Source organism: Nocardia sp. JCM 34519.1 (assembly GCF_020361265.1).
Classification (GTDB): domain Bacteria; phylum Actinomycetota; class Actinomycetes; order Mycobacteriales; family Mycobacteriaceae; genus Nocardia; species Nocardia arthritidis_A.
Genome location: NZ_JAIRBR010000030.1, coordinates 1 through 57,515, shown reverse-complemented (window position 1 = coordinate 57,515; position 57,515 = coordinate 1). Strand labels below are relative to the sequence as shown.

Annotated in this window: 50 protein-coding genes and 1 tRNA gene (1 of these 51 running past the window's edge); 19 read left to right on the top strand and 32 right to left on the bottom strand. The window is 66.4% G+C overall.

Annotated features, from left to right (window positions below; translation table 11 throughout):
- The 3 genes from fadD32 to LGY53_RS40445 all read left to right on the top strand — a co-directional run.
- Positions 1-337, top strand: partial view of a long-chain-fatty-acid--AMP ligase FadD32 gene (gene fadD32, locus LGY53_RS40455; protein ID WP_225731960.1) — the 3' portion only. Its footprint begins 1,574 nt before the window's first position; 337 of the gene's 1,911 nt are visible here — the last part of the coding sequence; its start codon lies beyond the left edge, outside the window; it ends in the stop codon at positions 335-337.
- 85 nt (positions 338-422) lie between these two features.
- The gene (gene pks13 / locus LGY53_RS40450) at positions 423-5,762 is read left to right on the top strand and encodes a polyketide synthase Pks13 (protein WP_225731959.1); all 5,340 of its coding nucleotides are present in this window, start codon (positions 423-425) and stop codon (positions 5,760-5,762) included.
- Positions 5,759-7,303, top strand: coding sequence for an acyl-CoA carboxylase subunit beta (locus tag LGY53_RS40445; RefSeq protein WP_225731958.1), 1,545 nt, complete (start codon positions 5,759-5,761; stop codon positions 7,301-7,303). The genes pks13 and LGY53_RS40445 overlap by 4 nt, the downstream gene beginning before the upstream one ends.
- Positions 7,304-7,354: 51 nt before the next feature.
- On the opposite strand, the gene LGY53_RS40440 is transcribed toward LGY53_RS40445, so the two are convergent.
- Positions 7,355-7,852, bottom strand: a complete 498-nt coding sequence (locus LGY53_RS40440) for a peptidylprolyl isomerase (protein ID WP_225731957.1) — start codon at positions 7,850-7,852, stop codon at positions 7,355-7,357.
- Between the two features lie 145 nt (positions 7,853-7,997).
- Here LGY53_RS40440 and LGY53_RS40435 point away from each other — a divergent pair, with 145 nt between their 5' ends.
- The gene (locus LGY53_RS40435; RefSeq protein ID WP_225731956.1) at positions 7,998-11,312 is read left to right on the top strand and encodes an arabinosyltransferase domain-containing protein; all 3,315 of its coding nucleotides are present in this window, start codon (positions 7,998-8,000) and stop codon (positions 11,310-11,312) included.
- A gap of 188 nt (positions 11,313-11,500) precedes the next feature.
- Here the strand turns inward: LGY53_RS40435 and LGY53_RS40430 are convergent, their stop codons facing one another.
- Both LGY53_RS40430 and LGY53_RS40425 read right to left on the bottom strand, forming a co-directional pair.
- A complete protein-coding gene (locus tag LGY53_RS40430) occupies positions 11,501-11,662 on the bottom strand; it encodes a hypothetical protein (protein ID WP_167471413.1) in 162 nt (53 codons plus the stop codon).
- A 170-nt stretch (positions 11,663-11,832) separates the two neighbouring features.
- Complete coding sequence (locus LGY53_RS40425) at positions 11,833-12,231, bottom strand: helix-turn-helix domain-containing protein (RefSeq protein WP_225731955.1); 399 nt, start codon at positions 12,229-12,231, stop codon at positions 11,833-11,835.
- A 94-nt stretch (positions 12,232-12,325) separates the two neighbouring features.
- Between LGY53_RS40425 and LGY53_RS40420 the strand changes: the two genes are divergently transcribed.
- Positions 12,326-13,258: an NADP-dependent oxidoreductase gene (locus tag LGY53_RS40420; RefSeq protein WP_225731954.1), complete on the top strand. Its 933-nt coding sequence runs from the start codon at positions 12,326-12,328 to the stop codon at positions 13,256-13,258.
- Between the two features lie 23 nt (positions 13,259-13,281).
- On the opposite strand, the gene LGY53_RS40415 is transcribed toward LGY53_RS40420, so the two are convergent.
- The 7 genes from LGY53_RS40415 to LGY53_RS40385 form a co-directional block, all read right to left on the bottom strand.
- A complete protein-coding gene (locus LGY53_RS40415) occupies positions 13,282-13,500 on the bottom strand; it encodes a hypothetical protein (protein ID WP_225731953.1) in 219 nt (72 codons plus the stop codon).
- Between the two features lie 5 nt (positions 13,501-13,505).
- Positions 13,506-16,820 (bottom strand): arabinosyltransferase domain-containing protein, encoded by a 3,315-nt coding sequence (locus LGY53_RS40410; RefSeq protein ID WP_225731992.1) that lies wholly within the window; start codon positions 16,818-16,820, stop codon positions 13,506-13,508.
- Positions 16,821-16,895: 75 nt separating this feature from the next.
- A complete protein-coding gene (locus LGY53_RS40405) occupies positions 16,896-18,896 on the bottom strand; it encodes a galactan 5-O-arabinofuranosyltransferase (protein ID WP_255664917.1) in 2,001 nt (666 codons plus the stop codon).
- Positions 18,897-19,034: 138 nt separating this feature from the next.
- The gene (locus LGY53_RS40400) at positions 19,035-19,409 is read right to left on the bottom strand and encodes a type II toxin-antitoxin system VapC family toxin (protein WP_225731951.1); all 375 of its coding nucleotides are present in this window, start codon (positions 19,407-19,409) and stop codon (positions 19,035-19,037) included.
- A gap of 54 nt (positions 19,410-19,463) precedes the next feature.
- On the bottom strand, positions 19,464-19,709 hold the full coding sequence (locus tag LGY53_RS40395; RefSeq protein WP_225731950.1) for a hypothetical protein: 246 nt from the start codon (positions 19,707-19,709) through the stop codon (positions 19,464-19,466).
- A 25-nt stretch (positions 19,710-19,734) separates the two neighbouring features.
- Positions 19,735-20,496 carry a decaprenylphospho-beta-D-erythro-pentofuranosid-2-ulose 2-reductase gene (locus LGY53_RS40390; protein WP_225731949.1) on the bottom strand — a complete coding sequence of 254 codons (762 nt, stop codon included), beginning with the start codon at positions 20,494-20,496 and terminating at the stop codon, positions 19,735-19,737.
- Positions 20,493-21,923 carry an FAD-binding oxidoreductase gene (locus LGY53_RS40385; RefSeq protein ID WP_225731991.1) on the bottom strand — a complete coding sequence of 477 codons (1,431 nt, stop codon included), beginning with the start codon at positions 21,921-21,923 and terminating at the stop codon, positions 20,493-20,495. Before LGY53_RS40385 ends, LGY53_RS40390 begins: the two co-directional genes overlap by 4 nt.
- 168 nt (positions 21,924-22,091) lie before the next feature.
- Between LGY53_RS40385 and LGY53_RS40380 the strand changes: the two genes are divergently transcribed.
- A complete protein-coding gene (locus LGY53_RS40380) occupies positions 22,092-22,547 on the top strand; it encodes a GtrA family protein (protein WP_275107005.1) in 456 nt (151 codons plus the stop codon).
- Positions 22,548-22,659: 112 nt separating this feature from the next.
- Here LGY53_RS40380 and LGY53_RS40375 read toward each other — a convergent pair whose 3' ends face one another.
- The 3 genes from LGY53_RS40375 to LGY53_RS40365 form a co-directional block, all read right to left on the bottom strand.
- Complete coding sequence (locus tag LGY53_RS40375) at positions 22,660-23,292, bottom strand: pyridoxamine 5'-phosphate oxidase family protein (RefSeq protein ID WP_225731948.1); 633 nt, start codon at positions 23,290-23,292, stop codon at positions 22,660-22,662.
- Positions 23,293-23,578: 286 nt separating this feature from the next.
- Positions 23,579-25,786 (bottom strand): molybdopterin-dependent oxidoreductase, encoded by a 2,208-nt coding sequence (locus LGY53_RS40370; RefSeq protein ID WP_225731947.1) that lies wholly within the window; start codon positions 25,784-25,786, stop codon positions 23,579-23,581.
- A gap of 195 nt (positions 25,787-25,981) precedes the next feature.
- Entirely contained in the window at positions 25,982-26,464 is a 483-nt protein-coding gene (locus tag LGY53_RS40365; protein ID WP_167471423.1) for a hypothetical protein, read from the bottom strand.
- A 191-nt stretch (positions 26,465-26,655) separates the two neighbouring features.
- On the opposite strand from LGY53_RS40365, the gene LGY53_RS40360 reads away from it, so the two are divergent.
- Positions 26,656-27,213, top strand: coding sequence for a DUF4282 domain-containing protein (locus tag LGY53_RS40360; RefSeq protein WP_225731946.1), 558 nt, complete (start codon positions 26,656-26,658; stop codon positions 27,211-27,213).
- Positions 27,214-27,416: 203 nt separating this feature from the next.
- Positions 27,417-28,292: a helix-turn-helix transcriptional regulator gene (locus LGY53_RS40355; RefSeq protein WP_225731945.1), complete on the top strand. Its 876-nt coding sequence runs from the start codon at positions 27,417-27,419 to the stop codon at positions 28,290-28,292.
- Here LGY53_RS40355 and LGY53_RS40350 read toward each other — a convergent pair whose 3' ends face one another.
- Positions 28,293-28,724, bottom strand: a complete 432-nt coding sequence (locus LGY53_RS40350) for a MarR family winged helix-turn-helix transcriptional regulator (protein ID WP_167471426.1) — start codon at positions 28,722-28,724, stop codon at positions 28,293-28,295.
- Positions 28,725-28,809: 85 nt separating this feature from the next.
- Here LGY53_RS40350 and LGY53_RS40345 point away from each other — a divergent pair, with 85 nt between their 5' ends.
- On the top strand, positions 28,810-30,282 hold the full coding sequence (locus tag LGY53_RS40345; protein ID WP_225731944.1) for an MFS transporter: 1,473 nt from the start codon (positions 28,810-28,812) through the stop codon (positions 30,280-30,282).
- Positions 30,283-30,423: 141 nt separating this feature from the next.
- On the opposite strand, the gene LGY53_RS40340 is transcribed toward LGY53_RS40345, so the two are convergent.
- Together LGY53_RS40340 and rfbA are read right to left on the bottom strand one after the other, a co-directional pair.
- On the bottom strand, positions 30,424-30,972 hold the full coding sequence (locus LGY53_RS40340) for a dTDP-4-dehydrorhamnose 3,5-epimerase family protein (RefSeq protein WP_225731943.1): 549 nt from the start codon (positions 30,970-30,972) through the stop codon (positions 30,424-30,426).
- Positions 30,973-30,974: 2 nt separating this feature from the next.
- Positions 30,975-31,844, bottom strand: a complete 870-nt coding sequence (gene rfbA / locus LGY53_RS40335; protein WP_225731942.1) for a glucose-1-phosphate thymidylyltransferase RfbA — start codon at positions 31,842-31,844, stop codon at positions 30,975-30,977.
- 216 nt (positions 31,845-32,060) lie between these two features.
- Between rfbA and LGY53_RS40330 the strand changes: the two genes are divergently transcribed.
- Positions 32,061-33,053: an alpha/beta hydrolase gene (locus tag LGY53_RS40330; protein WP_225731941.1), complete on the top strand. Its 993-nt coding sequence runs from the start codon at positions 32,061-32,063 to the stop codon at positions 33,051-33,053.
- A 154-nt stretch (positions 33,054-33,207) separates the two neighbouring features.
- Here LGY53_RS40330 and LGY53_RS40325 read toward each other — a convergent pair whose 3' ends face one another.
- Both LGY53_RS40325 and LGY53_RS40320 read right to left on the bottom strand, forming a co-directional pair.
- A complete protein-coding gene (locus LGY53_RS40325; RefSeq protein WP_225731940.1) occupies positions 33,208-33,906 on the bottom strand; it encodes a hypothetical protein in 699 nt (232 codons plus the stop codon).
- A 189-nt stretch (positions 33,907-34,095) separates the two neighbouring features.
- The gene (locus tag LGY53_RS40320) at positions 34,096-34,812 is read right to left on the bottom strand and encodes a hypothetical protein (RefSeq protein ID WP_225731939.1); all 717 of its coding nucleotides are present in this window, start codon (positions 34,810-34,812) and stop codon (positions 34,096-34,098) included.
- Between the two features lie 317 nt (positions 34,813-35,129).
- On the opposite strand from LGY53_RS40320, the gene rfbB reads away from it, so the two are divergent.
- A complete protein-coding gene (gene rfbB, locus LGY53_RS40315) occupies positions 35,130-36,134 on the top strand; it encodes a dTDP-glucose 4,6-dehydratase (RefSeq protein WP_225731938.1) in 1,005 nt (334 codons plus the stop codon).
- A 6-nt stretch (positions 36,135-36,140) separates the two neighbouring features.
- Here the strand turns inward: rfbB and LGY53_RS40310 are convergent, their stop codons facing one another.
- Positions 36,141-37,697: a DUF2142 domain-containing protein gene (locus LGY53_RS40310; protein WP_225731937.1), complete on the bottom strand. Its 1,557-nt coding sequence runs from the start codon at positions 37,695-37,697 to the stop codon at positions 36,141-36,143.
- The gene (locus LGY53_RS40305; RefSeq protein ID WP_225731936.1) at positions 37,694-38,698 is read right to left on the bottom strand and encodes a glycosyltransferase; all 1,005 of its coding nucleotides are present in this window, start codon (positions 38,696-38,698) and stop codon (positions 37,694-37,696) included. Before LGY53_RS40305 ends, LGY53_RS40310 begins: the two co-directional genes overlap by 4 nt.
- Positions 38,699-38,811: 113 nt before the next feature.
- Here LGY53_RS40305 and LGY53_RS40300 point away from each other — a divergent pair, with 113 nt between their 5' ends.
- On the top strand, positions 38,812-39,333 hold the full coding sequence (locus LGY53_RS40300) for a GtrA family protein (protein WP_225731935.1): 522 nt from the start codon (positions 38,812-38,814) through the stop codon (positions 39,331-39,333).
- Positions 39,334-39,573: 240 nt separating this feature from the next.
- Positions 39,574-41,475: a glycosyltransferase gene (locus tag LGY53_RS40295; RefSeq protein WP_225731934.1), complete on the top strand. Its 1,902-nt coding sequence runs from the start codon at positions 39,574-39,576 to the stop codon at positions 41,473-41,475.
- Position 41,476: 1 nt separating this feature from the next.
- On the opposite strand, the gene LGY53_RS40290 is transcribed toward LGY53_RS40295, so the two are convergent.
- Both LGY53_RS40290 and LGY53_RS40285 read right to left on the bottom strand, forming a co-directional pair.
- On the bottom strand, positions 41,477-41,848 hold the full coding sequence (locus tag LGY53_RS40290) for a nuclear transport factor 2 family protein (protein ID WP_225731933.1): 372 nt from the start codon (positions 41,846-41,848) through the stop codon (positions 41,477-41,479).
- 11 nt (positions 41,849-41,859) lie between these two features.
- Positions 41,860-43,068: an MFS transporter gene (locus tag LGY53_RS40285; RefSeq protein WP_225731932.1), complete on the bottom strand. Its 1,209-nt coding sequence runs from the start codon at positions 43,066-43,068 to the stop codon at positions 41,860-41,862.
- 99 nt (positions 43,069-43,167) lie between these two features.
- Here LGY53_RS40285 and LGY53_RS40280 point away from each other — a divergent pair, with 99 nt between their 5' ends.
- A complete protein-coding gene (locus tag LGY53_RS40280) occupies positions 43,168-43,734 on the top strand; it encodes a TetR family transcriptional regulator (protein ID WP_225731931.1) in 567 nt (188 codons plus the stop codon).
- Between the two features lies 1 nt (position 43,735).
- Here the strand turns inward: LGY53_RS40280 and LGY53_RS40275 are convergent, their stop codons facing one another.
- The 9 genes from LGY53_RS40275 to LGY53_RS40235 all read right to left on the bottom strand — a co-directional run bounded on the left by LGY53_RS40275 (position 43,736) and on the right by LGY53_RS40235 (position 51,816).
- Positions 43,736-44,245, bottom strand: coding sequence for an O-acetyl-ADP-ribose deacetylase (locus LGY53_RS40275; RefSeq protein ID WP_225731990.1), 510 nt, complete (start codon positions 44,243-44,245; stop codon positions 43,736-43,738).
- Between the two features lie 79 nt (positions 44,246-44,324).
- Positions 44,325-45,176: an NAD(P)-dependent oxidoreductase gene (locus LGY53_RS40270; RefSeq protein ID WP_225731930.1), complete on the bottom strand. Its 852-nt coding sequence runs from the start codon at positions 45,174-45,176 to the stop codon at positions 44,325-44,327.
- A gap of 143 nt (positions 45,177-45,319) precedes the next feature.
- On the bottom strand, positions 45,320-46,012 hold the full coding sequence (locus LGY53_RS40265) for a hypothetical protein (protein ID WP_225731929.1): 693 nt from the start codon (positions 46,010-46,012) through the stop codon (positions 45,320-45,322).
- Positions 46,013-46,198: 186 nt separating this feature from the next.
- The gene (gene rsgA / locus LGY53_RS40260; protein ID WP_225731928.1) at positions 46,199-47,245 is read right to left on the bottom strand and encodes a ribosome small subunit-dependent GTPase A; all 1,047 of its coding nucleotides are present in this window, start codon (positions 47,243-47,245) and stop codon (positions 46,199-46,201) included.
- A gap of 197 nt (positions 47,246-47,442) precedes the next feature.
- A complete protein-coding gene (locus LGY53_RS40255) occupies positions 47,443-48,117 on the bottom strand; it encodes a hypothetical protein (RefSeq protein ID WP_167471439.1) in 675 nt (224 codons plus the stop codon).
- A 34-nt stretch (positions 48,118-48,151) separates the two neighbouring features.
- Positions 48,152-49,189 carry a glycosyltransferase gene (locus LGY53_RS40250; RefSeq protein WP_225731927.1) on the bottom strand — a complete coding sequence of 346 codons (1,038 nt, stop codon included), beginning with the start codon at positions 49,187-49,189 and terminating at the stop codon, positions 48,152-48,154.
- Positions 49,186-50,043 carry an ABC transporter ATP-binding protein gene (locus LGY53_RS40245; protein WP_225731926.1) on the bottom strand — a complete coding sequence of 286 codons (858 nt, stop codon included), beginning with the start codon at positions 50,041-50,043 and terminating at the stop codon, positions 49,186-49,188. The genes LGY53_RS40250 and LGY53_RS40245 overlap by 4 nt, the downstream gene beginning before the upstream one ends.
- A 14-nt stretch (positions 50,044-50,057) precedes the next feature.
- Positions 50,058-50,885, bottom strand: a complete 828-nt coding sequence (locus LGY53_RS40240) for an ABC transporter permease (RefSeq protein WP_225731989.1) — start codon at positions 50,883-50,885, stop codon at positions 50,058-50,060.
- Positions 50,886-51,198: 313 nt separating this feature from the next.
- Entirely contained in the window at positions 51,199-51,816 is a 618-nt protein-coding gene (locus LGY53_RS40235) for a bacterial proteasome activator family protein (RefSeq protein WP_225731925.1), read from the bottom strand.
- Between the two features lie 93 nt (positions 51,817-51,909).
- Between LGY53_RS40235 and LGY53_RS40230 the strand changes: the two genes are divergently transcribed.
- Entirely contained in the window at positions 51,910-53,112 is a 1,203-nt protein-coding gene (locus LGY53_RS40230; protein WP_225731924.1) for a cysteine desulfurase-like protein, read from the top strand.
- Here the strand turns inward: LGY53_RS40230 and LGY53_RS40225 are convergent, their stop codons facing one another.
- Positions 53,113-54,102 (bottom strand): zinc-binding dehydrogenase, encoded by a 990-nt coding sequence (locus LGY53_RS40225; protein ID WP_225731923.1) that lies wholly within the window; start codon positions 54,100-54,102, stop codon positions 53,113-53,115.
- Between the two features lie 70 nt (positions 54,103-54,172).
- Here LGY53_RS40225 and rfbC point away from each other — a divergent pair, with 70 nt between their 5' ends.
- The 4 genes from rfbC (at position 54,173) to LGY53_RS40205 (ending at position 56,638) form a co-directional block, all read left to right on the top strand.
- Positions 54,173-54,736 carry a dTDP-4-dehydrorhamnose 3,5-epimerase gene (gene rfbC, locus LGY53_RS40220; RefSeq protein WP_225731922.1) on the top strand — a complete coding sequence of 188 codons (564 nt, stop codon included), beginning with the start codon at positions 54,173-54,175 and terminating at the stop codon, positions 54,734-54,736.
- A gap of 145 nt (positions 54,737-54,881) precedes the next feature.
- Positions 54,882-56,000: an alpha-hydroxy-acid oxidizing protein gene (locus tag LGY53_RS40215; RefSeq protein ID WP_225731988.1), complete on the top strand. Its 1,119-nt coding sequence runs from the start codon at positions 54,882-54,884 to the stop codon at positions 55,998-56,000.
- A gap of 28 nt (positions 56,001-56,028) precedes the next feature.
- Positions 56,029-56,529, top strand: a complete 501-nt coding sequence (locus tag LGY53_RS40210) for a MarR family winged helix-turn-helix transcriptional regulator (protein WP_225731921.1) — start codon at positions 56,029-56,031, stop codon at positions 56,527-56,529.
- Between the two features lie 24 nt (positions 56,530-56,553).
- Positions 56,554-56,638: transfer RNA gene (locus LGY53_RS40205), tRNA-Ser, on the top strand.
- Positions 56,639-57,515 lie beyond the last annotated feature (877 nt).

Below are 57,515 nucleotides of genomic sequence, written 5' to 3'. Positions count from 1 at the left end.
GCCCGCGAATCAGTTGCCCGCCCTCGTTTTCGAACAGGGCAGCCACTCGGGCCTGAAATTCGATGCAGACGACGCCTCCGAACAGCTGGTGATCGTCGCCGAGCGCGGACCGGGCGCGGGCAAGGCCGACCCGCTGCCGATCGCCGACGCGGTGCGCGCGGCCATCTCCCAGCGACACGGCGTCACCGTGCGCGACGTACTGTTGGTGCCCGCCGGCTCGATTCCGCGGACCTCCAGCGGCAAGATCGCCCGGCGCGCCTGCAAGACTGCTTACTTGGAGGGGACGCTGCGCGGTGGTTACACCCAGCAGTCGTTCCCCGATGCACCCGAGGAGTGAACCAGCAAGGGCTGGCTCGACACTTATCCGCCGAGCGTCAGTTCCACGGCGCGGCCGGTACGCAGACAGGTAGCTTGAGGAATTGATGGCTGACAACGAGGGCACGCCCCAGACCGAAATCGTTCCCGCCGCCGCTGATGCGGTCGTGGCGGGAACGTCCGACTTCCTTGTCGGCAACGAGGCGCTGAAAACCGGTGCCACCACGGGTATTTCCGTGTCCGAATTGCGTGAGTGGATGCGCCGGTGGATCGCCGACGCGACCGCGCAGCCGCTCGAGCAGATCACGGTCGACCGGCCGATGGAGGAATTCGGCCTGGCCTCCCGGGATATGCTCGCGCTCGGCGGCGACCTCGAGGACGTCACCGGCGTCGTCGTCACCGCGACCGTCGCATACCAGCATCCGACCATCGCGGCGCTGGCGGAGCGGATCATCAACGGTGAGCCGGAGGTGCCGGAGGAGTCCGCGGACGACGCCTTCTACGCGTCGTACACGCCGGGCGAGGCGCACGATATCGCCATCGTCGGTCTGTCCACCCGGTTGCCGGGTGCGGGCGATACGCCGGAGTCGACGTGGGAGTTCCTGATCAATCGCGGTGATGCGATTCGGGAGCGGCCGGAGGGGCGCTGGTCGGAATTCACCAGCGAGCCCGAGGTGGCCAAGGCCGTCGATGAGGCGAACACTCTGGGTGGGTACCTCGATCAGGAGGTGCTGAAGGGCTTCGACGCGGAGTTCTTCGCCATGTCGCCGATCGAGGTGGAGCGGGTCGATCCGCAGCAGCGGCTGATGATGGAGCTCACCTGGGAGGCGTTGGAGCACGCCAGGATTCCGGCGAGCCAGCTGCGTGGTCAGCCGGTCGGTGTCTTCATCGGATCGACCAGTAATGAATTCCAGCTGATCGCCGCGATGGGTCTGGGCAACAACGATCCGAAAGCGCCGTCTTCGGCGGAGGCGTACGGAATTCTCGGCAGCGTCAGCAGCCTCATCGCGAACCGCGTCTCCTACTTCTTCGATTTCCGTGGCCCGTCGGTGACCCTCGATACCGCGTGCTCCTCGACGCTGGTCGCCGTGCATCAGGGTGTGCAGGCGCTGCGTGCTGGCGAGGCCGACCTGGCCGTGGCTGGTGGTATCAACCTGATCCTCTCGCCGATGGCGACTCTCGGCTTCGACCGGAACGGCGCGGTCGCGAAGAACGGCCGGATCAAGGCGTTCTCCGCCGACGCCGACGGCATGGTGCGGTCCGAGGGCGCGGGCATGGTGGTGCTCAAGCGGCTCGTCGACGCCGAGCGCGACGGTGACCGAATCATGGGCGTCATCAAGGGTTCCGCGGTCAACAACGACGGCCGGTCCAACGGCATCATCGCGCCGAATCCGGTGGCGCAGGCCGAGGTGCTGCGCAAGGCGTACCGGGACGCGGGCATCAAGCCGTCGACGGTCGACTACATCGAGGCACATGGCACCGGCACCCCGATCGGCGACCCGATCGAGGCCGAGGCGCTCGGCAAGGTGGTCGGCCGCGGCCGCGACGACGACAAGCCCGCGCTGCTCGGCTCGGCGAAGACGAACTTCGGACATCTGGAATCCGGCGCGGGCGCGGCCAGCTTGGCCAAGGTGCTGATGGCGTTCCAGCACAACATCATTCCGCCGAATCTCAACTACGTCGGCCCGAGTCCGCATATTCCGTTCGAGCAGTCGCATCTGCAGGTGGTCACCGAGCCGACCGAGTTCCCGCGCTACAGCGGTGTTGCGACCGTTGGTATTTCGGGCTTCGGCTTCGGCGGTACCAATGCGCACGTCGTGGTGCAGGAATACGTGCCGACGCCGGTTGTGCCCGAGGTCTCGGCCGATGCCGATGGCGATATCGAGACCACCGATGTGGTCGCCGAGGCGGAAGCCATTGTGGCGCAGCCGGAACCGGAGTGGTCGGCCGAGCGCACCGAGCCGCTGCCGGTGATCATCGCGGTATCCGGCTACCTGCCGTCGCGCCGCCGTCGCGCCGCCGCCGAACTGGCCGACTGGCTGGAAAGCGAAGCGGGACAGGCGACTCCGCTGGCGGATGTGGCGCGGTCGCTGGCCAAGCGCAGCCACTGGCGTTCGCGCGGCGTCGTGCTGGCGCAGACGCATGCGGAGGCCATCGCCGGATTGCGTGCCATCGCGGCCGGTAAGCCGGGCACCGGCGTATTCACCGCCGACTCGCCCGCTACCCTCGGCCCGGTGTGGGTGCTCGCCGGATTCGGCGCGCAGCACCGCAAGATGGGCAAGCAGCTCTACCAAGAGAATTCGATCTTCCGCAAGGCCGTCGACGAGGTCGACGAGCTGGTGCAGGACGAGGCGGGCTACTCGATCCGGGAAATGTTCCTGGACGACGCACAGGACTACAACGTCGGCACCTCGCAGGTCGGCATCTTCACCATCCAGATCGGCCTTGCCGCGGTGCTGCGCGCGCACGGTGCGGAACCCGAAGCGGTGGTCGGCCATTCGATGGGCGAGGTCGCGGGTGCGTATCTCGCGGGCGGACTGAACCTGGAGGACGCCGTTCGCGTCATCTGTGCGCGTTCGCGCCTGATGGGCGAGGGCGAGGCGATGATCTCCGACGCCGACGTGCGGAATATGGCGATCGTCGAGCTCAGCGCCGCCGATATCGAGCAGCTGCTCACGGATTACCCGGAGGTCGAGACCGCGGTATTCGCCGCGCCGACCAACACCGTGATCGGCGGGCCCAAGGATCAGGTCGAGGCGATCGTCGCGCAGGTCGAGGCGGCGGGCAAATTCGCGCGCATCCTGCCGACCCGCGGCGCGGGCCACACCTCGCAGATGGATCCGCTGCTGGGTGAGCTGGCCGCCGAGCTGGCGGGTATCGAGCCGAGCAAGCTGAAGGCCGGCCTGTACTCGACGGTCAACAAGGAAGAGTTCTACCGGCCCGGCCACGACCCGGTGCACAACGAGGACTACTGGGTCAAGAACATGCGCCACGCGGTGTACTTCACCAACGCGGTGAAGCTCGCCGTCGACACCGGGTACACCACCTTCCTGGAGCTGGCCCCGAATTCCGTTGCGCTGATGCAGGTTCTGGGCACCACCTACGCGGCCGGACTGCACGACGCGCAGCTGATCCCGACCCTGAAGCGCAAGGAGGACGAGTCGGCGGGCGTCATCGCCGCGCTGGCCCAGCTGTACGTGCACGGCCACAAGGTGGACCTGCCGTCGCTGCTGCCCGCGGGCGAATACGCCGACATTCCGCGAACCACGTTCCTGCGCAAGGAATTCTGGCCGAAGGTGCGGATGTCCAGCAGTGGCAGCGCCCGGGTGCCCGGCTCGCATGTCGCGCTGCCGGACGGACGCCACGTCTGGGAGGTGCAGGCCGCGGCGGTGATCGATGCGGCCGAGCTGGTGAAAGCGGCTGCGGCGCAGGTGCTCAGCGATGTTTCGCTCGGCGCGTCGATCCCGCATGCGGCGGTTCCCGGCGCCGGGACGCTGACCACCACGCTCACCCCGCATCCGGGTGGTGCCTCGGTGCAGGTGCATGCCAAGGAGGGCAACGCTTTCCGGCTGCTGCTCGACGCCGTGGTCAGTTCCGGTGCACCGCTGCCCGAACCCGTTGTGGCGCAAGCTGTTCCGGCGGTCGAGGAACAGGCGGCCGATCTGGAGGTCGTCGAAACCTTCGGTGATCGCTGGGATCCGAACGGCAGCCAGACCCTGGAGGCCCGGCTCGCGCTGATCGTCGCCGAATCCATGGGCTACGCGGTCGAGGATCTGCCGATGGAGATCCCGCTGATGGAGCTCGGCCTGGATTCGCTGATGGCCATGCGCATCAAGAACCGGGTCGAATACGAATTCGATATCCCGCAGCTGCAGATCTCCGCCGTGCGCGACGCGAACCTGACCGAGGTCGGCAAGGTGCTGCGCTACGCCGTCGACCACCGCGACGAGGTCCAGGCCATGGCCGATAAGCAGGCCTCGGGCGAGGCCGGGGAGCTCGGTGCGGGTGGCGATTTCGTCACCGCGGCCCGGGCGGCGCTCGCGGCGGGCGAGGATCCGGCGGCCGCGGTTAAGGATGCGGCAGGGGTTGCCGAAAGCGTTGCGGATTCGCAGGCGACTGCGGGTTCGGCGGCTGAGTCGAATACCGATGGTGCCGAAGCGGTTTCGGCTGCGGCGGCAACCGGCGCCGGGTCGGACGCTTCGTCCGCGGCTGAGGTTGCGGGGGCTACCGCACCGGCAGCTTCGCCCGCGGCGCAGGCGGTTTCGCCGGAGGCGGGGCAGTCGGAGCCCGTCGCGGCCGCGACGCCGCTGCCCATCGAGGCGGCCGCGGTCTTCGCCGACGCCGAATCACTCAACGACGACGACAATGTGCCGCCGCGCGATGCGGCCGAGCGGTTGGCGTTCGGTACCTGGGCGGTGGTCACCGGTAAGTCGGCGGGTGGGATCTTCAATACGCTGCCGATTCTCGAGGAGGAGGTCGCCGAGAAGTTGGCGGCCCGACTCACCGAGCGGGTGGGTGCCGAGATCACGGTTGACGATGTGCTCGACTCGGAGACCATCGAGGAGCTGGCCAACGTCGTTCGCGAATTGCAGGACAGCGGTGCCGATCTGGATGGCTTCATCCGTCCGCTGCGGCCACGGGCCGAGGGTTCGAATGCGGTGCCGGTCTTCGTCTTTCACCCGGCGGGCGGCAACACCCTGGTCTACGAGCCGCTGTTGAAGCGATTGCCCGCGAGCACCCCGATGTACGGCTTCGAGCGTGTCGAGGGTTCCATCGAGGAACGGGCTCGCCAATACCTGCCGGAGCTGCGCAAGATTCAGGGCGATGGCCCGTACGTGCTGTACGGCTGGTCGCTCGGTGCGGTGCTCGCGCTGCAGGTCGGTCAGTTGCTGCGGGCCGAGGGCGCGACGGTCGAGTTCGTCGGTCTGATCGATCTGGCCAGGACGGTCGAGGACGAGGACAACAGTCCGGAAGAGCGGATCCGCCGCATCGAGCGCTACCAGGCCTTCGCCAAGAAGACCTATGGCGTGCAGGGCGAATTGGATCGGGAAACGCTGGAAAAACTGGCAGCCGCCGACGACGCCCAGCAGTTCAAGATGATCAGCGATCTGATCAAGATGAGCGATGCGAAGATCCCGGGCGGCGTGCTCGAGCATCAGAAGACGTCGTGGGTCGAAAACCGTGCGCTGCAACAGGTTCGGCCGAGTCGCTACGACGGCAATGTCGTGCTCTACCTCGCGGACCGCTATCACGACGGTGCGATCGAGCTCGAGCCGCGTTTCGCCCACCGGCGACCCAACGGTGGCTGGGACGAATACATCGAGAACCTCGAAATCATCCACATCCCAGGCGATCACCTCCAGATCGTCGACGAACCGCGCGTCGCCAGAATCGGCGCCGACCTGACCGCCAAGCTGGCGGAAATCGAGGCGAAAGGGGCCAAGTGAGCACCACTGCCGAGAAACTCGCCGATCTGCGAAAGCGCCTCGAGTTAGCGCAGGAGCCGGCGGGTGAAGCGGGGGTAGCCAAGCGGGCGAAGAAGGGTATTCCCAGCGCCCGCGACCGGATCAATATGCTGCTGGATCCCGGCACCTTCGTGGAAATCGGTGCGCTGGTGCGTAAGCCCGGTGATCCGTCGGCGCTGTACGGCGACGGCGTTGTCACCGGGCACGGTCTGGTCGACGGCCGTCCGGTCGCGGTGTTCTCCCACGATCAGACCGTGTACGGCGGTTCGGTCGGTGAGATGTTCGGCCGCAAGGTCGCCGGGATCATGGAGTACGCGGCGCGGGTCGGCTGCCCGGTGGTCGGCATCAACGATTCGGGTGGCGCCCGGGTGCAGGAGGCGGTCACGTCGCTGGCCTGGTATGCCGAGCTGGGTCGCCGTCAGGAACCGCTATCCGGTCTGGTGCCGCAGATTTCGATGATCCTCGGCAAATGCGCGGGTGGCGCGGTGTACGCCCCGATCAACACCGATGTGGTGGTGGCGACCGAGGAGGCGTACATGTTCGTCACCGGTCCCAAGGTGATTCGCGAGGTCACCGGCGAGGATGTGAGCCTGGAGGAGCTCGGCGGCGCGCAGAGTCAGGCCGAGTACGGCAATATCCACCATGTCGCCAAGGATGAACAGGCGGCGTTCGAGTGGGTGCGCGACTATCTGAGCTATCTGCCCACCAGCTGCCAGGAATTGGCGCCGATTGTCAATCCGGGTCTGGAGCCGGAGATCACCGAGAGCGATCTGGAGCTGAATTCGCTTGTGCCGGACTCGGATAACGCCGGGTACGACATGCACGACATCCTGCTGCGCATCTTCGACGACGGCGCCTTCCACGAGGTCGGCGCCTCGGCGGGCCGCAATATAATCACCGGATTCGCGCGGGTGGACGGCCGCAGCGTCGGCGTGGTGGCGAATCAGCCGATGGTGTACGCGGGTGCGCTCGATGCCAGGGCCTCGGATAAGGCGGCGCATTTCGTGCGGCTGTGCGACGCGTTCGAGATTCCGCTGGTGTTCGTCGTCGATACGCCCGGCTTCCTACCCGGGGTAGAACAGGAGAAGATCGGCGTCATCAAACGCGGTGGCCGGTTCCTGTTCTCCTTCGTCGAGGCGACGGTGCCGAAGGTGACCGTGGTGATCCGCAAGTCGTACGGCGGCGGTTACGCCGTGATGGGTTCGAAACAGCTCGGCGCGGACGTGAATTTGGCGTGGCCCACCGCGCGCATCGCGGTGATGGGCGCGGAGAGCGCTGTCAGCCTGATCGGCGGCAAGCAAATCGAGGCCGCTCCCGAGGAGCAGCGGGCGGCCATGCGCCAGCAGATGATCGACTTCTACAACGCCACCATGGCGACGCCGTGGGTCGCGGCCGAACGCGGCTATATCGATGCTGTCATCGAACCGTCGGCGACCAGGCTGGAGCTGCGCCGCGCCCTGAAGTTGTTGCGCGACAAGCAGCTTGCGCGCAACCCGCGCAAGCACCACCTGCTGCCGCTCTAGGGATTGCGATCGGGCCGTAACCCGGTGCGGTACGGCCCGATTCGCGAATTCTCAGGCGAGCGAAGCGGATTCGATGACGACGTTATCGACCGGAACGTCCTGGTGCATACCCGCGGAAGAGGTGGCGACGCCGGCGATCTTGTCGACCACCTCGCTGCCCTCCGTCACGGTGCCGAACACCGCGTAACCCCAGCCGGACGGGGTCGGCGCGGAGTGGTTCAGGAAATCGTTGTCGGCGACGTTGATGAAGAACTGCGCGGTGGCCGAGTGCGGGTCGTTGGTGCGCGCCATCGCGACGGTGTACTTGTTGTTCTTCAGGCCGTTGTTGGCCTCGTTCTGAATCGGGGCCTGGGTGCCCTTCTGCTTCATCTCCGGGGTGAAGCCGCCGCCCTGAATCATGAAGCCCGGGATGACGCGGTGGAAGATGGTGCCGCTGTAATGGCCGGAGTTCACGTAGTCCACGAAGTTGCGCACGGTGTTGGGCGCCTTCGCGTCGTCCAGATCCAGGACGATTTTTCCGTAGTTCGTCTCGAGATTCACCTTGGTCATATCTCTACCCTTTCATGCCGGTCTGTTATCGACCCAGCGAAGTCTCGTTTGGCGTCCCTCTGCTGGGGAGCTATGAGCGGGGTCGTGCGCAAACCCTTCGCGGCGAAGCCACGGTGATCAAATCCACCAGCTAGCATTGCCAATCGTGCCCGACGCCGCTACTGCTGTCTTGACCAAGCCGGAGCCCGCTGCCGCGGTCGCTCCGCGCGATTTTCATATCGCGCGTCTGATCGCGCTCATCGCGGGGGTTTTGGGGGCGCTGTTCGCGCTGGCGACACCGTTCCTTCCGGTGACGCAGACGACGGCGGTACTGAACTGGCCGCAGGACGGCAAGCTCGGAAATCTGCAGGCGCCGCTCATGTCGCAGGTGCCGATCGATCTGCGGGCCACCATTCCGTGCTCGGCCGTCGCCCAGCTGCCGCCGCAGGGCGGCATGCTGCTGGCCACCGCGCCGCCGCAGGGCGATCGGGCCGCGCTGGAGGCGATGTTCGTCCGGGTGACGGATACCGCGGTGGATGTGCTCGACCGCAATGCGGTGGTGGCGACGGCGCCGCGCGATCGGATGGGCGAATGTTCGTCGATCGTCATCTCCTCGGATATCAATCGCACGACCGCGGCGTTCGAGGGCCTCAACAACGAGAAGGGCGACCCGATCGAGGGTCAGCTGGTGCCGGATCTGCGCCCGCAGGTGGTCGGCGTCTTCTCCGATCTGCAGGGCGCGGTGCCGCAGGGTCTGTCGTTCAAGATGACGGTGGACACCCGTTTCTCGTCGAGCCCGACCCTGATCAAGCTGGTCGCGATGATCGCGGCGGTGCTCGGCACGGTGATCGCGCTCGGCGCGCTGGCCAGGCTGGACAGCAGTGACGGCCGCGGCCACCGCCGGATCCTGCCGGCCAACTGGCTGAAGCCGACGTGGGCCGACGGCGGTGTGATCGGCATCCTGCTGCTGTGGCATTTCGTCGGTGCGAACACCTCCGACGACGGCTACATCCTGACCATGGTCCGGGTCGCGCCGCACGCGGGCTATATGGCCAACTACTTCCGCTGGTTCGGCGTGCCGGAGGCGCCGTTCGGCTGGTACTACTACGTGATTCAGGCGTTCGCGCAGATCTCCACGGCCAGCCCGTGGGTGCGCCTGCCCGCACTGTTCTGCGCCATCCTCTGCTGGATGGTGATCAGCCGCGAGGTGGTGCCGCGGCTCGGGCGCGGCGTGCGGCACAGCAAGGTGGCGCTGTGGACCGGCGGCCTGGTGTTCCTGGCCTTCTGGCTGCCCTACGACAACGGCCTGCGTTCCGAGCCGATCGTCGCGCTCGGCGCGCTGCTGACCTGGGTTTCCATCGAGCGGGCCATCGCGACCGGGCGGCTGCTGCCCGCCTCGGTGGCGGTGCTGTTCGCCGCGTTCACGCTGGCCGCGGCGCCGACCGGGTTGATGTGTGTGGCAGCGCTGCTCGCCGGTATCCGGCCCATGGTGCGGATCGTGGTGCGTAAGCGGCGGGAATTCCTGGCTCAGGGCTACGGGAAATGGGGTTCGACGCTGCCGCTGCTCGCGCCGATCCTGTCGGCGGGCGTGCTGGTGTTGATCGCGGTTTACACCGATCAGACCTTCGCCGGAATCCAGGAGGCGAACCGGGTCCGGCAGGCGACCGGTCCGAATCTGGCCTGGTACGAGGACTATCTGCGGTACTACTACCTGTTCGTCCAAACGGTCGACGGATCGCTGCCGCGCCGCTTCGCCTTCCTGATCATGCTGCTGTGCCTGTTCACCACCATGCTGGTGCTGTTGCGGCGCAGGCGGGTTCCCGGCATCGCCAGCGCGCCGACCTGGCGGTTGATGGGCGTGGTGTTCGGGACCATCTTCTTCATGATGTTCAACCCGACGAAGTGGACCCACCACTTCGGCGCGTACGCGGGCATTGCCGGATCGCTCGCCGCGGTGACCGCGGTCGCCGTTTCGGCGAGTGCGTTGCGGGCCAGGAAGAATCGCGCGATCTTCCTCGCCGGGTTGTTGTTCGTGCTCGCGTTGTCGTTCTCGGGTATCAACGGCTACTGGTACGTGTCCAGCTTCGGTGTGCCGTGGTACGACAAGCGCATCTCACTGCACGGCTACCAGTCGAATACGTTGATGCTGATCCTGTTCGGGCTGGCGCTGGTGCTGGTCGGCTGGTTCACGCTGCGCGAGGAGTATCTGCCGCCGGAGGCGTCGCCGAAATCCAAGCGCGGCAAGCGGATTCGCAAATTCGCCGCCGTGCCGCTGACCGTTGTCGCCGCGTTCATCGTCGCGGTCGAGGTGTTCTCGCTGGTGAAGGGCGCGGTCCATCAGTACCCCGCGTACTCGCTGGCGCGCTCGAATTTCGATGCGCTGAAGGGCAATACGTGCGGTATCGCCAATGACGTGCTGGTCGAGCCGGACGTCAACGGGGGCAACCTCACTCCGATCGAGGATCCCGCGCATCCGAACAAGAACGGTGACCCGCTGGCCGGACCCGATCCGGTCGGCTTCGACCCGAACGGTGTGGCGAAGGATCTGTCCGCCGACAGCGTCGAGGTCAAGCCGGGTACCGGCAATACGTCCGCCCAGTCGGTCGGCGCGGCCTTCGAGAAGGGGCAGAACGCGGGCACCGGCGGCGGTGAGGGCGTGCGGGGCGTGAACGGCAGCACCGTCGCGCTGCCGTTCGGCCTCGATCCGGCGACGACGCCGGTGATGGGCAGCTACCAGAAAGGCGTTCAGCAGCCCGCGCACCTGACGTCCAGCTGGTATCAGCTGGCGCCGCGTTCGGCGGACAAGCCGCTGGTCGTCATCTCGGCGGCGGGCCGCATCCTGTCCATCGACGACACCGGCGATGTGCTGTACGGCCAGTCGCTGCTGGTCGAATACGGCAAGAAGCAGCCGGACGGCAGCGTCGAGAAGCTCGGCACCTATCTGCCGCGCGATATCGGCCCCGCACCGTCCTGGCGTAACCTGCGCGTCCCGCTCGACAAGATCGATCCGAGCGCCGACGCGGTGCGCATCGTCGCCAACGACCCGATCCTGATCGGTGATCAGTGGCTGGCGTTCACCGCACCGCGGATGCCGAAGCTGGTGTCGCTCAACAGCTTCCTGGGTTCGGAGCAGCCGATCCTGGAGGACTGGGCGGTGGGTCTGCAGTTCCCGTGCCAGCGGCCGCTCGGCCACAAGAACGGTGTCGCCGAGGTGCCGAACTACCGCATCCTGCCGGACCATCCGCTGGCCATCACCTCGACCAACACCTGGCAGGCCGAGGAATTCGGCGGTCTGAACGGTTGGGCGCAGATGTTGGCGCAGTCGGTGACGGTGCCGACCTATCTGAAGAACGACTGGGCCAGGGACTGGGGTTCGCTGGAGCGCTATGACCAGTACGCGGCCGCGACCCCGGCCAAGTTGGAGACCGGCACGGCCGAGCGCTGGGGTTGGTGGACGCCCGGCCGGCTGCGGGTTGGTTAACTCGAGATAGATTCGGCCCGATGCGAATTCGCATCGGGCTCGTCCGCCTCTCCGGGTATTTTCGCCGGTCGTCGGTGCCGCTGGATTCGGGCGCCGGGCCGGTGGTTCCGAATGACACCAGTTTTGGGCGTTCCCGGCGAGTTACCCATGTCCTCGCGAAATCAGTTGTCCTGTAGCGAAATTCGGGGCTACACCTTGGTCATGCGGCAGTGCAGTTCCCGCCGCAGTACCTCCTGATCGGGGAGGCGATTGAGCACACGAAGGATCGCAGGGCGCAATTCCCGCTGCTCCTCCTCGTTGAGCAGACCGACGAGATCGCGCAGATCCATGTCATCGAAGGCCGTCGTCATGGTGCCAGATTACGACGCTACTGGCGGGTCGGCAGCGTTTCGGATCACCGGTCACATGAAGGACAACCGTGTGTCCTGTGCAACTGCGAAAACGTACTGTTTCGCCCGTGTGGTTGACCTGGGCGTTCATCGTCCGGTCACAGTGACGAAACTACGTAAAACTTTGATGTTTAATGCCGCTGGTCGTATTCGTGGCGGGCGGCCAGCACGTCGTCCATTCGGGCCTCCGCCCACCCCTTGATAGCCGCCATTACCGGGCCGAGGCTGCGGCCCAACTCGGTCAGTTCGTAGTCGACGCGGACCGGGACGGCGGCGGTGATCCGGCGCTCGATCAGGCCGTCGCGTTCCAGGCCGCGCAGGGTTTGCGTGAGCATTTTCGGGCTCACGCCCGCGATGATCCTGGCCAGTTCGGCGTAGCGCAGCGGGCCGTCGGCGAGGGCGTTCAGCACCAGGCTCACCCATTTGTCGCTGATCCGGTCGAGCAGTTGACGGGCCGGGCATTCGGCCAGGTAGGCGTCGTACCGCTGTTTTTCCCGGTCACGGCGTTGCGCGGCGGTGGACGTCGGCATCTGCTCACCTCTCTGCCCGTTACGTACTTCTGGGTAACTACTACCCATTGGATAGTACAGCGGCTTAGGTTCGAGTGGACAGGAAGGAAAAGTCATGCGAGCAGTAGTCGTCCGGCGGCCCGGTCCGGAAGCCGTCGCCGAGGTCGTCGAGGTGCCGACGCCGGAGCCCGGTCGCGCCTCGGTGCGCATCAAAGTCGCTGCGGCAACGGTGAATCCGGTGGATCTGCTGGTGCGCGACGGGATCGGCGGCACCGCGTTCGCCGCGTCGCGCGAACAGTGGGGGCTCGGTTGGGATGTCGCGGGAGTCATCGACGCCGTCGGCGCCGACGTCACCGAATTCGTTGTGGGACAGCGGGTTATCGGCGTCAGCGACCGCCTCGACGTATCGTTGGCGGCGCAGGCGGACTATGTCGTGCTGGAGGCCGTCAATGTCGCGCCCGCACCTATCGGAGTGGATCCCGTTGCCGCGGCGACAATTCCGCTCAACGGGCTCACCGCGCTCCAGGGCCTGGCCGCCCTCGGCCTGCGGCCCGGCGACAGCCTGCTGGTCACCGGCGCGGCGGGCGCCGTCGGCGGCTATGCCGTCGAACTCGCCGCGGCACAGGGCATTCGGGTAATCGCCACAGCCGCCACCGCCGACGAACCAACCGTCCGAGCTCTGGGTGCAACCGATTTCATCCCCCGTGAAGCCGAACTACCCGACGCCGCCCGCGACCTCGTCCCCGGCGGCGTCGACGCCGCCTTCGACGCCGCCGCCCTCGGCCCCCAAACCCTCGCCGCCGTCCGAGGCGCAGGCAAATTCGTCTCCATCAACGTCGCCGCCACCCCAATCCCCTTGCGCGGCACCACCGTAACCACCACCCTGATCCGCGCCGACCGCCCCCAACTCGACAACTTGGTCACCCTCGCCGACGCAGGCAAGCTAACCCTCCGCGTCGCGGAAACCTACCCCCTGGAGGAGGTTGCCGTGGCACATAAACGCCTCCAAGCAGGCGGTATCCGAGGCCGCCTCGTCCTGGTGCCTTAGGCATCCCTCGGTATCGCAAATGATCACGCGCCACCACCGAGTTCGCGGCGCAGAACCTCCTCGGATCTGGTCGCGAAATCGGGGCCTGCCTCGATACTCCCGGCGAAGGACAAGCGTCGTTTCGGGGTTGCCGTGCGCTGGTCGGTGGACTGACCATGGCTGGCGACCAACCGCAGGACGACAGGACGAAGGTCCCGCTGCTCTTCATCGGTCAACAGCCGAACGAGCTCGGGCAGGTCCATCGGACCTACTTCACTCGGATTGGGGCGTCTTTGGCCCAGCCGGAACGGGTTTCGACGGTTACGGCGATTTGGGCCGGGGCGGCGTTCTTGGCGTAGGGGGTGAATTTTTCGAGGGAGCCCCAGTCGCGGGACCAGTTGTGGTCGAGGTAGGCGGGGACGGTTTGGGAGCGCAGGAGCAGGCCGGTCCAGCCGAGGGGGCCGCCGCCGATATCGTCTTGCCAGGCGTTGGCGGCGTCCTGGCCGACCCGGTCGGGGAGGATCCGCCACTTCGGGACCTCGGCGACGCCGTCGTGGTGGTTGAACGGACGCTGGCACGGGAAGGCGAGCCCGACGTGCCAGTCGAGCAGCACCGGATCGCCGGAGCCCTTCGGATCATCCGGTTTCACAACGGAATTCAGCGTCGCCAGGCGCGGCAGCCGGGGTGGGGTTACGGCCAGCCAGATCCGCGGGGTGATGTCGCGGTCCTCGGCGACGATGCGCACCGCGTTCACCTCGGCGGGCAGGCTGTCCAGCGGCACCCGCAGGTTGCGCCAGGACGGTGCGGGGCCGATATCCAGCGGCAGGATCGAGCCGAGGATGCGCACGGTGCCATCCGCGTCGCGGACGCCGTATTCGAGTTTCAGATCCGCGCCGTAGGTGCTCACCCCGTCGGAGTTGACGGAGTGGATGCGGCCCGCCGCCGTGATGGCGAGCACCTTGTACGCGGGATCGTTGCGCACGCTGTTCAGATCGAGGTGGTACCAGTGCGAGGTGAGGGTGGCGACCTTCTGCTCATCGGTCGTATAGCTGCCCATGACGGGCGTGCGGGCCGCGTCCAGCCCGAAGGGCAGCGCGACGGTGCTGCCGTTGATTCCGGCCTGGGTGGTGGTGCCGCCGCCGGTGCCCGCGCCGGTGGTGCGGGTGGTTTTGTTCTTGGAGTTGGAGTCGATCGAGTTGGCGCCGCCGGTGGCGGTCTCGTCGGCGTCGGCGGTCAGATCGGTCGCGACCCCGTTGGGCGTGAAACCCGTTGACTGCGCGGACAATCCGTCGGCGGGGGCGGCGTCGTACGGTGACAGCAGCGAGTCGGCGGTATCGGTTTCCACCAGGACCTCGTCGGCCAGCCCGCACGGTTTGCCCGCGATCGATTCGAAGTTCTGCTTGCCGACGGAGTAGGCCGGGTACTGGACGACCGCCGCCTTGGCCAGCGAGGCCACCTCGAACAGCACGAGCACGGCCGCGGCGATGGTCAGTGGCGCCGAGGCGAAACGGTCGAAACGCGTTGTGCCCTTTTCCCTGTCGTTGCGGTAGGGCTCGCGGTAGTGCTCCCACACCGCCCACAGCAGCGCGAGCCCGCTCAACCCGAGGAACAGGGTGGATACGCCCTTACCGGCGATCAGCGGCGCCTTGTCGAACCACGGCACGCCGTAGCTCGAGACGTACCACCACCCGTTGGGGCCGGTGAACGTCACCGCGAGCAGGAAGAGCACCGCGGCGGCGAACAGCGCCCGGTTGCGCGGCGAACGAATTCCGTCGCTGCCCACCGCGACAGCGGCGAGCGCCGCCAGCGATCCGGCCAGCCCGGCGTATACGCCGAAGTGGTGGGTCCACTTGGTCGGCGTGAACATCATCAAAATCAGTGAGGCGAAGACGATTCCGAGTATCCGCACCGACGGTCCGCGCGAGGTGCCGGGAATCCGGCTCTTGCGCAACACCTGCAGCACGCAGACCAGCAGGCACAGCAGCATGACGAGCACGCCGAAGCGCCGGGCCAGCGATCCGTCGGGGGAGAGCATCAGCAGCGAATCCCACCGCGTGCGTTCGTCGAACCAGGCCACATTCGGCCCGATGATCTTGCGCACCCGGGTGGCCTCCAGCACGGTGGCCAGCGTCTGATCCGCGAAAACCACCACGAGCACCAGGGTTCCGGCCGCCAGCCCCGGTGCGAGCAGCGCGGCATACCGGAAGATCGCGGGTCCGGACCCGAGGCGGGCCCGCTTGATGATGAGCTGCAGCACCGGCCGTGAACCCGCGATAAGCGCTGCGACACAGATCAATCCGGTCGGGCCTGCGGCCAGCGAGAAGGCGGCGATGAGCACCGCGGCCGCGGCGGGCAGCAGGCGGCCGGTGGCGATGGCGCGCTCGATGGCGCACCAGGTGAGCAGCGCGCCCGCGGCGATCAGCGGTTCCGGGCGCAGGCCGTTGTTGTACGGCAGCCAGAACGCCAGGAACACCAAACCCGCTGTCCAGAGCGCGATCCGGTTGCGCCGCACCCGAGCGCCCAAGCGCGGCAACACCTCCCGGCTGATCACCAGCCAGCAGGTGATGCCCGCGGCCAGCGCGGGCAGCCGCATCCACGGGCTGGCGTCGGTGATCCTGGTCATCCACGCCAGCACCTCGTACGACCAGCCGAATGGCGCCTCGGGCACCGCGAACCAGCGGTAGTAGTTCGACATATAGCCCGAAGGTTCGGAAACCCTGGCCATATTCAGGATGTAGCCGTCGTCGGAAGTATTGGCGCCGATGAAATGCCACAGCAGCAGCGTGCCGAGCACGACGGCGTCGCCGGCGGTGAACCGCCACCAGTGCGCAGGCAGGAAACGGCGGGCCCGGCGACCGTCGACGGTGTCCAGCAGATGCAGTGCGATCAGCGCGATGACGGTGCATACGCCCGCCGCGATCATGACCGCCAGCTTCAGCCAGGTCGGGGTGGAGGAGAAGCGCGAATCGATATCGATGTGCATGTTCGCGCCGGCGAGCTGATCGGACTTCAGATCGGTGAAGACGCCGACCACCTGCGGGCGGACATCCCGGGCGACGGTATTGCGGAATGCGGTGCCGTCCAACCGGTGTGCCCCGACGAATTCGACGGTGGTCGCGGCATCGGTGGAGCTGATGACGATCTGCTGGCAGCCCGCCAGCTCCGCGACCGGGGCGGAGAGCATCGGGATATCGCGCAGCAGCACCGACAGCGTGCCGTCGGCCACCGAAACCACCAGGCCCTTGGTGGCCGCCTGGCCGGAGGCCACCGGAACCGTCGAAACGACCGTCCCCGCCGACCCGATCGCGGGCAGCAGCGAGCACGGCAGCGTCGCGTCCAGCCGCAGCGGCACATAGGAGACCAGCGGCGCTGTCACGCTCGGATCGCCCGCCTGCGGCCAGTCCAGCGTCGCCCGGTCCTCGCGCACCGGCAGCAGCGGGGTCAGCAGCGCCAGCACGAAACCGAGTAAGCCGGTGACGATGGCGATCAGGCGGTTACGGGTGAACGCTCGATTTGCGGGGTCCGGTCGCACGGACGTTGATGCTATCCATCCGTCGCGGCGTTTCCCGCCAGCGCGGCGCATTTCGCGTTCAGCGGAGGTCGTCGACATCGCGGACCCTCGTCTCCCTGTCGCGGCGCATCCTGGCAGCTCGGCGCTCTACCGGACCGTGACCAGGGTGAACGGGCCGATATCGGTGACGGTGAAGCGCGGGTCGGTGAACAGTTTCTTCGGGAAGCTCACCGTGTAGCGCTCGACGTTCGGATCGTTGGGATAGACGTCCCTGGACAGTTTCAGGGTGTATTCGTCCCCGGCGCGGCGGAACAGGAAGGCGTCGGGCGCTCGCCACGGGCATTTGCCGAGCGCGTCGAGCAGTGCCGTGGACGAGTCGAGTTTGCTCCACCGCCCGATGGTGTCGGCGCGGGCGGCGAAATCGGCGAGGGGATTGGCGTAGTGCGAGGTCAGCGCCTGGAAGCCGTAGTAGGGATAGAAGGAGAGGAAGCTCGTATCCGCGGTCAGCACAACGGAATCCGCGCGCGGGCGGCCGGTCTGGGCCTGCAGCGCGGCATCGATCTGGCGGTAGAACCACACCGGCGACGGGTTGCGTTCGTCCGCACGGTCGCCGTTGCCGTCGGTGTCGGTGTACGCGACGGTGATCTCCGCGGTCAGCACCCGCGGAATGTTCTGGGAGAACGCCAGCGCGCCGAGGACGGCCAGGGCGGCGGCCACCGCGCGGAATCGGGGCGGTTCGTTCAGCGCCTGATAGATGGCGCGCGCGCCCTCCACGAAGCCGAATGCGCCCGCGGCGGCGAGCAACACCTGCAGGACGGGCTCGAGCCGGAAGGAGAGCAGGGTGGTGCCCGCCGCCGTCGCGACCATCGACAGCAGCGTCCACAGGTAGATCGCGACCACGCCGATGCCGAGCGACTGCGCCCGGCGCGACGAGCCCGCGCGCAGCACCAGCCATACCGTGCCGAGCAGGCACAGCGCGCCGAGCAGTGAGAAATCCACCATCGGCAGCGGGAGTTCGGCGCCTGATTCGGGCAGGTAGTGGAATGCCGAACCCTTGAATCGGGTGCCGCCGCCGAGCATTTTGAGCAGGAAGGGCACATACACGATCAACCCGATGAGCATCGCGATCGCGCCGATCACGATCAGCCGCAGGATCGGTTGCCCGGCCGCCTGCCAGATCGAGCCCGAATTCCCTTCGCGCCGAGCCTGATTCGCGACATACCTGGCCCGCACCGCCAGCCCGGCCGCGATGAGCGCCATCAATACGACGGCGAAGGCCGCGACCGCGGTGTACAGCGTGTAGAACGTGGCGGACAGGCCGATGAACAGGCCGGTCCCGACCACCGCGCCCCAACCGCCGGCGGTGCCGCTTACCGCATCGGTTGTAGATGAATTTACCTCTGCCGCAACATTTTCCATCTCGACCGAGACCGGATCGCGCCAAACCGACCGCTCCAGTGGCCGATACAGCGCCCCCCAAGCGAGCACCAGCACCGGAGGCAACAGGATGACCAGCACGGCGCTGTACGCCTCCGGCGCGGCATAGGCGACCGCGACCGCCGTGACGGCTGCGCTCACCGCGATGGCCCATTCCGCACGAATCAGCTTGGACCACAGCACATATCCGATGACCGACGCCACCGCGAGCGACCCGATCGCGTACGGTTTGAAGGCCTCCCAGCCCGGCATGCCCAACAGATTCGCGACCCGTCCACCGATCCAGAACCAGCCGGCCGGATAGAACGGAGGCAGATCCGCGTAGGTCATATCGTGCAGTGCCGCACTGTCGGTGAGCCGCGTCAGATATTCGGTCCGGAACTCCTGATCAACCGAAACCCCATACAGGTAGAGCTTCGTCGCCGCCAACGGCATGCCGAGCGTCACCGTGACGAACGTCGAAATCCCGCCCCACGTCAGCAGTTTCGCCACCCACGGCCATCGCCGCACCCGAGTCAACCAGATCGCGGCGATCACCAGCACCGCCGCGAAAACCTGCCCCACCGTCGTCAACGCCCGAGTCACATTGGAGGAGTTGAACGCGGGCCAGTGCACCATCGAAAACGCCGTCAGCCCAACCGCCGTCACCCCCACCGCGACAACCGCCGCCAGCACCGCCTCACCGAGCGCACCACCGACCTGCCGGGCCAACAGGGACGTCCGCCCTCGGACCGGAACCTGCTCGATCACGCGCACTCCGCCTCCGGATTACTCGACTGGTTGTTTCGCCGAGTCAGCCTAATAGGCACTACCGGACGGAGCCTTGTCCTCAGCACACACCGGGCCGCGTCACCGATGCCTGGCGAGTGCGTCTTCGCCAGGCACTAGCTCGAATCCATCGCAGTGTTTTGGCGCGATCTGCCGGAAATGCCGATGGTCCAGCGTCGCGATTCTGGCGATACCCAAGCGCTCCGCCACGGCGACGACCGATGCATCGGCTGCGCCGAGCGGGAAGTTGCCGTATTTGTCGACCAGATCCGCCATCCGGCCGTAATCGGCCGGAGTATGCGGTTCTACCCGAAGTTCCTCGGCCTCCAATGAGCGTAGGAAACGTGCCTCGATTTCGGATCCGAGTTTTGACAGCATGTAGCAGACCTCGGTCACAATCGTTGCCGGAACGATCAGCGGGCCGGGTTCGTTGCCGAGCATTGCGACAGATCGCATGATCGTGATCACGCCTATTAACGGCCGCCAAGAGCGGCCCGGTGTCGCAGACGATCATTCACGGCCGCCGAGTTCGCGCCAGAGAACCTCCTGGGAAGTGGCAGCGAAATCGGGCGCGGCTTCGGCTATACCTTCGAAGGACAGGCGACGCCTGGCGGGCGTCGCCTCTGACTTCGTTTCGACGAGGCGGCCATGGCTCGCGACGAGCCTGAGCACGACTGGACGAAGATCCTCCTGCTCTTCCTCGGTCAGTAGACCGACAAGCTCGCGGAAATTCATATGCTCGTAGGCCGCTGTCATGACCGCCAGGGTACCTCTGCCCTGATCAGATCGGCAGTTTGCGGAAGATCGGGCGGGGGACGTGGCGCAGGATCATCATCAGGAAGCGGATGGGGCCGGGGACCCAGATGAGCTCCTTACCCTTGTCGGAGGCCGAAACGGCAAGGGTCGCAACGTCTTCCTTGTTGACGGTGAGTCCGTTCTCCTTGGCGTGGGCGGACAGTTTGGTGCGCACCATGCCGGGGCGCACGACGAGCACCCGCGGGCCGAACGGCCGCAGCGCCTCGCCGAGGCCCAGGTAGAACCCGTCGAGTCCGGCCTTGGTCGAGCCGTAGACGAAGTTGAATCGGCGCACCCGCTCGCCGGACACCGAGGACATGGCGATGATCCGCCCGTAGCCCTGCGCCTTCATCTTCTCGCCGAGCAGCACGCCGACGGAAACCGCTGCGGTGTAATTGATTCCGGCCATCTGCACGGCCTTGCGCTGGTCCTGCCAGAACACCTCGCCGTCGCCGTCGATGCCGAAGGCGACGATGGCGACATCGACGTCACCGGCGGCCCACGCCTCGTCGATGACCTTCGGATGGCTTTCGGTGTCGAGCGCGTCGAAGTCGACGACCTGGACCTCGCTCGCCCCGGCCGCCTTCATCTGCGCGACGGCGTCCTCGCGCAGCGGGTCGCCGGGCAGCGCGGCCAGAATGATCCGCGCCGGACCCTTGCGCAGGTATTCGGCGCAGATCGCCAGACCGATTTCGGATGTGCCGCCCAGCAGCAGAATCGACTGGGGGTTGCCAACGGCATTGATCACTGAAGCTCCAGCCTTCTCGCCATGTCGGACATGAAAACGCCTGTGGGATCGACACTTCGGCGGACCTTGATCCACTCGTCGATCCGCGGGTACATCTGGTGGAAGGTTTCCGCGGTGGTCCGCGAATCCTTCGCGGTGTAGAGCCTGCCGCCGAATTCCAGTACGCGCCTGTCCAATCCGCTGACGAACTCGTTGAGTCCGGTCGTGATCGGGAAGTCGACGCAGATGTTCCAGCCCGGCATCGGGAAGCTCAGCGGCGCTTGGTTTCCCGGGCCGAACAGCTTGAAAACGTTGAGGAACGAATAGAATCCGGATCGCTGGATATCGACGATGATCCGCTTGAATTCGTCCACCGACTCCGGCGGCACCACGAACTGGTACTGCAGGAATCCCTTGTTGCCGTAAGCGCGGTTCCACTCCCCGAACATGTCGAGCGGGTGATAGAACTGCGTCAGGTTCTGCACCTTGCCGCGGTAGGTGCCCGACTTGCGGTACCAGAGCTCCCCGATCGGCGAGAACGTGTACTTGTTCGCCAGTCCGTTCGGGAAGACGTCCGGCAGCGTCAGGAAGGTCTTCCCGTTGAACCGCAGCGGATCCTTGCGCAACTTCTTCGGCAGCTGGTCGAGTTTGGCCAGGTTGCCGCGCGAGATGGCGGCCCGGCCCAGCTTGGGCGCCGGGCTGATCGCGTCGAACCAGGCCGAGCTGTATTCGTAGCGGTCCTCCGAGCCGTCGCTGTGGAAGGCGATGGTGTCGTCCAGCGTCGGCGTCACATCGCCGTCGGCGATGAAGTACGCGGTCTCAGTGGGCGTCATCTCGATGGTCGCGCGCAGGATGATGCCGGTGAGTCCGCAGCCGCCGACGGTGGCCCAGAACAGTTTGGCGTTGCGCTTCGGGGTGATGTGCTGCACCTGCCCGTCGGCGGTCAGCAGGTCGAGCGAGCGCACGTGGTTGCCGAAGCTGCCCGCGCTGTGGTGGTTCTTGCCGTGGATATCGGAGGCGATGGCACCGCCGACGGTGACCTGCCGGGTGCCCGGTAGCACCGGAACCCACAGGCCGAACGGGAGCGCCGCCTTCATCAGCTGGTCCAGGTTCACGCCCGCGTCCACGTCGACCAGGCGGGAATCGCGGTCGATGCGGTGGATCTTGTTCAGCGCGGTCATGTCGATGACCAGTCCGCCCGCGTTCTGGGCGTTGTCGCCGTAGGAGCGGGCCAGGCCGCGGGCGATAACGCCGCGACGCAGATGGACGGGCTTGGCGTCGTTGTCCTCGGCGACCATGGCGACGGCCTTGGCGATCAGCTCCGGATCGCTGGTCGAGAGCACTTCGGCGGTGGTTGGTGCGGTGCGACCCCAGCCCGTCAACGACCTGGCCTGCGTGGGCAGTGCGGACGTGCCCTCGGCGGCGGTGTCGGTTTCGGTGGGGGCCATCGAATGCCGCATCGCGGAGCGATCCGTTGAGGGGTCGGGCGACGGGCGGGCAGCTTTCGTGGACATCGGGATAGAGGCTACAGGTATGACGCGTTCTGGGGCCGCTCTCTACTGACTCCCCGGTATCGGATCCGCATCACACCCGGGGTCGGCGTTACGCTCGTCGGCGTGCCTGCCGAACCACATCTGCCGCTGCCGGTAGAACTGCCGCTGGTCGACGAGCCGGGCGGTACCGATGTCGATCTGAAAACGCAGATCATCCGGTTCGCGTTGACCGGTGGGTTCTCCGCGATCGTCGATTTCGGGCTGTACAGCCTGCTGTTCAACCTGATCGGGCTGCCGCGCGAGATCGCGAAGTCGATCAGCTTCATCGCGGGCACGACGACGGCCTATCTGATCAACCGCCGGTGGACGTTCAAGGCCGAGCCGAGCCGGGCCCGCTTCGTCGCGGTGGTGATCCTCTACGCCATCACCTTCGCCGTTCAGGTGGGTATCAACGCCGTGTTGTACGACACGTTGCCGCAGGCGTGGTGGCGGCAGATCTTCGCGTTCTGCGTCGCGCAGGGCACGGCGACGGTCATCAATTTCGTGGTGCAGCGCGCGGTGATCTTCAAGATCCATTGACGCCGCCGATCGAACGCGGGCCCCGGTGGCTCATGTGCGGCTGGTGACCGCCGCGGCGTCGTTGCAAGCACGTCGGCCGGTCGAGCATGAGGTCGGAGCCCGCGGACGGGTCTTATGGGGCCATGGCCGGCTCCGCTCGGCGCGCTTCGGCTTTCGCGCCGAAGTAGTCACCGCCCTTGGCTCGCGGACTGTCGGTGCCCCACTCGCGCGCCTCGCGGGTGGCCGGCACCAGATGCGGAATGTGCTTGCGGCAGTGGATATATGCCTCTTCCACATCCACCACCACCCAACGTTCGGCGATGCGGCCGCGCAGGCTGCGCCGCTCCGGCAGGCCGGGGACGCTGCGGCGCAGCGTCTCGTCCTCGATGATCCGGGCCGAGCCGTTGATATGCAGGCCGATCAGGTCCCGCACGAAATCGATGAGCAGGATGCCGACGTGCGGATTCTCCAGAATATTGCCGAGGCTCGCCATCACGCCGTTGCCGCGATATTCCGGATAGGCAATCGTGCGTTCGTCGATGACGTGCAGAAAGCCGGGTAGTCCGGCGCGGAAGCTTGCGTCGCATTCGCCGTGCTTGTCGGAGGTGGCGATGAAGGCCATATCCATCCGGGCGATGAAATCGATCATGGTGCGGTTCAGGTGATCGAGTACTTGGTCGTCGTAGAAGCGCTGGGCTCGGTCCTGCGAACCGTACCTGTCCTGCAGGTCGCGTTCGCCGTCACTGCCGCATCGCATACCGGGCATCGAGCCCCCTCGAGTAGCTGGAGTTCGGATACCGCCGATTCGCCATCGAACCGGCCGGTAAGCCGAATCCCGGTCCATTTTATTCGACTTTACGGAGCAAAGCTACGAAATCCATGTTGAGAATGCACCGAATGCTTTGTTAGCGCAAGGGATTCCGGATGTTAGCCGGAATCCGACCGGCCGGATTGTTGATTGGGGCAGTACTACTGATTTCGTGAGAACATGGGTAACTCGTCGGGGACGCCCAAAAGTCCTGTTGCGCCTGGCCGCCAGCCCGGTTTGGGACTCAAGAGGCTCTTACGACCGGCGAAAATACGCGGAGAGGCGGGGGAGCCGGGGTCAGCGTTACCGGTACGCCGTTGAAGACCGCGTTGCCGGATGGCGCGTCCAGCACCGAATCATCGGTCAGCACATTGGCATTGACGCCGGCGTGGGCGCGGGCCACCGCCTGCGCGCTCTCGGCGTGACCCCAGCCGTGCGGCAGGCTCACCACGCCGGGCATGATGGCCTCGGTCGGCTCCAGCGGCACCGTCAGCGTACCCGCGGCAGACTTCACCACCGCGTGCCCACCGAGCCCGAGCCGGTCCACATCGGCCGGATTGATCTGCAGCGTACAGGTATTCGAGCCGCTGACCAGCGTCGCGACATTGTGCATCCAGCTGTTGTTGGAGCGCAGCTGCCGCCGCCCGATCAGCACGACGTCCGGCGCGGTATCGGCCAGCCGGGCCAGCAACCGCGCGACGTCGTCCAGCAACTCGCGCGGGGCCAGCTCCACCCGGCGCGATTCGGTACGCAGCGCGCCTGGCAGCCGAGGCCGCAGCGGACCGAGGTCGATGCCGTGCGGATTATCAAGCAGCACTTGCAGATTCAGTTCTCCGCCGGCCCATTCACCGTACGGTCCGAGGCGCAGCATCATATCGATTCGCTGTTCGGTGCTGTCGGCGCCGAGCAATTCGCCGCGGCGCTGCGCCAGACCCGCCTTCTGCAGCGTTGTCATGATGATCAGCTCATCCACCATGGCGAGCGGATTCGCCGCGCCGGAATGCGGTTGCCCCTGCACCGCGGCCGCCAGCCTGGCCAGGATCTCGGATTCGCCGGGGCGATCGCCGAGCGGGATCAGCGGCCGCGAGTACCTGGCGTAGTTGCGCACCGCGAACTGCAGCAGCGCGAAATCGTAGTGCGGCGACTGCAGGGTGCGCGGCGGCGGCAGGATGACGTCGGCGTGCCTGGTGGTCTCGTTCAGGTAGCGGTCGACGCTGACCATGAATTCCAGTTCGGCGCAGGCCGTGTCGAGTCGGGCGCCGCTCGGTGCGGAGAGCACCGGATTGCCCGCGACGGTGATCAGCGCGCGCACCTGACCTTCGCCAGGGGTGAGTATCTCGTCGGCCAGGGTGCCCACCGGGAGCTCGCCCATGGCCTCCGGCAATCCGCGCACCCGGCTGGTCCAGCGGCCGACGCGGAACGGTTTGCTGCGCGCGATCCCGCCGGTTGCCGCGGTGGCGAACATCGCGCCGCCGGGCCGGTCCAGGTTACCGGTGAGCACGTTGAGCACGTCGACCAGCCACTGCGTCAGCGTGCCGAATTCCGCTGTGCAGGTGCCGATTCGGGCGTAGACGGCCGCGGTCGGCGCGGCCGCGAGTTCGCGGGCGAGCCGCACGACGGTTTCGGCCGGTATGCCGGTGCGCGCCGCGACCGCCTCCGGCGGGAAATCCGCGGCGGCCGCCCGCACCTCGTCCAGGCCGTTCGCCTCGACCCGCACATCGGTCAAACCCTCGGCGAAAAGCGTGTGCACGATGCCGAACAGCAGGTAAGCATCGCTGCCCGGGCGGATGAACAGATGTTCGTCGGCCAGTTTCGCGGTGCGGGTGCGCCGCGGATCGATGACGACGAACCGGCCGCCGCGCCGCTGCAGCGCCTTCAATCGACCCGGGAAATCCGGTGCGGTGCACAGCGATCCGTTCGATTCCAGCGGGTTCGCGCCGAGCATGAGCAGATAGTCGGTGCGGTCGAGGTCGGGCACCGGCACGGTGAGCGGGTCACCGAACATGAGCCCGCTCGCCACCTGCTTGGGCATCTGGTCCGCGGTGCTCGCGGAGTAGATATTGCGCGACCCCAATGCCCTGGCCAGCACCGGGACATACAGCGCACCGGCGACCGTGTGCGCATTGGGATTGCCCAGATACAGCGCGGCGGACTGCTTTCCGTATTGGCCGACGACCGCGGCGAGCCGTTCGGCGATGAGCTCGAACGCCTCGGTCCAGCCCGCGGTGCGCCACGCGCCGGTCGCGCGGTCCCGGATCATCGGTTCGGTCAGCCGGTCCGGATCCTCGTCGAGATGTCCGAGGCTGGCGCCCTTGGGACAGATGAACCCGTTGCTGAACGGATCCGCCTTGTCGCCGCGCACCGAGGTGACGTGGTCGTCGGGGTCGATGCCGATCTCGAGACCGCACACGGCCTCGCATAGCGGACAGGTGCGCAACAGGTTCCGGGCCATAGCTAATGCTCTCGCACGATCGGGAGATCTGAAACACATCGCTACGCGGCAAACCCAAAAAGACCGATACCCGAGGGGTATCGGTCTGAGGCGGCCCTTGCGGAGTGGGCCGGTTCAGCAGGTTATGGCTGGAAGACCAGCATCGCGTAGCGATTCAATGGGGGGCGGTGGTCGGGTGACGGGTGGGCCTGCTCTTCAGCAGGCCACGGAGGTGAGCCTGGTGCGGCGGTTGGCACGGGCCGAGCGCACCGCGGCGCCGATCGCGACCACCGGCGGCAGCCAGCGCGCCTCGGCGGGCGAGATACCCCAGCAGGCCGAGCCGGCCGAGAGCTGGGTGGGCGGCAGCGGGATGCCCGCGCCGTCGGTGTAGACGACCGCGCCGGCCTCGCGCAGCGCCTCGATCGCCATGGCCGCCTTGCCGACCGCGGTGACCAGGTGGATCTCCCGGCGCTCCGGGCCGGGGATCTCGATGACCGGGCCGGAGAGGTTGTTGGCCCGGAGGAACCGGCGCACCTCGCCGGCGAGCTCGCCGCAGACCTCGATGCCCGAGAGATCGGCATCGGTGATCAGGCAAAGCCCGTTGGCCGTTTCGGCAACCGTCCATCCGCGCTCGGTGTAGTCCTGCGCGGCAGCGGTCATGTCCGCCGCCGAGATGGAAGTCGGAAACGTCGTACGCACTGTTATCTCCATTCCCCGATAGATCTGGGTCCTGCTTCATGGGTGCTATCGGGTCGCGAGGTCGGCAGTGTTACGCGCTGAAACAGTTTTTCTTCACGAGTGTTGTATTCGTCTCATTCACTAGGGTTTTGGTAGCCGATGGCTATTGAATTCGACTGGCTTCGGCCGCGGAATGCGGGGAGGATTCCGGCATGACCGATGAGTCCGACGGCGCCGTACCGGATTCGGAGGAGTACGTAGCCGAATCTCGTTGGATTACTTGGAAGGAGTCCGCGGCCCGGCGCTTCACCCGCGCCGCGGTCGCGGCCGAGTCGCCCGCCGAACCCTTCCGCAGCCCGCGGGCGTTCGGGGTGTGGAGCGTCGAAGCGGCGCGCGGACTGCTCGACGTGCAGTTCCGCCGTCCGGCCACGGTGACGTTGCTGCCGCTGGCCTACATACTCGGCCTGGCCTTCGCCTTCGGCACGCCGATCGCGCTGACGGTTTTGATATGGCGGCATTCGGTGTTGCTCGGGGTGCTCGCCGCGCTGATCGCGCTGCCGTTGGCGTTGACCATCGCCGCCGCCGTCCGGCTGATGCTGGAATTCCTGGTGAACGCGGCGCTGCTGGCGAGCCGGGTCGAGCACATCAGCGAACTCGCCGATGACCTGTTCCAGGCGCTGTCGGATGTGGCCGAACCGGTCAACCAGCTCTCCGAGGACGTTCGGGCGGTGCAGTTCTGGCGGTTCCGCAAGCGCGGTCCGCGCAAGTAGCCGCCGAAATGCCAGGTACGCCAAACCTGTTCGGCATTGCGATGACAGTGGCGTACCTGCGCCACCTACCGTGACCATGACCAGTTCAACTGTGAAACAATGCGTTTCGAATATCCGGATGTTCAGATCTGGTACGCACTTCGGCAAGCGCCATCCTGCGAATACGGGAGATTCGCGGATCCGCGCACGGATTAGGGGGAAGCATGGCTTTACCGCAGGGCATCACGGGGTCGACCATGCCTCGTCGACAGCTCGGCCGACACCTTCGTGACCTGCGCAATCGCGCACGGATGACCACCAGGATGGCGGCGCAGCAGCTCGAGTGGTCCGAGGCCAAGATCTGGCGCATCGAAACCGGGCAGACCTCGCTGCGCAGTCTCGATGTCGAGGCCATGTGCAAGATCTACGGCGCGCCAACCGATCTGGTCGAACCGCTGGCCGCGCTGGCCCGCGAGACCAAGGCGCGCGGTTGGTGGACCGCGTACAGCGAGGTGATCCCCGAGGGTTTCGAGGTCTACATCGGCCTGGAGGAGGCGGCCGAGCGGCTGTCCGGCTACGAGAACGAGCTGGTGCCCGGCCTGCTGCAGACCGAGGCGTACACGCGGGCGCTGCTCACCGCGTCCCGTCCGGAGCTGTCCGGGGCCGAGGTCGCCCGCCGGATCGAGCTGCGGGTGGCGCGCCAGGCGCAGCTCACCCGCGCCGCGAACCCGCTGCGGTTGGACGCGGTGATCGCCGAGTCCGTGCTGTGGCGGCACATCGGCGGCGCCGAGGTGATGACCGAACAGCTCGACCACCTGCTCGCCCTCGCCGAACTGCCGAATGTGCGCATCCGGGTGGTGCCAGCGGATTCGGGCTACCACGACGGGATGGACGCCGGTCCGTTCGTGCTGCTGGAGTTCCCGGAGCGCAGCGCGGGCGAACTCGCCGAGCCGCCGGTGGTCTACGTCGAGGCGTTCACCGGTCCGGTGTATCTGGACAAGGAACACGAAATCGACCGGTACCGAAAGGCTTTCGCGAATATTCAGGCGGTCGCCGTTGATGCGCGCCCGGCCGTCGACGCCGCGCGGCGCAGGTTCTGATCACCAGAAGCGGTGCAGGGTCTCCCGATGCGTCGGTAGCGCCTGCTCATACACCTCGCGACCCTTGTCGGTGAGGCAGACGAAGACGGCGCGCCGGTCGTCGGCGCACATACTGCGCGCGACCAGGCCGTCTTTCTCCAACCGGGCGACGGCCCGGGACAGCGCGCTCTGGCTCAGATAGATGTCATTGGCCAGATCGCTCATTCGATAGTTGCCGCAATCGGCGTCGACCAACCGGTCGAGCGTCTCGAACTCACTGAGCCCGATTCGGTGCCTGCCCTGCAGTTCTTTTTCGAGTGCGCAGCTGACGAGGGCGTGTCGGTCGAGCAGTTCGCGCCACTCCGCCACCAGTCCGGTGTGCCCTGTGGCGCGCCGGACCACTGGGGCCTCCGACTTGCAGACGTCGGCGTCAATCATTGACGGCTTCGACATGTGCCCATCCTAGTGATCACCAGCCATCTATGCAAATGCATTTAATGTGTTGGCATTTAATGCGTGTGCATGTAATGTTCCCGCCATGACTTCACCAGCAACCCTCTCGGCCGCCCCGACGGCGACCGATCCGACCAGATGGTCCGCACGGCTCTGGGGCATGCTGATCACGCTCTGCATCGTTCTCTTCCTCGACGGCCTCGACGTTTCGATGATCGGCGTCGCGCTCCCGTCCATCGGCACCGAACTCGGACTCACCACCTCCACCCTGCAGTGGCTGGTCAGCGGCTACGTCCTCGGTTACGGCGGACTGCTGCTGCTCGGCGGCCGCACCGCCGACCTGCTCGGCCGCCGCAAGGTCTTCCTGATCGCGCTCGCCGTCTTCGCACTGGCCTCGCTGGCCGGTGGACTGGTCAGCTCCGGCCCGCTGCTGATCCTCACCCGCTTCGTGAAGGGTCTGGCCGCCGCGTTCACCGCGCCCACCGGCCTGTCCATCATCACCACCAACTTCGGTGAGGGCCCGGCCCGCAACAAGGCGCTGTCCATCTACACCGTATTCGGTGCGGGCGGCTACTCGATGGGCCTGCTGTTCGGCGGTCTGATGACCGGCGTCGGCTGGCGCTGGACCTTCCTGCTCCCGGTGCCGATCGCGATCGCCGCACTGGTCGCCGCCACCTTCCTGGTCCCCAAGGACGAGGCCGCCGAAGAGGGCGGACACGACATCCTCGGCGCGGTGCTGTCCAGCGCGGGCATGCTGCTGCTGGTCTACACCGTGGTTTCCGCGCCGCAGGTCGGCTGGGGTTCGCTGCGCACCATCGGCTCGTTCGTGCTGACGGCCGCGCTGTTCGCCGGCTTCGTCGCGGTGGAGAAGAAGGTCAAGTACCCGCTGGTGCGGCTCGGCATCCTGCGCAAGTCCTCGCTGGTGCGGGCCAGCCTCGCCATCATCGCGGTGGGCGGCTCCTACTTCAGCTGGCAGTTCATCACCACGCTCTACCTGCAGGACACCCTGCACTGGTCTCCGCTGCACCTGGCGCTCGCGCTACTGCCGGTGGGTCTGCTCGTCGTCGCATCGGCCTTCGTCTCCGACAAGCTGGTCGACCGCTTCGGCACCGGGCCGATCATCGCCGTCACCATGGTCGTCATGGCCATCGGCTACCTGCTGTTCCTGCGGCTGGACACCGCGCCGTCGTACGTGTCGATGCTGCTGCCCGCGGTGCTGCTGATCGGCATCGGCTGGGTCGGCTTCCCGGCCATCAACATCCAGGCCACCAGCGGTATCGATGACGACGAGCAGGGTCTGGCGGCCGGCGTGCTGCAGACCTCGATGCAGGTCGGCGCGGCCATCGTGCTCGCGGTGACCACCGCCATCGTCACCTCGGGTACGCACGCCGAAACCTCGCCCGCGGCGATGCTGGACACCTACCGTCCCGGCTTGGAATTCGCCGCAGGCGTCTCCATCGTCGGTGCGCTGGTCGCGCTGCTGGCCTTCGCCCCGAAGTTCCGCAGGCAGGAGGCCGAAAAGGTCGCCGCCGAAAAGGAACTCGAACTCGTCGGCTGATTCCCCGCACAGTGTCCGATTTGCGGCGCTCCCTAGCCCTGCGTGGTTACGCAAGCTACCGCCTCCGGGCCTGACGCTCGCGCCGCGGCCGACAAATCGAACGCCCCCACCTACGTCGGAAGGTGGGGGCGTTCGTTATGTTCACGAAAATGGCGGGGCGGCACTGTCTTTCGCTGAACGGATGAAGGTCAGCGGCTTACCGTCCCGGCCGACGGTCGGCCATTCGATGGCCAGTGTGGGATCGAAAGCGTCTATCTCCCTGTCGAATTCGGGCGTGTACTCCAGCGAACACAGGTAGGTCACCGTCGAGCCGTCCTCCAGGGAGAGGATTGCGTGCCCCAAACCCTCGGCCAAGAATATCGAGCGCCGGTCGATATCGTCGAGAATCACGCTGTCCCAGCGTCCGTACGTCGGCGAGCCGGGGCGCAGATCCACCACGACATCGAGGAAGGCGCCGCGCACACAGGACACGTACTTCGCCTGTCCCGGCGGATCTTCCGTGTAGTGGATGCCGCGCAGCACGCCCGCCGCGGAGACCGACAGGTTCACCTGGCACAGCTCGAACTCGCGCCCGGTCACCTTCTCGAATTCGGTTGCCTTGAACGTTTCGGCGAAAGTGCCACGCGCGTCCCCGAATTGGCGCGGGGTGATCACCCAGGCGCCGGGGACGGACATCTCACGGAATTCCATACCTAGTCCCGTCCACGATCCAGCAGGCCGAGCAGGTAGGTGCCGTAGCCGGAGCGGACAAGCGCCTCGGCCCGTACCCGCAGCTGCTCGTCGTCGATGAAGCCCATGCGCCAGGCGACCTCTTCCGGCACACCGATTTTCAGGCCCTGCCGCTGCTCGATGGTGCGCACGTAATTGGCGGCGTCCAACAGCGAGTCGAAAGTTCCGGTGTCGAGCCAGGCCGAACCGCGGGGCAGCACGTCGACCTGCAGCCTGCCCTGTTCCAGGTAGGCCCGGTTCACGTCGGTGATCTCGTATTCGCCGCGCGCGGATGGCTTCAGCTCGCGCGCGATCTCCACCACGTCGTTGTCGTAGAAGTACAGCCCGGGGATGGCGTAGTTGGAGCGCGGCGCCTTCGGCTTCTCCTCGATGGAAATGGCTTTGCCGTCGGCGAATTCGACAACGCCGTACGCCGTCGGATCGGAAACCCAGTAGGCGAACACCGCGCCGCCGTCGATATCGGCGAAGCGGCTCAGCCCGGTGCCCAGGCCGGGGCCGTGAAAGATGTTGTCGCCCAGCACTAGTGCCGCGCAGTCGGTGCCGATGTGAGCGGCCCCGAGTACGAAGGCGCGAGCCAGGCCGTCGGGTTCGGGCTGCACGACGTAGCTGATGGACAGGCCGAACTGGCTGCCGTCGCCGAGCAGCCGGGCGAACGCCGCCGCATCCTCCGGCGTGGTGATCACCAGGACGTCCCGGATGCCCGCCAGCATCAGCGTGCTGAGCGGGTAGTAGACCATCGGCTTGTCGTATACCGGCACGAGCTGCTTGCTGACGCCGCGCGTGATCGGGTGCAACCGGGACCCGGTGCCGCCCGCCAAGATGATTCCGCGCATGACCATGCAGTCTGCCAGTGCCTGCCGGTTCCGGCTCGGGGAGGTTCCGACTCGCCGACGAATTGATCACGGGGGCGATTGTTGTTGCGTGGGTCACAGTCGGCGTGGTGTTCTTGATGACACGTGTTGTCACCGAATACGACCCGTGCGATGTCAGCGCCGACATCGATCCGGAGATCCTGGGCGATCTCGGCGCGCCAGTGAGGTAGGTGCGCGATGTCAGCAATCGGCCCCGGAGGATCCGGCACCGTCATGAATCCGGATGGGCCGAGCGCCCCGGCACGGGTTCTGCTCGCGACCTGTCAGGGCGTCATCCGGCCCGCGCTGCGGGTCGCCCCGATCACCAGGTCGACCATTCCGATCGGTGCCGCCGCGATATCCGGTCTGGCCCGGCTGCGGCCGCAACCGCGCGGAATAGAACGAGAACAGGTGGCGCTCAACGGTTTCCGGATGGAGATCCTGCGCCCGTCGGGTGCGGCGCGGGCGCTGCGGCACGGCGCGATGCTGTATCTGCACGGCGGCGGATTCGCCGTATGCGGGCTGCGCACGCATCGCCCGATCGCGGCCAGTCTGGCTCGGCGCATCGGGCTGCCGGTGGTGAACGTCGAATACCGGCAGCTGCCCGGACGGCGCATCACCGATTCGGTGGACGACTGCATGACCGCCTACCGCTGGCTGCTGCGGCACGGCGCGGATCCGGGGCGCATCGTATTCGCCGGGGATTCGGCGGGCGGATACCTGAGTTTCGCCACCGCGCTGCGCGCGATCGAGGCGGGTCTGCCCGCACCGGCCGGACTGATCGGGCTGAGCCCGCTGCTCGACCTGGATTACGCGGCCAAGCGCGATCACATCAACGTCACCCGCGATCCCTACATCCCGCTGTCCGCATTGGCCGCGGTGGTGCGGATGGGCGCCGAGGTGGGCGGCGCGCTCGACCCGCTGCTCTCGCCGGTGAACGGCGCGCTGGCCGCGCTGCCGCCGGTGCTGCTGATCGCCGCCGAGGACGAAATCCTCAGGCACGATTGCGAACTCATGGCCGAACGGCTCACCGCCGCCGGTGTGCCGAATACGCTCGAGCTGTGGCGCGGCCAGGTGCACGCCTTCATGAGCATCTTCCCGAATCTGCCGGAGGGCAGGGCGGCGCTGGCCCGGGTGTCGCGCTTCGTCCGGGCTCGGCTCGAGGAGCAGGACCAGGCCCGCTCCGCCTGAGCCGGAATTGGCCTGTTGAAAAGGCGGCCCCCGTCCCGAACTGTCGCGGGGCGGGGGTCGCGCTATTCGGAATCGGCGCAGCGGATTTCAGCGGCGCTCGAATAGAAGTCCGCCCGGCGCGCGGCCGGGCGGATTCGTCGCGAAATGCTTTGGGCTACTTGGCCGGCGGCACGAAAGGCTGGTTGATGGTGGTGAAGTACTGGACCGCCGCCGCGATGGCGACCGGGGCGGTGATCACGATGTTCGCCGCGATACCGCCGAGCGGGGCAGCGGTGGCTGCGCCGCCGATGCAGCCGACGAGCGCGGCCGGGATGAACGGACCGAACAGGCCGACGATGGTCGCGGCGGCGACAGTGGCTCCGACAATGCCGCCGAGCACGCAGCCGAGCGCCGCGCCGCCCACGGTGCCGACCACGGTCGCCACGGTGGCGGCGAGGGAGATCTCGTCCTTCATCCGGTTCCAGGCGGCCTGTTCACGGTCGTACGGGGTCTTCCACGGAGCGACGTCCTCGAACGGAAGCGCGACCGGCTTGTAGGTCGCGTGCGCCATGTCGTACTGCGGCGTGAGGGTCGCGGTGTTGCCGGAAATATTTGCGGCGATGGGGAATTCGAAGTCGTTGACCCGGAACGTCAGCGGGGTGCCCGCCATGACGGTGCCATTCGCCGACTTGATTTCGAAGACGCCGTTCTCGACGGTCAGCGAGCCGGCATCGGTCTTCAGGATGGTGCTGGTGCCGTCGCTGCTCGTGTTGACGTTGACGGTGTCGTTGGGCGCGGCGTGCACGGTGCCCGCGGTGACACCGATCGCGGAGATGAGCAGTGCCGACGTGGCGGCAAACTTCTTGATGATCATGTGCTGTGGTCCTCTATCAGGTGCGTTTGCAAGTGGTAGTGACCGGTAACTGAATTCGCGAATCTTCAGCAACTCGGCCGGGCCAAGAGAAACCCCGCCCGGTAAGGCTGCCGGGCGGGGTTCCTGGCTCGCTGTTCAGTTGTGCGAGTTCAGTTGTGTGAATTCAGTTGTGGGGTAAGTACTTTCGACTTACTTGGCCGGGGTGAACGGCGCGTTGATGGTGGTGAAGTACTGCACGGCGGCGGCGATGGCGACCGGCGCGGTGATCAGGATGTTGGTCGCGATACCACCGAGCGGAGCGGCGGTGGCGGCGCCACCGATGCAGCCGACGAGCGCGGCCGGGATGAACGGACCGAACAGACCGGCGATGGTCGCCGCGGCCACGGTCGCGCCGACGATGCCGCCGAGCACGCAGCCGACGGCCGCGCCGCCGATGGTGCCGACCACGGTCGCGACGGTCGCGGCGAGGGAGATCTCGTCCTTCATTCGGTTCCAGGCGGCCTGTTCACGGTCGTACGGGGTCTTCCACGGGGCGACGTCCTCGTACGGCAACGCGACCGGCTTGTAGGTCGCGTGGTCCATGTCGTACTGCGGGGTCAGGGTCACCGACTTGTCGGCGACGTTCGCGGCGATCGGGAATTCGAAGTCGTTGACCCGGAACGTCAGCGGGGTGCCCGCCATGACGGTCCCGTCGGCGGCCTTGATCTTCAGCACCCCGTCCTCGACGTCGATCGAGCCCGAGTCGGTCTTGATAACGGTGGCGTTGGCGTTGTCGGGAGACTGAGCGACGCTCACTCCCACCTGCTCGGCCGGGGCGGCGGCGGGCTGTGCGTTGACGGTGCCCGCGGTGACGCCGAGAGCGGCGATCACCAGCGCCGACGTCGCGGCGAATTTCCTCATCAGCATTTTGTTGTGAACCTCGATGTGCAGCGTTCGGAGGGGACTAACCGATCGAAATCTAGACCAGCTAACGCATGGTGAACCGTTTGTGACTGTTTATTCAAATTTTGTTCACCGACGAGACCCGAGGCTCGGTGAGATAGGTAAACGCGCACTGAAATACGGGTTTTTGCCTTTAGATCAGACTGACGGAATCTGATCACCGTGACTTTTAGACCGGGCCTTTGAGAGCAAGCTCACAGCCCTCGCGCTGGTAACGCGCGCCTATTCGGGGCCGACGGTTGGTCGCCGCCGCGCCCGCGTCAGGACGTAAGGTCGTTGGCGTGCGACTGCTCGTAACCGGCGGAGCCGGCTTCATCGGCGCGAACTTCGTCCACCAGACGGTGGCCGAGCGGCCCGACCTGACGATAACGGTCCTTGACGCGTTGACCTACGCCGGGAATCGCGCCTCGCTCGACCCCGTCGCCGACCGCATTGATTTCGTGCACGGCGATATCGCCGATCTGGATCTGGTCGACGAGTTGGTCAGCGGGGTGGACGCGGTGGTGCATTTCGCCGCCGAATCACATAACGACAACTCGCTGGCCGAACCGTGGCCATTCGTGCAGACCAATATCGTCGGCACCTATTCACTGCTGCAGGCGGTGCGCCGCCACGACGTGCGCTACCACCATGTATCCACCGACGAGGTCTACGGCGACCTGACTCCCGACGAGCCCGCCTTCACCGAGACCACCGCATATAACCCGTCCAGCCCCTATTCGGCCACCAAGGCGGGCAGTGACATGCTGGTCCGCGCCTGGACCCGCTCGTTCGGCGTGCGCGCGACGATCTCCAACTGCAGCAACAACTATGGCCCCTACCAACATGTGGAGAAGTTCATCCCGCGCCAGATCACCAACCTGATCGACGGCGTGCGTCCCCGGCTCTACGGCGCGGGTCACCAGGTGCGCGACTGGATCCACGTGCACGACCACAATCGCGCGGTGTGGGACATCCTGGAGCGCGGCCGCATCGGTCAGACCTACCTGATCGGCGCCCAGGGCGAACTCGACAACAAGTCGGTGGTGCGGTTGCTGCTGGAGGCGTTCGGCCGCGATCCGGACGACTTCGACCACGTCACCGACCGGCGCGGGCACGATCAGCGCTACGCGATCGACGCGTCGCTGCTGCGTGCGGAATTGGGTTGGGAGCCGAAGTATTCCGACTTCCGGACCGGGCTCGCGGAGACCGTGCGCTGGTACCAGGACAACGAATCCTGGTGGCGGCCGAGGAAAGCCGAGACCGAACAGGCATACGCGGCGGCGGGCGAGCAGACCCTGAGCTGAGGCTGTTCAGCCCCAGACCACGGTCGTGTACTTCAGGATCGCCGCCGTCAGCGCGATAGTCGTGGCGATCACGATGGTCCACGCGGCTGCGGCGGTGGGCGCCCGGCCCGCACTTCCGGTGAGCCGCAACGGCATCCAGCGTAGCAGCGCCGCGAACGCGAGCACCGCCAACGGCACGAAGTACCTGCCCTGTACGCCGTCGATGATGTAGTAGTCGACCGGTGTGAACGACATGTACAGCGTCACGTAGATCATCGCGACGCTGGCCGCCACCACCAGCGCGACGATCAGCGTCTTGCGCAACGTCGCGGTGTCCCGGTTCATCCGGTCGGCGGTACCGATGGCGATGCCGAAGGCCAGCAGGCAGGTCACGATGGACAGCGCGGGCACATCGACGTAGGCGAAGCCGAGCTCACCGAAGAACTGGGTGAACCACCGCTGGTCGCGCAGCCAGACGCTGTCGACGAAGACATTCAGGAAATGACCCGGGTCGGTGAGGATTCCGTGCAGCTGCTCACCGGGTTTCACCGAATGCCATTGCGCCTGTGGGCGCATCAGGCCCATACCCTCGCCGGTCGGTGCGGCGATCTTCATCCACACCGCGAACGCCACCGCGCCGATTCCGGCGAAAACCCAAGGGAGCCAGCGCAACCGGCCGCGGAGTCCGAGCCGGTCGGCGGGTGCGACCACCACCAGCATGGCCATCAGCACGTAGGTCGGCTTGCTGACCGGCAGCAGTACGGTCGCGGCCAGCAGTGCCGCGGTTTCCACCGGACGCAGCCGGTGGCCCAGGAACAACGCCTTGACCAGCAGCGCCGAGAACATGATCGCCAGCGCGTTGGTCATGGTGTCGGCGGTGACGGTGCCCGCCTGGAAGATGGCGATGGGCAGCACCGCGACGGTGAACGCCAGCCACTGCACCCGGTGCGCGCGCAGCGCCCACAGTCCGAAGCCCACCACGATCAGGTATGCGAGCAGTCCGGCCAGCCGGGTGAGCAGGACCATTCCACCGGTGTGCAGGCCGATCAGCTCGGCGAACCGAATGCCAACGGCCGCTGGAACATACGGTACGGGTGAGTAGGCGGCGGTATTGGTGAACCACACCGTTTTGGTGTCCGAGGAAATGGGCGCCGAGCCGAGCCTGCCGTAGGCGGCGGGGTCGGAGACCATCGGATCCGGCTCGCCGATCTTGCGGTTGTAGTCCTCGAACGCATAGCCCATCAGCGCATCGATGCTGCGCGGCACCTCGCCGCCGTATGCGACGCCGCGGTCGTCGGATATGCGCTGCGGCAGGAATCCGCCGTGCGCCACCTGGTACGCGCGGCCGAACTGGGTGATCTCGTCGTGTCCCCAGAACGCCGGGGTCTGGTAGGTGAACAGCGTGCCGAAGACGGTCGCGATCACCGCGAAAGCGATGGTGGCCGCGCCGAATCGGGCGAACAGCCGCCGGATGAAATGCGAATACCGGCTCGGCGCAGCGCTCTTGGCTGCCGCCGGAGATTCTTCCGTTGTGGCGCCGTTGGTTTCGGCCAACGCGGCAGCCCGTTCCGCGGAGGTGGTCACCGGCCCGCCCCGCCGTCACCGCCGTTTCCGGTGAGCGGGAACAGAGTCGGGCCGCGCTGCGGTTCCTCCGCGCCGACCGCCGAATACCGCAGGTAGACAAGGCGTGCCGCCTCGTGCCTGGACCGGCGGATACCGTCGAGGATCAGGCCCGCGGTCCATGCCAGGCTGCCGAGCAGCAGCAGGGTGAATCCGAGGAACAGCGTCGGGAACCGCGGCACCTCATGGGTTTGCGTGAATTCGATGACGATCGGAATGGTCAGGATGATGGAGACCAACCAGCTCAGCGTGCCGAACAGCCCGTAGAACGCGACCGGCCGCTCATGCCTGGCCAGGCCGATGATCAGCGCCAGGATCTTGAATCCGTCGTGGTAGGTGCGCAGTTTGCTCTCGCTGCCCGCCGGGCGGTCGCGGAAGCCGACCGGCACCGCGGTGCGCGGCACCCGCAGGTGCAGCGAATGCACCGTCAGCTCGGTCTCGATCTCGAATTCGCGCGATACCGCGGGGAAGCTCTTCACGAAGCGGCGGGAGAACACCCGGAAGCCGCTGAGCATATCCTCGACGTTTTCGCCGAACACCTTGCCGACCACGCCGTTGAGCACCTTGTTCCCGGTTTCGTGGCCCGCGCGGTAGGCGGAGCCGCCCTCGTCCTGCTTGCGCACGCCGAGTACATGGTCGTAGGGGCCCTCGAGCAGGGTCTTGATCATCAGCGGCGCGGCCGACGCCTCGTAGGTGTCGTCGCCGTCGATCATCAGGTAGACGTCGGCCTCGATATCGGCGAAGGCGCGCCGGACCACATTGCCCTTGCCCTTCGTGGTCTCCTGGCGCACGATGGCACCCGCCGCGCGGGCGCGTTCAGCGGTGGCGTCGGTGCTGAGATTGTCGTAGACGTAGACGACGATCCCCGGCACGGCGGCCTGCAGGTCGGTGACGACCTTGGCGACCGAGGCCTCTTCGTTGTGGCACGGGACCACGGCGGCAATACGAAGCTCGGTGGAGTCCACCCGGGTCAATCCTCGGAGTCGGCGGTGAATTGGGGAACACCGGGAGGGTACAGGGAACGAGGGGTGGGCGCGCACCCCGGCTGGCCGTGTTGTCGGTGGGGTACCGTCGGCCGGTGTCTTTCCCTGAGCACCCAGCGTCTTTCTCCGAATACCCGGCGCAGGCCGAGGAACACGAGGCGCCCGGCGTGCCGCTGTTGACCAGGGTGCTCGGCGCGTTGCGGCAGGGCAGCGCATTCCTGGTGGTCGGCGCGATCGGCTTCCTGGTCGACGCGGGCACCTATAACCTGCTGGTCTTCTGGGGTGGCGAGGGTGTTCTGTACCACGCGCCGCTACCCGCCAAGATCATCGCGATCGCGGTGGCCACCGTGGTGACCTACTTCGGTAACAAGTGGTGGACCTTCGGGCACAAGCGGACCGACAACCCGGCGCGGGAGTACCTGCTGTACGCGGTCTTCAACGTGGTCGCGATCGGCCTGCAGTTGGGTTGTCTTGGGTTCTCCCGTTACGTCCTCGATTTGTCTACTCCGTTGTCGGACAACATCTCCGGCACGTTGATCGGCCAGATCGTCGCGGTCGTCTTCCGCTATTGGGCATATGACCGGTTTGTATTCGTCGGCGACCGGAATCGGAAATGATCCGACCATGGGTCGACAGTGTTAATCGGGCGTTAACGCGGCGCTTGTGGCGAATATCGAGCAACTGAATTTCGATCTGTTTGCACCAAATGTCCGGATAGCAAACCGGGCGGTTTGTCCGGCTGAGGCGCGTCGCCGATCGGGCGCACCGCCGGCTCGGTTGATATCCTCACCCCCGCCGCGAACGGCATCCCAGGGGCGTGTCTGTCCCGCCGGCACAATCAGGATTTCGAGGACTTCATGGACCAGTCGGCTACCCAGGCCGTAACCGAGACGAATCAGCGCCCGACCGCGGATGCCGCGCCCGCCTCGCTACGCGCGGACCATCGGGCGCCCGATCGGCTCGTGCTGCAGCGCGGCATCTTCACCGGCCCGTCGGCGAAGGTGAGCGACGAGCTGTACGCGGTATTCGTCAAGGGGCGCGGCGATCGGACCCGGCAGGCGCTGCGGCTGGAAAAGGGTGCGAGCGCGCACACCAACACCTACTTCGGCCGGTTCGCGGCGAGCTACTGGCAGCGCTGGACCACGGTCACCGAGGTGCGCGCCGGGATGGTCCTCGAGATCGGCAAGGAGGCCAGGGTCCGGCTGGTCGCCTCCGATATCGCCGGGCACCGCCGCATCATCGACACCGCCAAGGTCACCGCGAGCGGTCCGCTGACGCTCACCGCGCCGCTGGACCAGTACGTCGACGGTGGTGCGCTGTGGCTCGAATTCGACGCCGTCGGCGGCGAACTCGGCATCACCGACCTCGCCTGGACCTCGGTCGCGCCCGATCACATGCGCCCGGTCGCCATCGCGATCTGCACCTTCAACCGGGCCGAGGACTGCGCGAATACCGTTGCCGCCCTTGCCTCCGACCCGACCGTGCTGGCCGCCATCGACGCGGTCTACGTCGTCGATCAGGGCACCGATCTGGTGCGCAACCGGCCGCGCTATCAGGAGACCGCGCCCGCGTTCGGCGACAAGCTGCGCTACATCCAGCAGCCGAATCTCGGTGGCGCGGGTGGATTCACCCGCGGGCTCTACGAGGTGTCCGCGGTCAACGAGCACGCCGACGTCATCCTGATGGACGATGACATCCTCTGCGAACCGGAAACGGTTCTGCGGCTCAACGCTTTCGCCAATATGACGGTGGAGCCGACGCTGGTCGGCGCGCAGATGCTGTTCCTGCTCAACCCCGACTACCTCAATGTCGGCGCCGAGGAGGTGCACCTGAACGAGCTGCGGCACGGCCAGAAGGTGCCGAAGGCGTTGCGCAACACCAGCATGCTCAAACGGAATCAGGAGCGGCGCGTCGACGCGGGCTACAACGCCTGGTGGACCTGCCTCATCCCCGCCGAGGTGGTGGCGCGCATCGGGCTGCCGGTGCCGATCTTCTTCCAGTGGGACGACGTGGAATACGGCGTCCGGGCCCGTGAGCACGGTTTCGTGACCGTGACGCTGCCCAATACCGCGGTGTGGCACGCCGACTTCTACTGGAAGGATTACGACGACTGGGCGCGCTATTTCAGCACCCGCAACTCGCTCATCGTCGGTGCGCTGCACACGGAGCTGGACGGAAAGGCCATCACCCGCAAGCTGTTCCGCGAGCTGGCCGAACATCTGGTCGCCATGCAGTACGGCCTGGTGCACACCACCCTGCAGGGCATCGAGGACTTCCTGCGCGGTCCGAAGGTGTTGCGCGACGGCGGAATCGCGGCGCTGGCGGCGGCAAGGTCCAGCCGCGCCGACTACCCGGAGACGCTCAAACATCCCGCCGCGACCCCGCCGGTCCGCTCGTCCGATATCCAAATCCGCAGGGCCGGTGGCGAACCCAGCCGGGTGACGCTGGTGTTGATCAAGCGGGCGATCATCCAGTGGACCGGGCGCACCCAGCGTGGATTGGTCGGCGTCACCCGGGAAGACGCGCACTGGTGGCATGTTTCGCTGTTCGATCACGTCGTGGTCACCGACGCGTCGCAGTCAGGTGTGCGAGTTCGCCAGCGGGACAAGGCGAGAGCGCGCCAACTGCTGTTGCGCACCATCCGGGTGCTGCGCCGCCTGCGCCGCGAACTGCCCGCGCTGCAACAGCAGTACCGCGCCGCCATGCCCGAGCTCACCAGCCGCGCCAACTGGGAACGCCTCTACGGCATCGGCGACTGAATCAACCGAGCTGGGCGCGGAAGATCGCGGCGTCGAAATACGCCTTGGCGACGGCGATTCGGCCGGATTCAGCCAGCTCGTAGATATTGATTCCGGACCAGTTGACCGGTTTTCCGTCGGGTGTGATCGCCGCGCCGCGCCATGCGACCGCGACGTTGTCGCCGACGGTGTGCGCGATCAGCGGTGTCAGGCCGAGGAAGGGGTCGAAGCCGGGCAGTACCGAGGCGATGAAATCGCGGATGGCGGTGCGCCCGACGATCGGCGGTGTGCCGACGGGGTCGTGGAAGACGCCGTCCTCGGCGAAGGCGGCGGCCCAGGTGTCCGCGTCGCCGTCTTGGGAGGCTCGGAAGAACTGCAGGACGGCGGGCGGCATGGCGGGGAAGGTCATCGGGCCGTGGCCGTAACCAGCGGCGTGACGGCTGTGCGTCGGCGGTGCTGGAAATGCGTGAGCAGCGTGAGTAGCGCGGTGCATCCCAGCAATCCACATACGCCGAGCCAGCCGGACCACGCGAAGGCGCGGATGCCGAGCCAGGAACCGGCGCTGCCGCCGAGGAACGAACAGGTCATGTACGCGGTATTGAGCCTGCTGCGAATCTCGGCCCGCAGCGCGAAGATTCGCGCCTGATTCGCGATCTGGCTGCACTGGATCGCGATATCGAGCAGCAACAGCCCGATGACCAGCGCAATCAGCCCGGTTAGCGCACCGAGGTCGCCGAAGGCGAGAACTGCTGCCGCGCAGACTATTCCGGCGATGCTGCAGAGGTTCACCCGGTCCGGTCCACGCCGGTCCACCCAACGTCCCGCAGCGGGCGCGCACAGCATGCTCGCCGCGCCGATCAGCGCGAGCAGTCCGACAACCTGCGCACCCATCCGGTACTCGGGTCCGCTGATCAGCAGCGCGAGACAGGTCCATGCGGCGCTGAATCCGGCGAAGAGCGTGCCCTGATAGCACACCGAGCGCCGCAGCCCGGGTTCGGCGCGCAGCAGACGGATGGTGTCCGCCAACAGCTTCGGGTATCGGTCCCGGGTCGCCGCCGGCGTGGTCGGTAGCGCGAGGCCGAGCACGCAGCCGAGCGTCAACGTCAGCACTGCGGCAACGAGATACGGTGCACGCCAACCGAATTGCGCGCCGAGCAGGCCACCGAAGGTGCGCGCCAGCAGGATTCCGCCGATCAGCCCGCCTTGCAGCGTGCCGATCACCGAACCCCTTCGCTCGGCGTCGACCAGTCCGGCCGCCATCGGCAGCAGCAGTTGCGGCACCACGGTGGCGACGCCGACCACCCCGCTCGCCGCGAGCAGCGGCCCGAAATCGGGAGCGAGACCGCAGGCGAGCAGCGCAAGGCCGGTGGTCGCGAGCAGTGCGACGATCAGCGGCCGCCTCGGCAACCGATCGCCGAGCGGCACCAACAGGAAGATGCCGACCGCGTAACCGAGCTGTGTCACCGTCGCTACGGTCGCGGCGGAATCCGCTGTGATGCCGAGGCTTTCGGCGATAAGTGGGGTGACCGCCTGGGTGAAGTAGATATTCGCCACGCCGATGCCGCAGGCCAAGGCCATCACCAGCGGCAGAGCGCGCGATCCGGCAGAAGCCATCGCAACTCCAATCAAACGAACTAGATAGTTCGGAACGATGCAGAGCCTGACAGACCCGCCGCGCGCTGTCAAACGAACTAGTTCGTTACAATTGCTCGCATGGCCTACGACTCGGCGGCGACCAAAGAACGCATCCTGACCGCGGCGGCCGCCGAATTCGCCGAATACGGCGTCGCGGGCGCGCGGGTCGACCGGATCGCCGCCGCGGCCGAGGCCAACAAGCGTGCGATATACGACTATTTCGGCGATAAGAACAAACTCTTCGCCGCCGTCCTCGAGCGCCTGATGGCCGATCTCGCCGAGGCCGTCCCGCCCGGTGACGATGACCTAACCGCCTACGCCGAACGCCTCTTCGACTATCACCGCGCCCACCCGCAAGCGGTCCGCCTGCTCATGTGGGAGGCCCTCGAAATCGGCGACCAGCCGGTTCCCGCCGAATCGACCCGTGCCGCCCACTACGCCGACAAACTCCGCGCGGCAGCCGCGGGTGATCCGGAGGATGCCGCCACCCGCCTGTTCCTCACCCTCGGCATGGTCGGCTGGTCATTGGCCATGCCACAACTGCGCCGCATGATCCTCGGCGCGGACCACAATCTCGACGATCTGCGGCGCGGGATCGCGGGCGTGGTTCAGGGTATGACCGCGAACCCGTCTGGGCCGCAATGAATTACGATCGCTCCAGCGCACCCTCGAACGCCTGATAGGCCCGCTCGTCGAAGAGTACGAACAGCGCGCGGCGCACGGAAGTCGTTGTGGCGCGCACTGTTTCGATCGCGATGCGGGCTCCGTCATCGATCGGCCACCGATAGATCCCCGTCGAGATGGCGGGGAAGGCCACCGTCTCCGCACCCAATTCGTCCGCGACACGCAAGGATTCGCGATAGCACCCGGCGAGCAGCTCCGATCGGTCCTCGGTGGCCGACCAAACCGGCCCCACCGTATGGATAACCCATCGAGCGGGCAGCAGTCCCGCGGTGGTCGCGACGGCCTGCCCGGTCGGCAGCCCGCGCCCATACCGCGACGCCCGCAGCGCCCGGCATTCCGCCAATATCTCGGGCCCGCCCTTGCGATGAATGGCCCCGTCTACCCCGCCGCCGCCGAGCAGCGACGAGTTGGCCGCGTTCACGATCGCATCCACCCGCTGCTCGGTGATATCACCCAGCGTCAGCGTGATCATCGGATTACCGCTCACCGCACCGACGCTAGCGGATCTGTGCCGTGCGGCAACGGATGACGTTGCCGCACAGCGCATCGGCTCAGAGGAACAGGTCGGTGGTGAGTTCGGCGTCGCCGGGGACGACGCGGTACTTGTCGAGGTCGGTGATGCCGTGTGCGGCCAGCACCTCGTCATCGATGAAGAAATTGCCGGTGGTGTCCTTGGCGGGTGAGGTGAGCACCAAATAGGCGGCATCGGCGTAGATATCCGGGGTGCGGGAGGTCGCGATCATCTGATCGCCGCCGAGCAGGTTGCGCACCGCGGCGGTGGCGATGGTCGTGCGCGGCCACAGCGAGTTGACGCCGATGCCATCGCCCTTCAGTTCCTCCGCCAAACCCAGTGTGGTGAGCGACATTCCGTACTTGGCGATGGTGTAGCCGAGCGAGCTGCCCGCCCATTTGGGATCCAGGTTGAGCGGCGGGGAGAGGGTGAGAATGTGCGGATTGCGACCCTTGGCGGCGGATTCGCGCAGCGCGGGCAGGCTCGACTTGGACAGCAGGAAGCTGCCGCGGCAGTTGATGTCCTGCATCAGGTCGTATTTCTTCATCGACAGCGCGTCGGTCGATGACAGGTCGATGGCCGATGCGTTGTTGACAACGATATCGATCCCGCCGAACCGCTCGATCGTCTGCCGTACCGCCTCGGCAATCGCGTCGTCGTCGCGGACATCGCCGACGAATGGCAGGACCCGTCCGCCCGCCGCCTCCAGCTCGGCGGCCGCGGTATGGATGGTGCCGGGCAGTTTGGGATGCGGCTGGTCGGTCTTGGCGATCAGGGTGATGTTGGCGCCGTCGGCCGCCGCCCGCTTGGCGATCTCCAGGCCGATGCCGCGACTGCCGCCCGACATGATCATCGTCTTACCCGCGAGCGGCTTGGATCCCGGTTCCGTCATTGACCTGCTCCTGTCGTATGTGCCGCGGAGTGTGGCGCCCGCGGCCCGCGCTTGCAGATTAAGCGTAAACGACGGTTCTATGCAATCAGTTGCATAGGTAGTTCGAAAAAGGGCGCCGGGATAACCGGCGCCCCTTCGATCCGCTATGCCATCGCGAGCAGCGTGGGCAAGAAGATCAGCACGATGAGGAGTGCGAAGACGATGAGCATGGCGATCGCGCCGGGCGTCTTCTGCGGAACCGGGCCTATCGCACCCTTGAGGAAGATCAGTGCCGGTGTCCGGTAGTACACCCGCGTGCCCGGTCCGGGTCCGACCTGCACCTGGGTCTGTGCGGGGCCCATATCGAACATCCACGGCGTGGCCACCCACACGTCGTATGTGCCGGGCCCGACCGGAATGTGGTTCGGCCCCCACTGGGTGACCGGAACCGGCTGGCCGTTGATCCGGATCTTCGGCTTCACCAGCGCGAGCATGAACGACATCGGCAGATATGAGGCGTCGATGGTGAGGCCCGGCGGATCGTTCGGTTGCCCGAACTGCCCGTTCTGCTGGCCGAATTGCGCAGGGGGCTGGCCGAATTGACCATTCGGCTGCCCGAACTGCGGCCCCGGCTGACCGAACTGCTGACCCGGTTGCCCGAACTGCGGCGGCGCACCGTACTGCGGCCCGGACGGCGCGAACTGCGGGCCGGTACCCGGCTGGGCGCCGTACGGATTTCCGGCCGGAGGCTGCCCGTACTGCGGCGGATATGGTGCGGGCTGCTGACCGTAGCCCTGGCCGGGTCCGCTGCCCGGATACGACTGACCTGCTGGCGGGAACCCACCGGGTTGATTCATCTATCCCTCCCAGATAGCGATGATGCGTGCCGAATCTACTCCGGTTCGGCCGATTCGGCGCAATCAGCTCTGCCCCTGGTTATCCGGGTCTTTTCGATCGGAGAGCGCCGCTGAGCTACTTACCCGCCGGACCGGTGCGGGAAACCCGCCGCGCGCAATCGCTTTCGCGCGGCGGGTGTCTTACCGTCAGCGGCGAGAGCCGCGATCCCGATAGTTTTGCCGCTGCTGTCTGGCGATAACCTTCCATTCCCGGCTGCGCTCGGCCTGCAGGCGCTTATCGGTTCTGGCGGCCATCCAGGCGTTCTCCCTGGCCAGCTTGCGATAACTGTCGAGCCGGCGCGCCGCGAGCGCGCCACTGTCGAGTGCGGCCGCGATCGCGCAGCCGGGTTCGCCGTTGTGTGCGCAGTCGGCGAATCGGCATTGTGCGGCGAGGGATTCGATATCGCTGAAGGTCTTCTCGATACCGTCGGCCGCATCCCACAGCCCGATCCCGCGCAGTCCCGGCGTATCGATCAACGTGCCGCCCGAGGGCAGCGGCCGCAGTTCCCGATGCACCGTCGTATGCCTGCCCTTCTTATCCACCGCGCGAACCGCGTTGGTGGCGAATACTTCCGCGCCGAGTAGGGCGTTGGCGAGGGTGGATTTACCCGCGCCGGACATGCCGAGCAGTGCGACCGTGCCGTCGAGTAGCGCGGTGAGTACGTCGAGTCCGGCGCCGGTATTCGCGCTGACCGCCACCACCACTGCGCCCGGTGCGACGGCCTGCGCCTCATCCAGTGGAATATGTTGCGCCGCATCGACTTTCGTGAGCACGACGACCGGCTGGGCATTGCTTTCCCAGACCAGCGCGAGCATCCGTTCCAGCCGTCCGAGATCGAGATCGGCGTCGGCGGCAACGCAGATCAGCACCGTATCGACGTTCGCGGCGAGCACCTGCGGTTCCGAACGCCGCGACGCGGTGGCCCGGACGATCGCCGACCGGCGCGGAAGTAGTTGCCGTACCGCGTTTTCCGAATCGATGCCAACCCAGTCGCCGGTGCACAGCCCGTTGATCTCCGAGTCCGGCCGCGGACATATGGCTCGCGCCGGACCGCTCGGGGTGACGACATCGCATTCGCTGCGGTCCATTCGGACGATTCGCGCGGGAACGCAACGCTCCTCGAGTAACGAATCGTATTCGGCGGCAACGGATTCGGTCCAGCCATAGGGAATGAGAAGGTCGTAGTCGACCATTTGGGAACAGGTCCTTCGTCGGGCGCCGAGCCCGACACCGGACTCAGCGAGATGAGTGTGGAGTGGAGGTTCGTGCGGCGGGCGCGGCCCGGCCAGGCACGACAATCCGAATAGTCCGCGTCACGATCCACACCTCCTCACCTCTCGAAGCGACCCGACCACTCTCGCAAAGGCTCCGGATACGCGCAATCCATTTTTCAGTCGTCGGCCTGCAGCATGGCCAGATACGACCCGGGCGTCGGTACCAGCGGCTCGCCGTCGAGCATGATCTTCGGCCGGATCCGCCCGGTGAACGTGGTGCGCAACCACGGGATATAGACGGTGGTGCCGAGCGGCAACGCGAGAAACGGTGTCACGAACGGCATCTTGTCCGTCAGCCGGTAGAGCGTCATCCAATCCGATTTGGTGTGCTCGTGCTTATCGATGCACGGCACATGCCAACCGGAATCCTCCACCTCCAGCGGCTCCTTGCGGCTCAATACGAAAACCGAGGTCTCCAGGCCGCACGGACGAACAGCGACGAGCTGGCTCGGTTTCGGGAAGACCAGCCGGCTGGTCAGGTCGACGCTGGCCGCGACCTCGCGCTGATACCAGAGATCGCGCAGTGTCCGATCCACCTGTTCGGACCACGTGTTCAGGCCGGTCCGCTCGGCCAGCCCGAGCGTCGTATCGGGGCGTTCGATCACCTGCAGGGTCGACCAGCCGATATCGAGCGTCTTACCCGGCCGGAAGCGGGAACCGTGTGCGACCGCGTCCTCCAGGTAGCTGAGCAGCCAACGGTCGTATCCCGGAATGATCGGGCCTGCGACGATGATCGTGAACTCCGGATGGCCGTGCGCGGCACAAGCCGTAGTCCGCAGCGGTTCACTCATGCGCAGAGTTTGCCTCAGCCGTAGTAGCGGCCGTTCAGTCGGGCTTGCCGAATTGTTCGTGCCTGCCCAGCGAGCGCAGGTGGAACCATTCGCGCAACCCGGCCGGATCGCGGCGGGTGACCAGGAAGAACCAGGAGAAGCGAATCCATTCCTGCGGAAGGAGTTTGCGCATACCCGGCTGGGACATGAGGTAGCCGCGGTTGCGATAGGTGAAGTAGCGCTTGACCGGATCGTCCGGGTACTGGGTGTGCATGCGGCCGCCCAGAATCGGTTTGAACTCCGCCGCGCCGTTCGGATGCAGATATGCGGTTTGCAGGCAGGTGCCGAACGGCAGCCCGGACCGGACCAGGCGCCGGTGCACCTCCACCTCGTCGCCGCGCACGAATAGCCGCAGATCCGGAACACCGATCAGGTCAACGGCTTTCGCGGAGATCAGCGCGCCGTTGAACAGCGATGCGATACCGGGCAGGAAGTCGTCGTCGCCGAGTTCGGAGCGCAGCCGCCGCCACACGACGCCGCGGCGCAGCGGGAAGGCCAGCCGATCGGGATCGTCGATATCGCAGACCACCGGCGATACCTCGGCGAGCCCATGGCGGGCAGCGCAATTCAGCAGGGTGGCCAGCACCTCGGCGCCCTCCGGCCTGCCGTCGTCGTCGGCCAGCCACACCCAGTCGGCGCCCTGGGTCAGCGCGTGCAGGATGCCGAGCGCGAAACCGCCTGCCCCGCCTAGGTTGTGCGCCGAACCGAGATAGGTCGATTCGATCGGCTGCTCCCGCACCAGATCCGCGACCTCGGACTCGTTGGCATTGTCGACCACGATCAGGTGATCCACCGGCCTGGACTGGGAGACAACGGCTTTCAGCGATTCCGCGAGCAGGTCACGCCGCTTGTGGGTGACGACGACGGCGATGATCCGCGCATCCGCACCGGTATTCGTCGGCTCGAACACCGCGATATCCGGCTCGTACTGCGCCACCGCAGCTTTCGTCGAATCCGCCGCAGCATCGGCTGAGTCGACCGGGACCCGCGCCCCTGCCTCGATCGGGGCGTCCTGCCCGGTCGGCTCGCTCATACCTGGTTCTTCTCCAGTTCTCGTTCGGTATCCGTCTCGACCAGCGCCGCGGCCGCGCGCTCGGCCTCCATTTCGCGCAGGATGGTCGCGACGTGATTTCCGGCGTCGGGACCCTCATAGGCGCGCACCACTTCTTCGATGCCGCCGCGCAAACGGATCTGGCCGTGGTCGATCCACAGCGCCGAATCACAGAGTTGAGCGAGGAATTCGTTGGAATGGCTGGCGAACACCAGTATGCCCGACCGGGCCACCAACTCCTGCAACCGAAGTCGCGCCTTCTTCATGAATTCCGCGTCCACCGCGCCGATTCCCTCGTCCAGCAGCAGGATCTCCGGATCGATCGAGGTGACGACGCCCATCGCCAACCGCACCCGCATACCGTGGGAATAGGTGCGCAGCGGCATCGACAGATATTCGCCGAGTTCGGTGAAATCGGCGATCTCATCGATCTTGGACAGCATCTGCTTACGGGTCTGCCCGAGGAACAGGCCGCGGATGATGATGTTCTCGTAGCCGGAGATTTCCGGATCCATACCGACCCCGAGATCGAACACCGGCGCCACCCGGCCGCGAACCCGGGCGCTGCCGCGCGTGGGTTCGTAGATACCGGAAAGCAGTCGCAGCAGCGTGGATTTACCCGCGCCGTTGTGTCCGACCAGGCCGACCCGGTCGCCCTCCTTCAGCGAAAGGTTGATGTCGCGCAGCGCCTCCACCACGACGACATCGGACTGGTTGCGCCCGATCGCGCCGCCCGCCTTGCCGAGGAACGCCTTTTTCAGCGACCGCGATTTCGCGTCGAAGATCGGGAACTCCACCCACGCCTGGCGGGTTTCGATACTCACACCATCAGTCATCAGGGCCAACGCTCCTATACCCAGTACGGCACGCGCGAACGGTACTGCCGCATTGCGAAGATCGCCACGATCCAGCCGACCACGGTGATCGTCAGCACGATCGCCCAGTGCCGCAGCGCCTGCGGTTCACCGAGCAGCGGGGCGCGCACGATTTCCAGATAGTGATAGGTCGGCACGATCTCGACCAGCCTGGCCCGGCTACTGCCCCCATTGACATGCGACGCCAGGGCCTGGGCCTTCCACATCACCGGGGTGAGTACGAACAGCATCAACGTGGTGCTGCTGAGGATGGGCGCGATATCGCGGTAGCGGGTGCTGAAAATGCCGAACACGATCGACACCCACATCGAATTGAGGAATATCAGCACGATCGCCGGAATGGCGAGCAGGCTGGCCGGGCTCAGATGCCGCCAAACCCCGAACACCGCGAGCAGCACCGCATAAATGACGATGTTGTGCGCGAAGAACAGCAATTGCCGCCACACCAGCCGATAGATGTGCACGCTCAACGCCGACGGAAGTTGTTTGATCAGGCCCTCATTGGCGATGAAGACCTCGGAGCCCTCGATGATGCTCGCATTGATCACATTCCAGATGATCAGGCCGATCGTCACATAGGGCAGATAGTCGCCCAGCGGACTGTTGAACAGGGTCGCGTAGAGCAGACCCATGGCCGACGCCTGTACGGCGGTGGCGATTGTGATCCAGAACGGTCCGAGCACCGATCGCCGATACCGCTGCTTGATGTCCTGCCAGCCCAGCGACAGCCAGAGCTCGCGCTGTGCGAAACCGTCGCGTAGGTCCTTGAACGCGCGGTGGAAGGTCTGCGAATCCGACACCAGCGGCTCGGGATTCGTCGGCTCGGCCGCGGCGGGCTCGGCCGCCGCCTTCTCTTTCACCGAATTCTCGTCTGTACGCACGGGGCTCTCATCCGAATGCACTTGGCTCTGATCGGGACGCTGCGCATCCTTCCCGGGAATCGAGTCGGAGCGAGCGGCAGCGGCGGGCACGGTGCTCGACACTACCTTGGCAAATCTCCACCGACCCGTGCGGCACACGCGGGTCGGTGGACACCATTGCTTCGATTGTGGCGCGCGGCCGTCGGCATCGTTTCTACCGCGTTGCCGCCCGGTCGCACAGATCCCGAATCTCGGGTCACAAATATTGTCCCGAACCGCCGGAAACCGGGCCGGACTGGCCACCGCGCGGGTCGTGTGCGTGAATTCCGGGCGGCAGCGCGCCCTGGCGCATCTGCTCCAGCTGGGCCCGTGCGGCCATCTGCTGAGCGAACAACGCGGTCTGGATGCCGTGGAACAGACCCTCCAGCCAGCCGACCAGCTGCGCCTGGGCGATGCGGAGTTCGGCATCGGAGGGAATCGCGTCGTCGCTGAACGGTAGCGCGAGGCGCTCGAGCTCCTCGCGCAGATCGGGGGCCAGGCCCTGTTCCAGCTCGCGGATCGATGATTTGTGGATTTCGCGCAGCCGGGTGCGGCTGGCGTCATCGAGCGGAGCCGCGCGCACCTCTTCGAGCAGCTGTTTGATCATCGTTCCGATGCGCATCACCTTCGCGGGTTGTTCGACCATATCCGCGAGGGATTCGCCGGAGTCGTCGCGCTCGTCCGGGTTGTCCTTATCCTTCTGACTCTTATCGCTGTCGGTCACCACCTGTGCGGTGAGGGGAGTGTCCGACACCGCATCCGCGGGGATGATCAACGGCCGGCCCTCGGGTCCGATCACGACGATGGAGTCCGGAGTCTCATCCGATTGCGTCATGGTCCCTATCATGTCGTGTCACCGCGGAACGCGCTAAGCCCGGTGGTCGGGGAGGGTTACGCAGGCTCGGCCGCTGCCCTTAGAGTGGCCAGCATGACTTACGACGTCGCGCGGGTTCGGGGCCTGATACCGTCCCTGGGCGACGGTTGGATTCATCTGGATCCGCAGTCCGGAATGCTGGTCCCGGATTCGGTATCCCGTGCCGTCTCAACGGGTTTCCGTACTTCCGCGTTCTCGCACATCGGCAGGCACGGCGCCGCGATGCGCAGCGCGGCCATCGTCGACGCGGCGCGCGAGGCGGTCGCGGATCTGGTCGGCGGCGATCCCGCGGGCGTGGTACTCGGACCAGACCGCGCGGTTTTATTGGCCTGGCTCGCCGAATCGCTCAGCTCCCGGCTCGGGCTCGGCACCGGCATCGTGCTGTCCCGGCTCGACGACGAGGCCAATGTCGCGCCCTGGCTGCGCATCGCCAATCGCTATGGCGCGCACGTGCGTTGGGCCGAGGTGGAGATCGAAACATGTGAAATGCCGTCATGGCAATTCGAGGAGCTGATCGGACCGACGGCGCGCCTGGTCGCGCTCACGGCGGCCTCCCCGATCGTCGGCTCGGCGCCCGCGGTCCGGGTGGCCGCCGACCGCGTGCACGAGGTCGGCGGCCTGCTCGTCGCCGACTGCTTCGGCGCCGCGCCGTACGCGCTCATCGATATCGACGAACTCAATGCCGACGTGATCGCGGTCAGCGCGCCGGCGTGGGGCGGCCCGCAGATCGGCGCGCTGGTGTTCCGGGATCCGGCCTTCCTGGACCGGATTCCGTCGATGTCGTTGAACCCCTATGCGAAAGGTGCGGAACGGCTCGAGGTCGGCGGCCACCAGTACGCGCTGCTCGCGGGGCTCACCACCTCCATCGACTACCTCGCCGGGCTCGACGAACGAGCCCGCGGCAGCCGCCGTGAACGGCTCGAAATCTCCATCACCTCACTGCAGGACTACCACGACCAGCTCTTCGAGCATCTGATGGAAGTGCTGGACAAGATCCCGAACCTCACCGTCATCGGGCGGGCCTCCACCCGCATTCCGACCGTCAGCTTCACCATGGCGGGCATGCAGGCGGAGAAGGTCGCGGCCAAACTCGCCGACAATCGGATCGGCACCGTCAGCGGGGTGCACGGCGGCAGCAGGCTGCTCGACGCACTCGGCGTGAACGACGAAGGCGGGGCGGTCACCATCGGACTCGCCCCCTACACAACGAGATTCGAGATCGACCAGCTCGGCCGCGCCCTCACCGCGCTGGAGTAGTCACTCGTCGCGGATCCGCAGCACCACCTTGCCGAAAGCGCCCGAGGCATCGAGCAGACGATGCGCCTCGGCCGCATCGGCAATCGGGATTTCGGCATCGATCACCGGGACGACGCTGCCGTCGGCGATCAGCGGCCAGACGCGTTTGCGTAGTTCGGCGATGATCTCGGCCTTGCTGCCGGTGCCGGTGGCCGGGCGGTTACGCACGTTGGTGGCGTGGATGCTGCCCCATTTGCGAAGCAGCGCACCGAGATTCAATTCGCCACTGGCCCCGCCCTGCATTCCGATCACCACCAGGTGGCCGTGCGGTGCCAGCGCGTCGACATTGCGGGCCAGATATGCCGCGCCCATCACGTCGAGAATCACGTCCGCACCAGGACCCTGCGCGCGCACCGCCTCGACGAAATCGTCCTCCCGATAGTTGATCAACACCTGGGCGCCCAATTCCGCACAGCGCCGCAGCTTTTCGGCCGAACCCGCGGTCACCGCGACCCGCGCGCCGAGACTTTTCGCGATCTGGATCGCATGGGTGCCGATACCGCTGCCGCCGCCGTGGATCAGCAACAGCTGTCCGGCGTGCAGGCCCGCGGTCATCACCAGGTTCGACCACACCGTCGCGGCCACCTCCGGAAGTCCGGCCGCCGCGGCGAGATCCAGTCCGTCGGGGACCGGCAGCAGTTGGGTCGCGGGCACGACAACCCGTTCGGCATAGCCGCCGCCGGACAGCAGCGCGCACACCCGGTCGCCGACTCGCCAGTCGCGCACCCCATCGCCGAGTTCGGCGACGACACCGGAACACTCGAGGCCCATGATCGGGCTCGCGCCCGGCGGGGGTGGGTAAAAGCCTTGGCGCTGAAGCAGATCCGCGCGGTTCACGCCGGCCGCCAGCACGTCGATCAGCACCTCGCCGTGTCCGGGCGCCGGATCCGGCGCCTCGGTCCACACCATTACCTCTGGTCCACCGAAACCGTTCAGCTCTATTGCGCGCACCACTCCAGCCTGCCGTATTCGCGACACCGCCGGGTTCGCGGCACGCCGTATCCGGTGCCACCATGATGTGGTGCGTATCGAGCGGACCGACCTCGCCGATGTCCTGGTGCTCACGCCCGAGCCGTTCCGCGACGAACGCGGCCTGTTCACCAGAACCTTCGACGCGGACCTCTTCGACGCGTACCTGGGCGCGCCGGGTACGGCGGCATCGTTCGTCCAGGATTCCCAATCCCGTTCGGTGCGCGGCGTCATCCGGGGCATGCACGGTCGCGCCGGCCGCGGGGAGGCGAAACTGGTCCGCTGCGCGCACGGTGCGGTGCACGACGTGCTCGTCGATATCCGGCCCGGTTCACCGACATTCGGTGAATGGCGGTCATTCCTGTTGGACGACAACGAATTTCGTCACCTATATGTGCCGCCGGGCTACCTGCACGGCTTTCAGGCGCTGACCGAGATCGCCGACGTCTGCTACCGGATCGACCGGCCGCACGATCCGGCCGAAGATCTCGGCGTCGCGTACCACGACCCCGACCTCGCGATCGAATGGCCGCTGCCGGTCACCGCGGTCTCCCAGCGCGACGCCCGCGCGGGCAGCTGGGCGAATCTCGTCCAGCTGCTGACAGCCGGTCGGTGAACCGCCAAGCCGATCGAGAGCGCCCGCGCGACAACATATTCGGCAATGCCTGCGCCAACGGGGGAAACACGCTAGCGTTCGGGTGGTGAGCAGCGTTTTCGTCGACTTCCAGAACGAAATCTACCTGGGCGGTCTCGGCGGGCTGATGCCCGAATTGCCAATGACGGCCGAGGGTTTGGCGCGGCGAGCCGAACAGGTGCTGGATCCGGCGGTCTACGCATACATCGCGGGCAGCGCCTCGGCCGAGCGCACCGCGGCCGCCAACCTCTCCGCCTTCGACCGGTACCGGATCCTGCCGCGAATGCTGCGCGGCACCACCGGCACCGGGGCGCGGGACCTCACGGTCGAAGTGCTCGGCACCAAATTGGCGGCGCCCGTGCTCACCGCGCCCATCGGCGTACTCGAACTGCTGCACAAGGACGGCGAAACCGCCGTCGCCGAAACCACCAAGGAACTCGGCATCGGCATGGTGCTCTCCACCGCGGCATCCACCGCCATCGAAGACGTCGGCGCCGTAGCCGGCGACTGGTGGTACCAGCTCTACTGGCCCAACGACGACGAACTGGCCCGCTCGCTGGTAACCCGTGCGGAACGGGCGGGCGCCAAGGCGATCGTCGTCACCGTCGACACCCCGAGCATGGGCTGGCGGCCGCGCGACCTCGAACTCGCGCACCTGCCCTTCCTGCGCGGCAAGGGCATCGCGAACTACCTGTCCGATCCGGTCTTCCGCGCGAAACTTGGCACCGCACCGGAAGACAGCGAGCAGGCCATGCAGTTGGCGGTGCTCACCTGGATCAACCTCTTCGGCAACCACACGCTGCAGCCAGCCGACATCGGCAGGCTGCGGGAATGGACCACACTGCCCATCGCGGTGAAAGGCATCCAACATCCCGACGATGCGCGCCTCGTCGTCGACGCGGGCGCCGACGGAGTGATCGTCAGCAACCACGGCGGCCGACAAGTGGACGGGGCCGTCGGCTCGCTCGACGCACTGCCCGCGGTGGTCGCCTCCGTCGGCGATCGCGCGGACATACTGTTCGACTCCGGCATCCGCACCGGATCCGACGCGCTGATCGCCTTGGCGCTCGGCGCGAAAGCAGTGCTCTACGGCAGGCCGTGGACCTACGGCCTCGGCATCGCCGGCCGCGACGGAGTGCGACACGCACTGCGCATCCTGCTCGCCGACCTCGACGCGACCCTCGGATTATCCGGCTACGGGAAAGTCAGCGAGCTGGACCGCTCACTGCTCGCCGCCGTCCGCTGACCACATCGTGCCTGCTCGGAGCATTAGAATGACCGGCGTGCATCCCGAACCGAACGGTCGCACGGACGCCGAACCCAACTGGCTGACACCCGCGCAACAACGCGCGTGGCGCGCCTATATGGATGGACATCAGCGCCTGATGACGGCGCTGAACCGGCAATTACAGCGCGACTCCGACCTCAGCGTCGCCGAATACCGGATCCTGGTCCTACTGTCCGAAGCGCCCGACCGTTCACTGCGAATGAGCGAACTGGCCGACGGCGTACTGTCCTCGCGCAGCAGACTCACCCACCAGATCCGCCGGCTCGAAGCACAACGAATGGTGCGCCGCAACACCTGCCTCGAAGACGGCCGCGGCGTACTCGCCGAACTCACCGACGAAGGTATGCGCCGACTCGCCGCCGCCGCACCCGGCCACGTCGACGCGGTCCGCCGCGACTTCATCGACCTGCTCACCCCCGCCCAACTAGAGGTCATCGGCGACGTTTTCGGCCGCATCGACGCAGAGATCGCCCGGCGCGGCGATTAACCGGTCCGCTACCATCGGGATCCTGGAGACGTGGCAGAGCGGCCGAATGCACTCGCCTTGAAAGCGAGCGTCGCGAGAGCGACCGGGGGTTCAAATCCCTCCGTCTCCGCCCGCTGCACTCGTCGGTGGCCCATGCCCATGGAGGGCATGGGCCTTTCTCGTTTCGCTCGTTTTTGTGGGGGCGAAGCCCCCACGCCCCGCCCGGCGGGCTTCGCCCCCGGACCCCCTTCCCTGTGTCGGTTGTTCGGATAGGTGAACTGGTTGCGGGGGGCGACCTTTCGGTTGTGGTTGCGTTTGGTCGGGTGGGTGGACCTTGGTCTTCGTTCTTTCTGGACCGTTTGGTGGTTCCGGGTCGTCTCGCGTGGGCGCGTTGTGGTCGGTGCTCGATTGGGCCACCGTATTGGCCTTCATCTATACGGATCGGCTGCTGCGGAGGGCGTTGCTTGGTTGCGCGGCTGTGGGGGAGAAGTGGGGTGTGGCAACGGGATTGGGGTGGTCTGGGTCACATTTGTCCGGATTGGCGTGGGGTTGGGGTGGTTTGGGGAGCGTTGAACTGGGAAGACGCGGCGTATCCAGGGGATTTGACGCGGTGTTCTTCTCCGCGTAACTTATTCCAGGTCAGAGCGACACGGACACCGACCCGGGGCCCAGAGCAGCAGAAACGCTGAGCGAACGGCCTAGGGAAACGAGGTAGGACGAGGAGCGCCTGGCGATCAGCTGGTCCCGATTTTTACCTAGCTTACGGCTGGGTGTATGGTTGGGTCTCGCTGAAGGACCTTGCTTCACCGATCAATCGAGTAAGTCTCGGGCGATGGTGTGTGCGTGTGTTCTTTGAGAACTCAATAGTGTGTCGATGAATGTCAGTGCCAAATATTTTGGTTCTGTTCCTCATACCCCCGTGTGAGGGATGGACATTTTTTGTCAGCTAATTTCCGGCTGGCGTTTATAGTTAGGTTTTCGGACTCTGGTTCGAGATACTTTTGATT

Coding starts and splice junctions, on each gene's coding strand:
- pks13 (WP_225731959.1), top strand. CDS start 423: ATGGCTGACAACGAGGGCACGCCCCAGACCGAAATCGTTCCCGCCGCC.
- LGY53_RS40440 (WP_225731957.1), bottom strand. CDS start 7,852: ATGACCAAGGTGAATCTCGAGACGAACTACGGAAAAATCGTCCTGGAT.
- LGY53_RS40430 (WP_167471413.1), bottom strand. CDS start 11,662: ATGACGACGGCCTTCGATGACATGGATCTGCGCGATCTCGTCGGTCTG.
- LGY53_RS40425 (WP_225731955.1), bottom strand. CDS start 12,231: ATGCCGACGTCCACCGCCGCGCAACGCCGTGACCGGGAAAAACAGCGG.
- LGY53_RS40420 (WP_225731954.1), top strand. CDS start 12,326: ATGCGAGCAGTAGTCGTCCGGCGGCCCGGTCCGGAAGCCGTCGCCGAG.
- LGY53_RS40415 (WP_225731953.1), bottom strand. CDS start 13,500: ATGGACCTGCCCGAGCTCGTTCGGCTGTTGACCGATGAAGAGCAGCGG.
- LGY53_RS40410 (WP_225731992.1), bottom strand. CDS start 16,820: ATGCGCCGCGCTGGCGGGAAACGCCGCGACGGATGGATAGCATCAACG.
- LGY53_RS40400 (WP_225731951.1), bottom strand. CDS start 19,409: ATGCGATCTGTCGCAATGCTCGGCAACGAACCCGGCCCGCTGATCGTT.
- LGY53_RS40395 (WP_225731950.1), bottom strand. CDS start 19,709: ATGACAGCGGCCTACGAGCATATGAATTTCCGCGAGCTTGTCGGTCTA.
- LGY53_RS40385 (WP_225731991.1), bottom strand. CDS start 21,923: ATGGCCCCCACCGAAACCGACACCGCCGCCGAGGGCACGTCCGCACTG.
- LGY53_RS40375 (WP_225731948.1), bottom strand. CDS start 23,292: ATGCCCGGTATGCGATGCGGCAGTGACGGCGAACGCGACCTGCAGGAC.
- LGY53_RS40370 (WP_225731947.1), bottom strand. CDS start 25,786: ATGGCCCGGAACCTGTTGCGCACCTGTCCGCTATGCGAGGCCGTGTGC.
- LGY53_RS40360 (WP_225731946.1), top strand. CDS start 26,656: ATGACCGATGAGTCCGACGGCGCCGTACCGGATTCGGAGGAGTACGTA.
- LGY53_RS40355 (WP_225731945.1), top strand. CDS start 27,417: ATGGCTTTACCGCAGGGCATCACGGGGTCGACCATGCCTCGTCGACAG.
- LGY53_RS40350 (WP_167471426.1), bottom strand. CDS start 28,724: ATGTCGAAGCCGTCAATGATTGACGCCGACGTCTGCAAGTCGGAGGCC.
- LGY53_RS40345 (WP_225731944.1), top strand. CDS start 28,810: ATGACTTCACCAGCAACCCTCTCGGCCGCCCCGACGGCGACCGATCCG.
- LGY53_RS40340 (WP_225731943.1), bottom strand. CDS start 30,972: ATGGAATTCCGTGAGATGTCCGTCCCCGGCGCCTGGGTGATCACCCCG.
- rfbA (WP_225731942.1), bottom strand. CDS start 31,844: ATGCGCGGAATCATCTTGGCGGGCGGCACCGGGTCCCGGTTGCACCCG.
- LGY53_RS40330 (WP_225731941.1), top strand. CDS start 32,061: ATGTCAGCAATCGGCCCCGGAGGATCCGGCACCGTCATGAATCCGGAT.
- LGY53_RS40325 (WP_225731940.1), bottom strand. CDS start 33,906: ATGATCATCAAGAAGTTTGCCGCCACGTCGGCACTGCTCATCTCCGCG.
- LGY53_RS40320 (WP_225731939.1), bottom strand. CDS start 34,812: ATGCTGATGAGGAAATTCGCCGCGACGTCGGCGCTGGTGATCGCCGCT.
- LGY53_RS40295 (WP_225731934.1), top strand. CDS start 39,574: ATGGACCAGTCGGCTACCCAGGCCGTAACCGAGACGAATCAGCGCCCG.
- LGY53_RS40290 (WP_225731933.1), bottom strand. CDS start 41,848: ATGCCGCCCGCCGTCCTGCAGTTCTTCCGAGCCTCCCAAGACGGCGAC.
- LGY53_RS40285 (WP_225731932.1), bottom strand. CDS start 43,068: ATGGCTTCTGCCGGATCGCGCGCTCTGCCGCTGGTGATGGCCTTGGCC.
- LGY53_RS40280 (WP_225731931.1), top strand. CDS start 43,168: ATGGCCTACGACTCGGCGGCGACCAAAGAACGCATCCTGACCGCGGCG.
- LGY53_RS40275 (WP_225731990.1), bottom strand. CDS start 44,245: ATGATCACGCTGACGCTGGGTGATATCACCGAGCAGCGGGTGGATGCG.
- LGY53_RS40270 (WP_225731930.1), bottom strand. CDS start 45,176: ATGACGGAACCGGGATCCAAGCCGCTCGCGGGTAAGACGATGATCATG.
- LGY53_RS40265 (WP_225731929.1), bottom strand. CDS start 46,012: ATGAATCAACCCGGTGGGTTCCCGCCAGCAGGTCAGTCGTATCCGGGC.
- rsgA (WP_225731928.1), bottom strand. CDS start 47,245: ATGGTCGACTACGACCTTCTCATTCCCTATGGCTGGACCGAATCCGTT.
- LGY53_RS40255 (WP_167471439.1), bottom strand. CDS start 48,117: ATGAGTGAACCGCTGCGGACTACGGCTTGTGCCGCGCACGGCCATCCG.
- LGY53_RS40250 (WP_225731927.1), bottom strand. CDS start 49,189: ATGAGCGAGCCGACCGGGCAGGACGCCCCGATCGAGGCAGGGGCGCGG.
- LGY53_RS40245 (WP_225731926.1), bottom strand. CDS start 50,043: ATGACTGATGGTGTGAGTATCGAAACCCGCCAGGCGTGGGTGGAGTTC.
- LGY53_RS40235 (WP_225731925.1), bottom strand. CDS start 51,816: ATGACGCAATCGGATGAGACTCCGGACTCCATCGTCGTGATCGGACCC.
- LGY53_RS40230 (WP_225731924.1), top strand. CDS start 51,910: ATGACTTACGACGTCGCGCGGGTTCGGGGCCTGATACCGTCCCTGGGC.
- LGY53_RS40215 (WP_225731988.1), top strand. CDS start 54,882: ATGCCCGAATTGCCAATGACGGCCGAGGGTTTGGCGCGGCGAGCCGAA.
- LGY53_RS40210 (WP_225731921.1), top strand. CDS start 56,029: ATGACCGGCGTGCATCCCGAACCGAACGGTCGCACGGACGCCGAACCC.